Origin of the sequence: Lysobacter sp. cf310, from assembly GCF_900114355.1 — a bacterium.
GTDB lineage: Bacteria > Pseudomonadota > Gammaproteobacteria > Xanthomonadales > Xanthomonadaceae > Lysobacter.
Genome location: NZ_FOSS01000001.1, coordinates 930,414 through 980,327, shown reverse-complemented (window position 1 = coordinate 980,327; position 49,914 = coordinate 930,414). Strand labels below are relative to the sequence as shown.

The window sequence follows — 49,914 nt, the reverse complement described above, 5'->3', positions numbered from 1 at the left end:
GTCGAAGCGGTCGAAGCGGTCGAAGCGGTCGAAGCGGTCGAAGCGGTCGAAGCGGCAGAAGCGGCAGAAGTCGTCGCCGTCGACGCACCCGACACGGCGGAAACCGTCGAAGCCGGCACGAATGCTTGCGGCGAACGCGAGACCTGCGCCGTCGCCGGTTTCGACGTCGAGCTGGAATGGCCGCCGCACGCGCCGACCGACGATCTCGTTCCGATCGATGCGCAATTCGGCATCGTCGACCCGGACTGGGCCGGCGCGATCGTCGACTACCGCGAGCTGGTCACGCGTGCCCAGCGCGCGCCTACACCCGATGGACTGCTGATCCGCGGTGTGATGCCGGGCTGGGACGAAGAGGGCGCTCAAGCGGGGCAGGGCCGGGTGTTCGTGAATGCCAGCCCGGAGGCCTACCGACGCTGGTTGTCGGCCGCCGCGGACGACGCCGCGGCCAATCCGGTGGCCGGCGAACGACTGGTGTTCGTGAACGCTTGGAACGACTGGTTGAACGGCGCCTATCTCGAGCCCGACCGCCGCCACGGCTACGCCTATCTGCACGCGACGCGCGCCGCCTTGGCCATGCCCTTGCCGAGCGCGAAGCTGGCCTTGCTCTCGCACGACGCCCATCCGCATGGCGCTCAGTATCTCGCCCTCAACCTGGTGCGCGAACTCAAGCGAATGCATCAGGACGTCGAGGTGTTGATGCAGGGCGAGGGCCTGCTGGAACCCAGTTTCGAGGCGCTTGCGCCCGTGCACCGGCTGTACCAGATGGACGAGGCCGAACTGCTGGCGTTCGCGCAGGGTCTGCGACACAGCGGCGTGGACGCGGTGATCGCCAATACGACCGTCTCCGGTCGCATGATCGCGCCGTTCCGCGAAGCCGGATTGCGCGTGGTTTCCCTGATCCACGAGCTGCCTGGCCTGATCGCGCAGTACTGTCTGGAGCCGGCGCTGCACGAGCTGGTCGAATCCAGCGATCATGTGGTGATTTCCTCGCAGGCGGTGCGCGAGGGCATGGCGACGCTGTTGCCGCCCGATGCCCTGACCGGAAAGATGGTGCTGCGCCCGCAGGGGCTGTTCACCCGCAGCCGCTATCGCGGCCTGCACGATCTCTCCGCACCGCGCGTGGAGCTGCGCCGCAAACTCGGCATCGCCGAGGATGCGCTAGTGGTGTTGTCGGTCGGCTATGCCGACCGACGCAAGGGCCTGGATCTGCTGGCGCAGGCCGCGGCGATCGCGTGCGCGAGCGAACCCGGCCTGCACGTGGTCTGGGTCGGACATCACGAGGCGGAAGTGAAGGAAGAGGTCGACGCCTTCCTGCAACAGGCCGGCATCGCCGACCGGTTCCACTTCGCGGGCCTGGACTTCGATACCGACGACTACTACGCCGGCGCCGACGTGTATGCCCTGGCATCGCGCGAGGATCCGTTCCCGTCGGTGGTGCTGGAAAGTCTGTCGGTGGGCACGCCGGTGGTCGCCTTCGCCGGCACCGGCGGCGGCGCGGACCTGATCGAAGGACGGGCCGGCATCGCGGTGCCCGCCTTCGATCTCGAGGGCTATGCGCAGGCCTTGTTGAGCGTGTGCCGCGATTTGGAGCTGCGTACCGCGTACGCCGAGGCGGGCCGCAAGCTGGTGGACAGCGAGTTCTCGTTCCGCTGCTACGCCCTGGATCTGCTCGAGCTGCTGGGGCGCGACGTGCCGCGAGTCTCTGCGATCGTGCCCAACCACAACTACGCGCATTACCTGCAGCAACGTTTGAGCGGGCTGTCGTCGCAAACCCTGCCGCTGACCGAAATACTGGTGCTGGACGACGCCTCTACCGACGACAGCATCGCCGTGCTGCGCGAGTTGCGCGGCCAATGCCATCCCGAACCGGTGCTGGTGCGCAACGAGCGCAATTCGGGCTCGGTGTTCCGCCAATGGCTGGCGGGCGTGCGCCAGGCGAGCGGAGAGTTCGTCTGGATCGCCGAGGCCGACGACGACGTCAAGCCGGAGATGATCGAGACGCTCGCCAACGCGATGCGCGCCGATGCTAGCGTGGTGATGGCCTATTGCCAGTCGGAACAGATCGACAGCGAGGGCGGCGTGCTCGCCGACGACTACACCGCCTACACCGACGATCTGTCGCCGGAGCGTTGGCGCGCCGCCTATACGGCCACCGGCGCGGAAGAGGCCCTGCACGGCCTGGCGGTGAAGAACACCGTGCCGAACGTCAGCGCGGTGCTGTTCCGGCGCGATGCCCTGCTGCAGGTGCTGGAGGCGCACGAGCAGGAGATCGTATCCTATCGCGTCGCCGGCGATTGGATCGTGTACCTGCGCTTGCTCGCCTTGGGCCGTATCCACTTCGAACCGCGAACGCTCAACAGCCACCGTCGCCACGCGACCAGCGTCACGGCGGCCCTGGACTTGCAAAGGCACTACGACGAAGTCCTGTCCGCGCAAGCGCTGGCGCGCGAGCTGTACCCGCTGGAGCCGGAAACCATCGCCGCCGCCGCCGACTATGCGCAGCGGCTGCGCGCCTACTTCGGCCTGGAGGCGGAGGAATGACATGCGCGTCCTGTTGATCGGCGGCAACGGTTTCATCGGGTCGCATCTGGTCGACGGGTTGCGTTCGGGCGGGCATGCGGTGTCGGTGCTGGACCCGCGCGCCGCCCGCGCCGATCTGGATTGGCAGGGCGTGAACTACCGCCGCGCCGCCTACTCCGATCGTGCCGTCCTGGGTGAGATGCTCGACGGCTGCGACGTCGTGCTGCATCTGGCCAGTACGACGGTACCGTCCACCTCCAACCTCGATCCGGCCCTCGACGTATCGAGCAACCTGATCGACAGCCTGGCCCTGATCGCCTCGATGCGCGAACGCGGTCTGCGCCGCATCGTGTTCTTCTCGTCCGGCGGCACGGTCTACGGCAATCCCGATCACCTGCCGGTGAGCGAGAACCACCCCCTGCGGCCGATCTCTTCTTACGGCGTGGTCAAGGTCGCGATCGAGCAATACCTGCTCATGTATCGCCAGCTCGGCGATCTGGACCCTTTGATCCTGCGTCCGTCCAATCCCTATGGCCCGCGCCAGGTCGCATCCGGGCGGCAGGGCTTCATCGCCACGGCCCTGGCCTGCGCGCGCGAAGGCAGGCCCTTGCAGATTTGGGGCGATGGCGGCGCGGTGCGCGACTACCTCTACATCGACGATCTGGTGGCTCTGGTGACGCGCGCTGTAAACGGTTCCGCCTGCGGCGTATACAACGCAGGCAGCGGTATCGGCCACAGCCTCAACGCGGTGCGCGCGGCGGTGGAACAGGTCACAGGCCGGAAGATGCGGGTCGAGCACCTGCCGGCGCGCGGCTACGACGTCCGCGAGGTCGTGCTCGACATCGCCGCCGCCGGCGCCCGATTCGGCTGGCGGCCGTCGGTGGGGTTGGAGGAGGGCATCGCCCTGACCTGGCGCCGCGATAGCTGAATGCGCATTTAGGTTGCGGCCTCTGCGCCCCGGTCCACCCCGTTTACCGCCGCGGTCGGGAGTCGCGCCTGAGGCGATTGTCCCCAAAAACGACTCAATATCGGTGATAAAATTCGAAATGGACTCAAGGAAACACAGCGCATGAAGCAGCACTCAAACAGCGTCCTCGAATGCGCATGGAGCGTTCGGGCACCCCTGACGGACGGCTCCGGCATTTGGCACGAGGTCGATTGGACCGTGCGTCGGTAGGCGCGGTTAGGCAAGGCCGCTTACGGCCGCCTTCCCGCACACCCCGCCCTCGCGCCCCTGCCGAGGTTTCGGGTTTCCCGCTCTGGACTTGATGCTGACCACATGAACCCTTCCGCCCAGCTCTCCTTCTTCACGATCTGCTCCAAGAATTTCCTCGCCTACGCGCACACGCTGTTCGACTCCGTGCGCGAGCACCACCCGGGCGCGACCTTCTATGTGGCCCTGTGCGATCGCTTGGATGGCATGCTCGACCCCTCCAAGGAACCGTTCGAGATCATCGAGCTGGACGCGTTGGACATTCCCGGACTGCCCGGGATGATCGAGCGTTACAACATCACCGAGCTGAATACGTCGATCAAGCCGTACGTGTTCGACTACCTGTTCAACAAGCGCAACGAACAGCAGGTCGTCTACCTGGATCCGGACATCCTGGTGGTGAGCCCGCTCAAGGAAGTTCAGGACAGTCTGGCCGCCGGCGCCGATGCCGTGATGACGCCGCATGTCCTCGATCCGGCCGAAGGCGGCGTAGAGATCGATGACATCAAGATGCTGCAACTAGGCATCTACAACCTCGGCTTCCTTGCGCTCAATCGCAGCCCGCGCGTGATCGATATCGTGCGCTGGTGGTCGCGCCGGCTCGAGCATCAGTGCGTGATCGACATCCCGAACGGCCTGTTCGTCGACCAGAAGTGGGCCGATCTGCTGCCTTCGTTCCTGCCGTCCACGCGGATCCTGCATCATCCTGGCTACAACGTCGCCTACTGGAACCTTCAGCAGCGAAAGGTCGAGAAATCGTCGCGCGGCTGGGTCGCCAACGGTCAGCCGCTGCGCTTCGTGCACTTCAGCGGCAACAATCTCAACGACGAGACGGTGTTCTCCCGTCACAGCTGGCAGCTCAACGCCGCAAACGTCGGCGAGATCAGCGATCTGCTCAAACAGTACCGCGCGCTGGTGTTCGGAAACGGTTATCAGCATTACTCGAAGCTGCCGTACGCGTTCAGCTGGGGCGGCGCCAAGGGCATCAACCTGCACACGCCCGAACAAGTCGCGGTGGCAGCCGAAGCATCCGCGCAAGCGGAGGAGCCGGCCGTGCAGGCTGCGCCAGTAGTGCAGGCAGTGCCGGCAATGCAGATCGCGGCGGTCGCCCAGGACGCCGGCGTGCTGGAGCGCACGTCCAACCTGATGACCACCCTGCGTCGCGCGCGCGACCACTCCGGCGGTTGGTGGGCGATGGCAGCCAAGGGCGCGTCGGTCTATCGCCGCGGCGGTCTGCGTCTGGTGCGCGACACGGTCCGCCAGCTCAACGTCATCTACCCGATCCTGCACCGCAACGGCATCAGCCGCCCGGTGCAAGTGGCGTCCTATCTGGCTCCGGAGCAAGAGGCGGTCAGTCAGGCCGGCGGCGATCGTGGCAAGCTGCTCTTCATCGACTGGTCGACGCCGCGTCCGGATTGCGACGCGGGCTCGATCACCGCGTTCTACCTGATGAAGATCCTGGTCGATATCGGCTATGAAGTGATCTTCATCCCCAGCGACTTGATGCACCTGGGCCACTACACCCAGGCCCTGCAGAGCGTGGGCGTGACTTGTCTGAATCAGGACGATGTCGGCTCCATCGAGTCGCACCTGGCCAGCGTCGGGCATCAGTACGACTACGCCTTCCTGTGTCGCGCGCCGGTGGCCGAGCTGTACATCGATCAGATCCGCCGTTACGCCAGCCGCGCCAAGATCATCCTCAACACCTCCGATCTGCACTACCTGCGCGACATCCGTCAGGCCGAGATCGAGGGTTCCGAAGAGAAGATGCAGGCCGCGCTGCGCTGGAAGGAACAGGAGCTGGACGTCATCCGTCGCTGCGATCACAGCATCGTGATGAGCGACCACGAGTTGGACATCCTGACCAAGGAGTTGCCGAACTCGAACATCCATCTGGTGCCGCTGATGTTCGTCGACATTCCCGGGCGCAACGGCGACTACGCTTCGCGCAAGGATCTCCTGTTCATCGGCGGCTTCCCGCACCCGCCGAACGTGGATGCGGTGGTGTATTTCTGCGAGCAGATCTGGCCGTCGGTGCGTGCGCGCATTCCGGACGCCAAGGTCCATCTGATCGGCAACTCGCCTTCCGATGAAGTCCATGCGCTGGGCGCGATCGAAGGCGTCAACGTCGTCGGCTACGTCGAGAACCTCAAGCCCTGGTTCGACGGCATCCGCATGAGCATCGCGCCGCTGCGCTACGGCGCCGGCATCAAGGGCAAGCTGGGCACCAGCCTGAGTTTCGGCGTGCCGTCGGTGGCGACATCGATGGCCGTGGAAGGGATGCGGGTGAGCGACGACGAGCACGTGCTGGTGGCGGACGAGCCCGAGGATTTCGCCGACCAGGTCGTGCGCCTGTATAGCGACGAATCGCTCTGGGACCGCCTGAGCCAGGCCGGCCTGGATTTCGTCGCCGATACCTATTCGCTGGACGCCGGGCTGCGCCGCATCGATGCCTTCATGTCGATGGTCGCGGGCGAGGTGCCCGCGTTCGAGGCTACGGTCGTCTCGACCGCCGAGCAGTACCGCTCCTACCACGCCAAGACGCTACCGCAATACCCCAAGCGCAAGGCCTATGAGGAGTCGCTGATTCCCGCGGGTGTGGAGTCGTTCCTGGTCGGCGGCCATTGCGCCGTATGCGACCGGCCGTCGGCATTCAACGTCAGCTTCGCATACAGCTCCGGGTCGCGTTCCGACGTGAATTGGCGCGAGCATCTGGATTGCGCGAAGTGCGGATTCATCAATCGTGTCCGCGCCGCGATCCATGCGTTCCAGTCCGAGCTGAAGCCGACGGCCGACTCTCGCATCTACATCACCGAGCAGACCACGCCGCTTTATCGCTGGGTCCGCGAGCACTATCCGAATACGCAGGGCAGCGAGTACCTCGCCGACAAGGTGGCACCGGGCGGAGAGTTGGCCGGTCTGCGCAACGAGAACCTCATGGCCCTGACCTTCCCGGACCAGAGCTTCGATTACGTACTGTCGTTCGACGTGCTGGAACACGTGCCGGAACCCGAAAAGGCGTTCGCCGAATGTTTCCGCGTGCTGCGTCCCGGCGGCGCGATGCTATGGTCTGCGCCGTTCGCCTTCGAAGACCAGAGTCGCCTGGCCGAGAAGAACGTGATTCGCGCCTACATCGACGAAGCCGGCGAGCTCGTGCACCTGTTGGAGCCCGAGTATCACGGCAATCCGGTCGATCCGGAGGGCGGTGCGCTGTGCTTCCAGTATTTCAGTCAACAGACCCTGCAGCAGATGCGCGACGCCGGCTTCTCCGATGCGCGCCTGTTGTTCTATTGGTCGCCGAAGTTCGCCTATCTGGGCGGCGAGCAGATACTGTGCATCGCGATCAAGGGCCGTCGTTGAGCCGCTGCCGCAGGGCTTCGGCCGCGCAAACGCGGCGATCACATGCGGATGCGACGATGTCCGGCGGCCTCGTATTTCAAGGAGTAAGGTCTCAATGAAGAAGGCGATTCTGGTCGTAGCGTTAACGGCGGCCGCCCTGGGCGCGATTTGGTGGCTGACCGAGCCCAAGAAACCGGCCGAGAATGCAGCCGCGCTGCCGGACGTGCCGGTCAATCCGCAGGCTTCGTCCAGCCCGGCGGCGCCGCAGTCCGCCGGCGCGGGCACGTCCTTGCTTTGGCGCAACCAGTCCAGTGGCGAAAATCTGGCTTGGCGCTTCGGCGACAAGGGCGCCATGACCCCGGTCGGGTTGTGGGCAGTGGATTCGGATTGGGCCGTGTTGGCCTACGTGACGGGCGGCTGGTCGGGCAGCGATCTGGCAGCCTGGCGCAATCCGGCCAACGGCGAAGTCCGCTTGTGGAAGGTCGCCGCGGGCGCCGCCGAGCCCAGCACCGAAGTCCTGCCGCAGGCCGGCGCCGATTGGCGTCTGGCGGCCTTCGTCGACGCCAACGCCGACGGATATGCCGACGCGGTGTGGACCAGCCGCGAAGGCGGTGTGGCGGTGTGGCTGCTGCGCGACGGTAAGGTGTTGGAACAGGCCATGATCGGCGACACCGGCGGCGCCTGGTCGCTGGCCCAGGTCGGCGATTTCGACGGCGACGGCCGTGGCGATCTGTTCTGGCGCAAGAACGATCATGCATCCGCCAGCATCTGGTCGCTCGATGGCGCCAAGCTCAAGTCCTCGCGTGGTCTCGCCGATCCGGGCTCGGCCTGGACCCTGCTCGCCGCCGGGAAGTTCGACGGCGAGACGGGAGACGATCTGCTTTGGAAGGACCAGGCCGGCTCTCTGTTGGCCTGGAGCGGCGGCGATGTGGCCAAGCCGGTTACGCTCGCGCGCCAGGCGGTTGCGGATTGGCACTTCGTCGCAGCGCTGGATGTCGACGGCAACGGTCGTACCGATCTGCTGTGGCGGAACCCGTCCACCACCCAAACCGGCGCCTGGCTGCTCGGCGCCTCCGGCGAAATCACCGATCTGTCGTTGTCGCCGGTGGGCGCGGAGTGGTCGCCCATTTCGTCGGCGCTGGTCGCTCAGACCGGCGCCTGACGGCACGGAAACATTACAGCTTGGGACGACGAGCCCAAGCCAACTTGCGTGACTAGGATTGCACCATGAAAGAATGCAGCAAATCGATTGCGCGTCGACTGTCGGATCCGAACTTCAGCAACCGCTACTTCGTGGGCAGCGGCATCGATATCGGCGGCAAACCCGATCCGCTCGCGTTGTACGTGGGCATGTTCTCGCGCATGGTCGGCGTCAAGACCTGGGACTGGGAAGACGGCGACGCGCAATACCTGCAGAGCGCGGCCGACGGCAGCTTCGATTTCGTGCACAGCAGCCACTGCCTGGAGCACCTGGTCGATCCCCGCGAAGGCCTGAAGAACTGGTTCCGCGTGCTCAAGCCGGGCGGCTATCTGGTGCTCACGGTTCCGGACGAGGATCTGTACGAGCAGGGCGTGTTCCCCAGCACCTTCAATCGCGACCACAAGTGGACCTTCACCGTCTACAAGCCGGAGTCGTGGAGCGACCGCTCCATCAACCTGCTGGACCTAGCGCGCGACCTGGGCGCCGACGCCGAAGTGGTGCGCATCGAGCAGCTGTCGTCTACCTATCGCTTCGACCTGCCGCGCTTCGATCAGACCCTGACCCCGGTGGGCGAATGCGGGATCGAGATGGTGGTGCGCAAGCGCCCGACGGCGGAAGTCGAGGCACGCGGCCGCTGGCAGCGTCCGGCGGCGCTGGACGATCGCGAACTGCGCATCCACTTCAATCAATATCGACAGGACATGCAGTCGATGAAGAACTCCAACCAGGACGCCGTTCCCTTCCAGAACGATTCGCCGCTGTGAACCGCAACGCGATCATCCGTGCCCGCGCTCCTCTGCGGCTCGGCTTGGCCGGCGGCGGCACCGACGTGTCGCCGTACTGCGACACCTACGGCGGCTACGTGCTCAACGCGACCATCGATCGTTACGCCTATGCGGTGATCAAGGCGACCGAAGGCGACAGCGTGCGCTTCGTCGCCAGCGACCAGGAGCAAACGGCCGAGCTGCCGCTGCAGGCCAGCTATCCGATCGAAGGCAACCTGCAGCTGCACAAGGCGGTCTACAACGAGATCGTCGCCAACTACAACGGCGGCGTGCCGTTGGCGGTGGAGCTGACCACGTTCTGCGACTCGCCGATCGGCTCGGGCCTGGGCTCGTCGTCGACGGTGGTGGTGGTGATGATCCGCGCATTCGCCGAGCTGTTGGGCCTGGCGCTGGACGACTACGCCATCGCTCACATGGCCTACAAGATCGAACGCGTCGACTGCGGCCTCAAGGGCGGCAAGCAGGACCAGTATTCGGCCACGTTCGGTGGCTTCAATTTCATGGAGTTCTACGACAACGACCGCGTGATCGTGAACCCGCTGCGGATCAAGAACTGGGTCCTATGCGAATTGGAGGCGTCGCTGTTGCTGTACTACTCCGGTGTCTCGCGCGAGTCGGCCAAGATCATCGCCGACCAGAGCGACAACGTTCGCCACAAGGATTCCAGCACCATCGAGGCCATGCATCGCCTGAAGGACGAGGCGCAGAGCATGAAGGTCGCCCTGTTGAAGGGCAGCTTCGGCGACATGGTCAGTTCGATGCGCCTGGGCTGGGAGAGCAAGAAGAGCACCGCCAGTTCGGTGTCCACGCCTAAGATCGAGGCCATCTACGAGGCGGCCATCGGCGCCGGCGCGCTGGCCGGCAAGGTGTCCGGTGCGGGCGGCGGCGGCTTCATGATGTTTTTCGTCAAGCCGGATCGACGCATGGAAGTGATCCGCGCGCTGAAGGCCTTCGACGGCCAAGTCAGCAATTGCCATTTTACCAAGAACGGTACGCAAGCCTGGAGGATCGAGTGAAACAGCAGATCATCGACAAGCTCGAGCGAGCGGTGCAGGTCATGCGCGCGCTCGCCGACGACCAGACCACGCAGCAACAGCTGGAAGCCTGCGCGGCCAAGTGCATCGAGACGCTGAACTCGGGCGGCAAGCTTCTGCTGGCCGGCAATGGCGGCAGCGCCGCTGATGCCCAGCATATCGCGGCCGAGTTCGTCAGCCGTTTCGCCTTCGACCGCCCCGGTCTGCCGGCGATCGCGCTGACCACCGACACCTCGATCCTGACCGCGATCGGCAACGACTACGGCTACGACAAGCTGTTCTCGCGCCAGATCCAGGCCCTGGGCCGCAGCGGCGACGTGTTCATCGCATACTCCACGTCGGGCCGTTCGCCGAACGTTCTGGCCGGACTGCGCGAAGCGCGCGAGCGCGGCCTGTTCTGCATCGGCTTGACCGGTAGCGGTGGCGGCGACATGCCCGAGCTATGCGACATCCTGCTGCGCACGCCCTCCACCGACACCGCCGAGATCCAGCAGGGTCACGCGGTACTGGGCCACATCATCACCGGCCTGGTGGAAAGCGCGATCTTCGGTAAGCCCGCGTGAAGCAAGCGATCGTCCTGGCGGGCGGTTTCGGCACACGCCTGCGCAGCGTGGTCAGCGACGTTCCCAAGCCGATGGCGCGCATCGCCGGCCGGCCGTTCCTGGAACTGCTGCTAGGCCATCTCGTGGACAACGGCTTCCAGCGTATCGTGCTGTCGGTGGGCTATCTGTCCGAGACGATCGTCGCCCATTTCGGCGACGCGTTCCGCGGCGTTCCGCTGGCCTACGCGGTCGAGAGCGAGCCGCTGGGCACCGGCGGCGCGATCCGCGCCGCGATGACCCACTGCGACGACGGTCATGTCTACGTGCTCAACGGCGACACTTATCTAGCCGTGGAGACCGCCGAAACCGACGCGCTGTGGGTGCGTCGCGGCCTGCCCATCATCGTCGCCCGCGAGGTCGAGGACACCGCGCGCTACGGCAAGCTGGAGGTCGACGAGGACGGTCGCATCACCGGTTTCCTCGAGAAAGACGCCAGCGGCGGCCCCGGCCTGATCAACGCCGGCTGCTACGTGCTGCCCACGGACATCGTGCGCGAATTCCCGGCCGGTGAGCGGTTCTCGTTCGAGACCGAGTACCTGCGCGACGCGGTCAGCCGTCGCGAGTTCCTTGCCTTGCCGACGAGCACGGATTTCATCGACATCGGTACACCCGAGGACTACGCGCGGGCGCAGACCTTGCTGTCGGCGATCCGCTGATCGTGGCCGAGCTCGTGCGAGCGCTGTTCCTCGATCGCGATGGCGTGATCAACCGCGACGAGGGCTACACCCATCGCTGGGAGGATTTCGTCTTCATCGACGGCATCTTCGACCTGTGCCGCGCGGCGCGCGCCAAGGGCTATCGCCTGTTCGTGGTCACCAACCAGGCCGGCATCGGCCGCGGTCTGTACAGCGAACAAGACTTCTATGCACTGACCGAGCGCATGTGCGAGGCCTTCGCCGCCGAAGACGCGCCGATCGACAAGGTCTACTTCGACCCCACCCATCCCGTGCACGGCATCGGCGAGTACCGCCGCGAATCGCCGATGCGCAAGCCCAATCCGGGCATGCTGCTGGCCGCGGCCGAGGAGTTCGATGTATCCCTGACGGACAGCGTACTGGTGGGCGACAAAGGCTCGGACATCCTCGCCGGGCAGCGTGCCGGTGTGGGGACGACCTTGCTGTACCTGCCTGCGGGCAAGGGGGGCGACGGCGAGAGCGGCAACGGTGTGGCCGCTCCGAGCGCCGTCATAGCGCGGTTGGAGCAAGCGCTGGCCTGGCTCTAGTCCGTCCGGTCGGCCGGCGCATCGAGCCGGGATGCGAGTCGGCGAGCCGCCGGTCTGCCCGAACTCCGGCTACATCAGGAGCCATATGCTGTCGGACTCATCCACCAACTGGATGTCGAAGCCGTTGCCGGTATTGCGCCATAGCAGCACGTAGTGAGACTTACGATCCGGTTCGACGGTCTGCAAGGACACGACATCGCCCAGACCGTCGCCGTCGTAGTCGCCGACGCCGAGAAAATAGGAGTCATATCCGATCCAGCGGGGCTCTTGGTGGATTACGTTCGATCCATTCATCCACCAGAACCCCATCATGCCCACGGTCTTACTGCCGTTCCACACGATGTCGGTGCGGCCGTCGCCGTTCAAATCGACGTTGCCCGAGATATGCCAGTACGATTCAAAGGGGATGCTCCCGGGCATGTCGAAATCGCCGCTACCCGTGTTGCGCAAGAGATACACCCGCCACGATGTGGTGCAGAGCAGGTCATCGTCGCCGTCACCGTCGAAGTCGCCCGCTCCTTTCATCCTGCAATCGTCATTCACGCCGAACACCGACGACCCGATCACGCTCGCACCGTTCATCAGCCAATAGGCGGCTTGGTTATTGTCTCGGTTCTCCCAGACGATGTCGTCGCGTCCGTCGCCGTTGATGTCGGCGACCGCGGCAGGCGGCGCCACGACCCATGCTTTCGGAACGCTGCCCAGGAAGTAGGCATCGAACGTTGAGTCTCCACGGCTACGCCACATGAAAACGCGCTTCTCGGGCGAGGCTGGGATGTAGTCGTGGGTAACGAAGAGTATGTCCGCGCGCCCGTCGCCGTCGTAGTCGCCGGTCGCCACATCGCGGAAGTTCGTGTCGATCTCGTAGCTATGCTTCGACAGAATCGTTGCGCCGTCCATTCGCCAATAGGCGAAACGATACACGGCTATCCCTGGGTGGAAGTCGCGCTCGTAGGTGTGCCAGATGAGATCGGACCGCCCGTCCCCATCGATGTCGTTACGCACGGATCGAGCGGACGCCACTAGCGGTTGGGCCTTAGCGAACAAGCGCGAGGCTTCGCGGTTCCGTAGGGGCGCCGGGTCGATCGTGGCGGGGGCGCTGGATCGGACTGTGGGATTCCAGGGGCCTGAGGCCTTGCGAGGGGGCGCGGCGGACAGATCGCCGATCGCCAGCATCGCAAACAAAGCGGCGGCGACTATGCAGGAGCAACGATTCATCGCGTTGTATCCGTAGTGGGGCCTAAGGCGTGAAGGTATCAAGAGCCGTACATCCGGCCCGCTCTCAGATTACTAGCTTCATCCGTCGCGATTCCAATGCAGGTGCGTGGCGATGCGCCGAACCGGTGGCGCCAGGGTCCGGTCGGCCAGTCAGTCGCGTGGAGCCGCCGTGTCGTCCGACGCCCAGCCGGTGCTCCTCGAGCCCGGTCCCGGTCGCAAGGGCGTGACGCCCTTAGTGCATGCTGGTCCAGAGCACGGCAGCTCGCCCGATCGGTCAAGGCTGCAAGTACAGGTGCAGTGCCGGCGCTGGTTGATCAGGCCAAGAAAATGGCCGCCCTATGTCGCACCCGCCGTCGCCACGGGTGTGCCTAAGGAATGTGTAGAGCGTGCCTGCCTGCGTCCAGGCGAGATCTTGCACTCCATCTCCATCGAACTACCGATGGAGACATCCCCTAGGAGCCGTTGAACGATCCGCTGCGCTATCCCTGGTGCAAGGGCAACAGGCGCCACCACCATGCGTAGGCACCGATCAGGTACTCGTCGAAGTCGCCATCGCCGCGGCTGCGCCATAGGAGCGCATAGCTGCCATCTGTGAAAGCGATATCGCCCAGGCCATCGCCGTCGAAGTCGCCGGCCTGAATGCCGTTGGCGCCGGCCCATCGGGTATCCGCGCGCAAGACCGAATCTCCGTCCAGCCACCAGAAGGCGACCATGCCCGAATTGTCGTGTTTCCAGACGATATCCGCGCGACCATCGCCATTGAGGTCGGGATTGCCTTCGATCTTCCAGGTGGGGTCGTAGACCGAGACTAGCGATACATCGAAGCCGCCATCCCCACGGTTGCGCCACAGAAATAGATAGCCCAGTCCGGTATGGCTGCACAACAGATCGTCCAGGCCGTCGCCGTCGAAATCGCCGGCCCCGTTGATCTCGTACTCGGCGCTCAGATCGAAGGTCGTCGATCCGAGTACCGTGGAGCCGTTCATGAATACATACGTGCCTTTGCCGGTGGTCTTGTTGTGCAAGACCAAATCGTCTCGACCGTCTGCATTCAGATCCGCATTGCCACGCAGTCTGGCGTACCTGCCAGGAAGCGATGCAGGCGTCAGGAACGTAGCGTCGAAGCCGCCGTCGCTACGGCCCTGCCAGAACGATAGCGGAATGATGCCGCCGGGATGGCCGAACAAGAGATCGGCGCGACCATCGCCATCGAAATCTCCCGGATTGGCATAGGCTTGAGCCTGACCAGCGTTGTGAAATTGGAATACGTTGGCCGACAAGACCGACGTCCCGTTCATGTTCCACGTAGCGATCGTGGCTGAGGTGGGCGGGTTGGTGCGGTAGTAGAACGAATGCCACAGAAGATCGGAACGTCCGTCGCCATTGAAGTCGCTGCGTACGGCTTTCTGCACGTCGGCGAAAGGCTGAGGGGCTGTGGCGGAGTAGTCGATTGAGCGTCTGGGCGGCACTGGAGCGGTGATGGTCTCCTGCTGCGCGGGTTGCGGAAGGCGCCACGGCGCGTAGCCGCGTTCGGGTACGCGCGCGGAACCGTCGGCGCATGCGCCGACCAGGATCATCGCGATCGCGGCTCGGAGGATAGGCTGTCTCATCTTCAACGTCCCTGATGGGGTGATCCGAAAGAGTGGCGGCCGCGAAGGCTTAGCGAAACCGATCAAAGTGCGCTCCGCCAGTACTGATTGATCTGAGCTATCAGGTAGGCGTCGAACTCACCATCGCCACGACTACGCCACATGAACGAGTAGTAGGGACTGACCTGTTGCGTCCAGACGACGTCCCCGATTCCATCGCCGTCGAAGTCCCCAGTCGCGACCCTCGGGCGAGGCCCTGCCCATTTCGAGTCGGAGCGGATGATCGAAGCGCCGTCCAACCACCAGAAGCCGAGCATGTTCAGCGCCTGATTGCTCCAGACAATATCGGATCGTCCGTCGCCGTTGAGGTCTGGGTTTCCGACGATTTCCCATGATGGATCGTAGACAGCGATCAGCGATACGTCGAACCCTCCATCGCCGCGGTTATGCCAGAAGTAGAGGTGGCCGAGGGCAGTCAGGCTGCACAACAGGTCGCCCAGTCCGTCCCCGTCGAAATCGCCGGCGCCGTTGATCGCATAGCCGGGGCCTAGATCGAATATCACGGAGCCCAGCACCGTTCGCCCGTCCATGAGCAAGTAGGCACCGAGATTGTTGTTCGCTTTGCGAAGGAGAATATCGTCGCGGCCGTCCGAATTAAGGTCGACGTTGTTTGGCAGATAGGTCAGTGCCCACCCAATGTATTGATCGCCTCCACTGGCCTGTGCAGTGTCGAAGCCGCCGTCGCCGCGGCTGAACCAGAACCGATTGATCGGGTGGTAGACGGGCGGTCCGTACAAAAGATCGGTGCGGCCATCCCCATTGAAATCACCCGAGGTTGGCGCAGCTCGCAGATCCGACTGGAAAATGTGGTTGTGCGTAGAAGCTCGCGATGGACCCTCCATGCGCCAGTAGGACAGGTTCCAGTACGTAGGGATGGTGTGATCAGAAAAGTAGGTGTACCAAATGAGGTCGGAGCGCCCGTCGCCATCGACGTCGTTATGCACGGACGTCATTGAAGCGATGTAGTTGCTGGGCCGTGCGGAGGAAACTCTCAAACCCGATGGGCGGGCCAGAGAGTCGCTCGACGGTTCAGCCACTCGAGGCAGCGGCAAGCGCCAAGGCAGATAGCCCGACTGAGGTTCGTTGGCGAACGCGCCACCGATGGCGAGTTGCAGAATCGAGGCTGTCGCGACAGCAAAGATGGCGAATCGCATGCGAGATCCCTCCCGACTGAGCCATCGGCATCCACACGACGGGTGCCCGACTGTTAGTGCGGTCGTGCTGCGGTGCAGTAACCACTGAGTCGCAGCCGCCGGACCGGACTTCGATATTACGGATGCGCCGATCCTAGGCCCTCGGCCACGTAATGTCGAACGCGATCCCCCCGATTGGTCGGACACTGCGCGCGGTTTTCCCTGAACGGGCGCGCTGCTGGTGTGTACGAACTCTGGCCTCTATATGGGCTTGCGAGAACGACAAGCAATTAGCCGATGGCACCGGCTGGCCAACGGCATCGCCGTGGAATTCCCGCAGGCAAGCCAGGTTGATCCAGCTTCATTCGTTCCACGGTGCGCCCACGAGGCGAATGGGTGGGAGTCGCCCGCATCGGCCCATGCCACCGGTCCGCGTTCGTTCGACGGTTTCGTGGCCCTTCAGCGGTTGGGGATAGCGATCCGGTAAAGGTAGCCATGCGGAGCGGTCGTACGCAGCGATGCAGGACGCATCGAAACGGCCATCGCCGCGGCTGCACCATAGGAACAGTAGTGCGTTGGTAGCGCGATCTCTCGTGGTCCATATGATGTCGGCCTTGCCGTCGCCGTCGAAATCGCCGGTTGCCGCAATCTCGTAGTTGTCGAGATCGACCGGGAGACTCCCGCTGCCTTGCACGCTGATGCCGTTCACCTGGCAATACGCCATCAGGCCGTCCCGGTTCGTCCAGATCAGGTCGGTTCGTCCATCGCCGTTGAGGATCACGGCCACCCCGCAACCGCTTCGGAACAGAAGCCTGCCGTCGTCAGCATGGCAAGAAGGTATGGAATGGCGCGGCGCACGGGGAGTTCCGTCGATGAGGTTTCCGCCCGATCGGATGGATGCAGCCGTGGGTGTAGATGCCAAGCGCGAGGTCGAGGCATAGCCGTCTGGGAGCCGCGTTATGCCAGCGAGCGTCGCTGTGCATCTTCACGTTAGGTACGGCAGCGGCCTAATCATCGATTCTGCAGGGTCATCCAGGTGGTGTGGTCGTAATAGGCCACGAACTGCGAATCGAAGGTCCCATCGCCGCGGCCGCGCCACAAATACAAGGATGCGGTGGCTTCCCGCGCCTTCGTAGTCCACATGACGTCGCCCTTACCGTCGCCGTCGAAATCGCCGGTCGCCGCTATCGCATAGTTGTCGCGATCGATCGGTATGCTACCGCGTTGCTGTACGGCGGCGCCGTTCATCAGCCAGTACGAGAACGATCTGCCGCTGTAGCTGGTGAAGATCAGGTCAGACCTGCCGTCCCCATTGAGATCGGTAGCGCTATCGAACTGGAAGGCGATGCTGAGGTCCCCCACCAGCAGTTGATCGAAGTGTCCGTCCGGTCGGCCGCGCCACATATACAGGGGGCCTCTGGTGCTGCGGCCCAGCCACAGCAGGTCGCCGCGGCCGTCGCCGTCGAAGTCGCCGGTGCCCAGAAAGTCGTAGTTGTTGGTGTCGACGGTGTACAGCCTGCTGTCCAGTACGGATGCCCCGTTCATTAGCCAGTACGCGATTAGGCCGCGGGCGCGATCGACCCACACGATATCGCTCTTGCCGTCGCCATTGATGTCCTCGATCGCGTTAGGGGCCCAGCCGGCACCGATGGCGGCGATATAGGTTTGCTCGAAGCCGCCGGTCTCGTTCTGCCGTGCCAGGGTAAGTTGGCGGTTGTCCTCGCTGAGATTGAACCAAAGCTGGTCGACCCGCCGGTCGCCGTCGAAATCGCCGTTTCCGGCAGGGCCGCTTCCCGGCTTGACCAGCGTCGGCCCGGTCGTTTGCAGTACCGTCGCTCCGTTCATACGCCAATGCGCGACCTCACTGTCGGCGCCGCGGACACGAAACCAGGTGATATCGGAACGGCCATCCGCATTCGCATCGTCCTTGGCCGGGCGCGTGGCGGCCGCGAACGGCGTAGCGGCTTGTGCGGCCGACATTTCCAGGGCGTCGGACGGGCCGAAAGCCACCGCTTTGACCATGCCGCCTCGCGCCGAGTTGGGCGCGCGTGCCGTCGCTGTAGCCTGCATCCGGCCTGTGGCCGCGATCGCGTTCGGAATATTCTTTGCTGCGATACCGCCGCTATTCGATTCCGCCCCGACTTCACCCTGTTCGAGCGGGCATCCGGTCAATAGCGCGGCGGCGATGGCGGCTGATATGAAGTTTCGCATGGCGCGATTCCTGATGGTCGGTGTAGTGCGATGGGTGACGGACGAGGGCAGGGGGCGCAATCGACGGGGCGGCAGGGAGCCGTATTGGGCCGACTCTATGCGACTCCCAGCTTGTTCGACTTGAGCGAAACGCCTCGGCTCGTGGGGCACGTGGGCCGTGAAGTCGGGCCTTGAGGCGCGTTATGGATTCGGCATCGGCTGCCAGCTGCTGTGGTCGTAGTAGGCTACGAACCGCGGGTCGAAGGTCCCGTTGCCGAGACCGCGCCATAGGTACAAGGATTCGGACTGACTGAACGACCGACCGGTCCATAGGACGTCGCCCTTTCCGTCGCCGTCGTAGTCGCCCAGGCCGGCGATTTCGTGCTTTTCGATATCGATGTTCATGCTGCCCTGCTGCTGCACGGCGGCGCCGTTCATCATCCAATATGAGAACAATTTCAAGACGAAGCTGGTGAAGACCAGGTCGGATTTTCCATCCCCGTTCAGATCGGTGGCGCCCAGGAATTGGAAGTGGGCGCTGACGTCGCCCACATGCAACTGATCGAAATTTCCGTCGGGTCGGCCGCGCCACATGTACAGGGTGCGGGTGCTCTTGCTCGCCCACAGCAGGTCGCCACGGCCGTCGCCGTCGAAATCACCATTGCCGAAGAAGTTGTAGTTGGTGGTGTCGAAGGAATAGAGTCGGCTGGAAAGTACCGTGGGCCCGCTCATGAGCCAGTAGGCCATCAGCCCGCGCGCCCTATCCACCCACACGATGTCGCTCTTGCCGTCGCCGTTGAGGTCCACTGCCGCGCTGGGGGCCCAGCCGGCACCGATGATGGCGATGTAACTTTGCTCGAAGCCGCCGGACTCGTTTTGCCGCGCCAGAGTCAGTTGGCGGCTGGCGTCGCTGGTATTGAACCAGAGCTGGTCGACCCGTCGATCGCCGTCGAAATCACCGTTGAGGACAGGCGCGCTTCCTTGCCAAACCTGCGTCGGGCCGGTCGATTGCAGCACGCTGGTGCCGTTCATTCGCCAATGCGCGACGTCCTGAAAGCCGCCGGGGCGGGTGCGAATCCAGGTGATATCGGAGCGGCCGTCCGCGTTCGCATCGCCCTGGGCCGGACGCGTGGCGGCCGCGAGCGGCGTAGCGGCCCATGCAGCCGGCATCGCCAGCGCGTCTGACGGGCCGAGATCCACGGCCTTCACCACGCCGCCCTGCGCGGTGCCTGGCATTGGTGTCATCGCGGTAACCGGCGTTCGGTTCATGGCGGTGTCCGCGTTCGGAGCAGTATCGGCTGCGATGCCGCTGTTCGATTTATCTCCGACTTCACCCTGTTCGAGCGGACAACCTGTCAACAAAGCGGTGGCGATAGCGGCTGAGATCAGATTGCGCATGCTGGGTTTCCCAAGGATCGGTGTGATGCGGTTGGCGATGGATGAGGTCCGCGGTCCGTCGAGACGATCACGAATCCGCATACGGGGGCATGAGCGTCCAGGTGCCGCCGTCGTAGGTCGCTATGAAGATCGATTCGAAGGTTCCGTCGCCGCGACCGCGCCACAGGTAGCTCGGGTTGCCGTTCTCGTCGCCGCGCCCGACCCAGACCAGGTCGCCTTTGCCGTCGCCGTCGAAGTCGCCCCAGGCGCCGATCTGATAGTTCTGGGTGTCGGTATTGATGACGCCGGTGCGTTGGGCGGCGGTACCGTTCATCCACCAGTACGCCATCAGGTTCAGTTCCCGGTTGGCCCAGACCAAGTCGGAACGCGCGTCGCCGTTGAGGTCGGCGACCGCATCGAGCACCCAGTCCGCGCCCACCGTGCTGACGTACTGCTGATCGAAGTTCCCGTCGCTGCGGCTGCGCCACAGGTACAGGACGTGGCTTCGATAGCCGCGCCACAGCAGGTCTTCGCGGCCGTCGCCATCGAAGTCGCCGACGCCGGTCAGCCCGTAATTGACGGCGTCCAGCGTATATGCGCCCGTGCGCAGGATGCTGGTGCCATTCATGAGCCAATAGGCCATCAGATTCTTCGAGTAATTGATCCAGACGATGTCGCTCCTGCCGTCGCCGTTGAGGTCGGCGGAGCGGTCGAACAGCCAGTCCTCCCCGACCTGGGCGATGAATCGTTCCTCGTACCAGCCGGCTTCGTTGAGCCTGCCCAGGGTCAGAGTCCCGTTATTGCTCAGCCATATCTGGTCGACCCGCCTGTCGCCGTCGAAATCGCCGGTGCTGATCGCGACAGCGCTGTTACCAAGCGCGGACGGGCCCAGCGTGCGCACGAACCGGGCCCCATCCATGAGCCAGTGAGCGCTGTTCAGGGCTCCGTTGACCTCGCCGATCCAGACCAAGTCCGAGCGACCGTCGGCGTTGGCGTCGTTGTAGGCGCCGCGCGGGCTCGCCAAGGGCGCTGCCTGCGCGGTCGTTTGCGCCTTGGCCGGATCACGGCCTGTGTAGATAGGCGCTCCGGCCGCGTTGGCGGCTAGCTCGGACGGATACACGATGGTCGCGTCGACCCGCACCGCGCTCGTGGCCAGGCTCATAGTTCGCGCTTTCGATGCGGCTTCGTTCTCAGGCGTCTGGAGCGGACAGCCCGTCGCCAGAAATGCGGCGATGGAGATTAGAGCGAGGTTGCGCATAGGTGATCCCGGTGAGTCGGCTGCGAGGGGTCTGGTGGGGGCTAGTGCTCGTGTGCCGTGGGTAGGGAGCGATCAGTCGCGTATGACGGGTGGGAGCGGTTGCTAGTGCAGGGCGTTGTGCGCCGTAACGTGGCACGTATCGAAACTCCCGTCGCCACGACTGCGCCAGACATGGAGTAGAACCAAGGCCCCCTGCGGGTGGATCGGCCGGACGATGTCTGCCTTGCCGTCGCCATCGTCCTGCGTGACCGCAGTCGAGGTGTGCTCGTTCGACGCCGCACCGATGTCGACCGATTCGCGTGAGTATCCGGCCAGCAGGAATGAAGTCGTGATAATCAGTAGGAGACCGCGCATGGCTTTGCCCCTTGGTGATCGTCGCTGCGGGTGTATACGACGAAGGTTGCATAGATCGTGCGAAGAAGAAATCACGCGATCAGCGGCAAGAATGCGATGTTGTTGATGGCGTGCGCAGACAGTGTTGACTAAGTGCGTGCATTAGGCACATTCATGGTGCCGATGCCATCGCGATCGCCTGGATCGTCGGGGCATGAAGGCGCGATTCCGATAACGTCTCGTAGGCGCAATCAGTCGCCGCCCGGCACGCGCCTGGCAACTGATTCCGCTACGCGATGGAAGCCTGGAAAAGAAGAAAGCCCCGCAGGTTGCGCGGGGCTTTCGGTCTTGTTCGATCTCGGCTGAACGTCGATCAGGGAATCGGCGCCCACGCTGGCGAGTAAGCAGCCAGGAACGGGGTGTCGAATTCGCCATCGCCACGGCTCAGCCACAGGAAGATCAGGCCAGTGGTGGCGTTGGTCCAAAGAATGTCGCCAAGGCCATCGCCGTTGTAGTCGCCGGTAGCCACGATGCGGTATGCAGGGTCGATAGCCTTGACGCCCGAGGCCTGAATGCCTCCGCCATTCATCCACCAGTAGGCCATCAAGCCGCTGCTGGAGTGCTGCCAGACCAGGTCGGATCGGCCATCGCCGTTCAGATCCGCCACCCCCGCGAGCTTCCAGTTCGGATCGTATCTACCGATGCTCAGGCCGCTGCTCGTGATCCCGTCACCAAGTGTGTTTTTTGAAAGAATCAGTTGGTTGCTCGTGGTGTCGACCAGGATGAGATCACCATTGCGGTCGCCGTCGAAGTCTCCACCGGTGAACATCTGATGGTTATAGATGAGGCTTTCCCGGAGAGCATAGGCCTTGATGACTCTGGGGCCGCTCATCATCCAGTAGTAGCGGACCCGCTTGGTGCTGTCCTGCCAGATGATGTCGTCCGTTCCGTCCTCGTTTAGATCGTATGCGGAAGAGAGAACGGTCCAGCCTTTTCCGCTGCTGGCGAACGAGGCGTAAGGAGCGGAGACATACGCTGTATCGAACTGCCCATCGCCGCGGCTCTTCCACAAGTAAGCCGTGTTGTCGGCGTCGCTGATCCAGAGGATATCGCTGCGGCCGTCGCCGTCGAAATCGCCGGTGCCCGCGATGCGGTAGCCTGGGCCGATAAAAAAGCTTCCGCTGCCAACGACCGTGGTGCTGGCGATCCACCAGTACGCCATCATCGATTGACTGGTGTTGTACCAGATCAGATCGGAGGACCCGTCGCCATTGAAATCGTTGCGTACCGACTTGCGCAGTTGCGGCACTAGCGCGCTGCGAAATGCAGCGACATCCCGGAATATCCAGTTAAGGCTTTGTGCATTGTCGTGATTAGAATCGCCCAGCGGACGTCCAGTGCCCGGGTGGTTGATCTTCGGATTACTGAAGTAGGGAACGGAGAATTGCCTGGCGCCGCTGAGTGGGTAGGCCATGATGGTGTAGAAACCATCGGCTTCTTCTTCGCGATACCCATATGCGTACTGGTGTGCGCCAGGTTGCCCAACGCTGTCTTCCCAGTTATGGGCCTGGCCGAGATTGTGGCCGAGCTCATGCGCCAGTGTTTCCTCGCGGCACGAGTAAGATCCGCCATCGCTTTCGTTGAAGTCGCTGCCGTCGCTGATTGTCGAGTAACCGAACTTTTCCGCGGTAGCGTCGAGCGGCAAGCCGTCCATCGGCGGACGGTTTATCCACGCGGTTCCGCAACTGGTCTGTTGCGGAGCGACGAACGGGCGAACCAGGGAAACCAGGTCGGCGCCATAAGTTTCACGCGCATCGCGCAAGGGCTGCAGCTCGCTCGGAACCGGCTGGGTTTCGCAACTGACCGAGCCACAGGTGTAGCCGGTCAACGCCGCCAGGGCCGTGGGATTACTGGTGCTGTCGGTGTAGTTGACCAGCTGCGTGTGAACCAGGCGAATCCGGCCGTAGACGATGCTGGATCGATAGGCCAGGTTGGTAAGGGCTACCAGGTGGGCCAGGCGGGTGTTCACCTGAGAGGTGCCGCCGTAACGGGTGACCAAGCCGGGGGTATAGCCCAGGGCCAGGTCCACGGTATTGCCCGGTGTGGCGAGTGGCGTTGCCTGGCTGCCGGAGGCGGCCATGGCAGTGGCTGGCACGGCTAAGGCATCGGAGGCGGCGGAGCTCAGAAGTTGGCCTCCGAGCACCTTGGCGGGGTCTACTTGGACCAGCCAACTGCGCCCGTTGAGCGTGTCGATGCGCAGCGCTTCGGTCGCATTCCGCTCGATCCTGCCGAATACCGCCTTCTCGCCGAAGGTGATCACGGTTTGCAGGCCGTCCTCGGTCTGGCCTATCCAGGTCCAGTTGCCATCCGGGTGCTCCTCGTGGCGCTGGTAGGCGATACGGATCGTCCGCCCGTCCGGAGCGGCCAGGGAGATCGCGCTGCCAGGAGTCGTGGCGTTGAGCGCGTGCGCTTCGCTGAGCTCGATCCGATGCGACGTGAAGGCGCCGCGCACTTCGGGTGCGACGAGGCGATCGTAGCGGGCCAGGGCGCCGCGATCGGGCAGGGCCGCGAAGCCCGCGCCGGATGCGCGCGCGATCCGCGCCGGCGCCGGCATAGCGGCGGCTGGAGCGGTGGAAATGCGGGTCCGCGACGGATCGACATCGGATTCGGACGTGCAGCCGGCCAAGAGCAGACCGGCCGCCAAGCTCAATGCCAGGTGACGCATTCGATACCTCATACCGGCGTGACTGCCGGTCCCCTGCGGACAGGATAAGCGGAGTCGCTTGCAGGCGATATGCGGTTCGCCGCAAGCCGCACCCTGTTGGGCGCAAGCGTCGATATGCAGGGCGGCGACGGGCGGCGCGCCGGCGCTATCCGGCCTTGGCTTCGCTCGCGCGGCGGCAAAAAAAGCCCCGCGAAATTCGCGGGGCTTTCGGTGCTTCGCCGGCTAGGCGCCGATCAGGGGATCAACGACCACGCCGTCGAGTAGCTGGCCAGGAACGGCGTGTCGAACTCGCCGTCGCCACGGCTCAGCCATAGGAAGATCAGGCCGGTAGTGGCATTGGTCCACAGGATGTCGCCAAGACCGTCGCCGTTGTAATCGCCGGTGGCGGCGATGCGGTAGGCGGGGTCGATGACTTTGACGCCGGACGACTGGATGGTGAAGCCGTTCATCCACCAGTACGCCATAAGGCCTTGGCTGGGGTTCTCCCAAAGCAGGTCCGAGCGCCCGTCGCCGTTGAGATCGGTCACGCCCACGAGCTTCCAGGCGGGATCGTAGTTGCCGATGATCCCATGGGTGTACGTTTCTGAATCGCCAAAATCGTTACTGGACAACATGAGCCAGTTTTGCGTCGGATCAACACTGATCAGATCGCCGTTGTGATCTCCATCGAAGTCCCCGACTGCGGTAAATTCAAACGGAGGGGATGGTCCCCATGCCGAAGCGTGGCTACGCAGCTTCGTGGTGCCATTCATCAGCCAGATGATTCGATATTTTCCGGTACTGTCGCGCCAGACGATGTCGTCATTGCCATCCTCGTTGAAGTCGTAAGAGGAACCGATCACGGTCCAGCCGGTTGCCCAGGTGGGGAGCTGATACGGCGCCGATACATAGGCGCCGAAGAATTGTCCGTTACCAAGGTTGCGCCACACATAGACCTTGTCGTCGACCTCGTCCTTCCACAGTATGTCGCTCAGGCCATCGCCGTCGAAATCGCCAGTGCCGGCGATCTTGAAACTACTGCCAACGGAAAAAACGCCGCTGCCAAGCACCGTCGTATTGTTGATCCACCAGTAGGCCATCAGCGATTGGCTGGGGTTGTACCAGATCAGGTCCGACCTGCCGTCGCCATTTAAGTCGCCACTGACCCTGCGTTTCGTGGGCGGAATTACCGACACGCGGAACTTCACGATATCCCGCATGAACCGGTTGAGATTCTTTGCGTTGTTGTGGCTATAGGTGCCGACCGGGCGGCCAGTGGCGGGGTGGTTGACGTTCGGATTGGAAAAATAGGGTATTGGGAACTGCGAGCCGCCGGCGAGGGGGACGGCCATGATGGTGTAGAAGCCGTCGGCCTCGGCTTCGCGATAGCCGTAGGCGTCTGCCGCGCCCACTCCGCCGGGAGCGGGGTCTTCCATGTTGTGCTGCTGGCCCATGTTGTGGCCCAGCTCGTGCGCCAGCGTGTGCTCGACGCAGGAGTAGTAGCGGCCGTCGCTTTCGTTGAGATCACCGCCGTCGCTGACCACCGAGTAGCCGAATTTCTCGTCGATGCTGTCCAGCGGATAATTGCTGATCGAGGGCGTGTTGATCCAGGCCGCGCCACAGCTGCCCTGCTGGGGTGCGACGAAAGGACGTACCAGCGATACCAAGTCGGCGCCATAGGTCTCGCGCGCGTCGCGCAAAGCCTGAAGTGAGGTTGGGATGGGCTGGGAGGCGCAACTGACGTCGGCGCACGTGTAGCCGGTCAGCTCTCTCAGCGCCAAGGGGTTGGCAGCGGTATCGGTGTAATCGACCGGCATCGTATGCACCAGGCGAATACGGAAGAAGACCTTGCTGGCTTGATAGGCCTGGTTGGTCAGTGCCACCAGGTAGGTCAGGCGCGTATTCACCTGCGAGGTGCCGCCATAACGGGCGGCCATGCCTGGGGTGTAGCCCAGCGCCAGGTCGATGGTCGAGCTGGCGGTGGCGAGCGGCGTCACATCGGCGCTGGCGGCCGCGATCGCCGCGGCAGCAGGCGCTAGCAGCGCATCGGATTGACCCGGATTCAGGAGTCGGCCATCGAGCAGCTTGGATGGGTCGGATTGCACCAGCCAGCTGCGACCGTTGCGCGTGTCGATGCCTAGCGCCGCCGTCCCGCGTTGTTCGATCCTGCCGAACACCGCCTTCTCGCCAAAGGTGATCACGGCCTGCAGACCGTCCTCGGTCTGGCCGATCCAGGTCCAGTTACCGTCCTGGTTTTCTTCGTGGCGTTGGTAGGCGATCCGCATCGGGCGCCCGTCGGGTGCGGTCAGGGTGATGGCGCTGCCCGGAACCGTGGCTTTGAACGCATGCGCTTCGCTGAGTTCGACCGCGCGATAGGTCAACGCGCCGCGCACCTCGGGACGGGTCAGGTCGTCGTAGCGGGCCAGGGCGCCACGATCGGGCAGGGAGGCGAAGCCCTGTCCCGGCGCACGCCCGACGCTGAGCGACGCTGGCTCGAATCGATCGGGCGCCCGGATGGCGGCGGCGTTTCGCGCGAGCCCGGGCTCCGATTCGGACGAACAGCCGACCATCCACATGCTTAGTGCCAGAACCAGTACCGAATAACGCATTTGCCGCCCCACACCGACGCCTGCCGCCGGCTCCCCTGTGCGTAGGATAAGCGCTGCGTTTCAAGCCCGCCGCGCGGCTGGGCGCGTCCGGGACCCCGTTGAGCGCAATTTCCGGCCTCGATGCGCCGGCTGGGGCGTCGGCGCCGGCCCCGGATCGAGCGTCGATCGGCCTTCGCCGGCGTCGGGGCAAAAAAAAAGCCCCGCGAAATTCGCGGGGCTTTCGGTGCTTCGCTGGCTAGGCGCCGATCAGGGGATCAACGACCACGCCGTCGAGTAGCTGGCCAGGAACGGCGTGTCGAACTCGCCGTCGCCACGGCTGCGCCACAGGAACATCAGGCCGGTCGATGCATTGGCCCAGACGATGTCGCCGCGGGTGTCGCCGTTGAGATCGCCGGTGGTGGCGATGCGGTAAGCGGTGCCCACCGACTTCGCACTGGAGTACTGGACATTCGCGCCGTTCATCCACCACTGCGCCATCATGCCCTGGGTCGGTTGCTCCCAGATCAAGTCCGACTTGCCGTCGCCGTTGAGATCGGTCACGCCGGCGATGCTCCAGCCGGTGCCGTACGCCGCCACGAACGGGGTGTCGAAGTTGCCGTCGGGGCGGCTGCGCCACAGGTAGAGGTAGCCCTGGCTGGGGTTGGCCCAGATCAGATCGCCGCGACCGTCGCCATCGAAGTCGCCGCTGGCGACCACACGGTAGGCGGTGCCCACCGAGTACAGCTTGGTGCTGATCGTGGTGGAGCCGTTCATCAGCCAATACACCATCGTGCCCTGGGCGGTGTTCTCCCAGACGATGTCGCTCTTGCCGTCGCCGTTGAGATCGGGCGTTTCGACGACCGTCCAGCCGGCGCCGATAGCACCCACGAAGGACGAGCTGAACTGGCCGTTGCCGAGGCTGCGCCACTGGTGCAGCTGGTTGTTGGAGCTGTTGAACCAGAGCAGGTCGGTGCGGTTGTCGCCGTCGAAATCGCCGGTGCCGACGATGCGGAAAGCGGTGCCGACCGAGAAGCTGCCGCTGCTCAGGACCGCGGTGTCGTTCATGAACCAATAGGCCATCGAGCCCTGGCTGTTGTTGTACCAGATCAGGTCGGACTTGCCGTCGCCGTTGACGTCGTTGCGGACCTTGGTCGGGTCCGGAATCAGCGAAGCGCGGAACTGCGCGATCAGCGGCATCGTGATGTTCAAGCTGCGCGCATTGTCGGCGGTGGCGCTGCCGGTCGGACGGCCGGTGCCCGGGTGGACGACGTTGGGGTTGCCGAAGTACGGGATCGAGAACTGGGTGCTGCTGGCCAGGCGGTAGGCCATGACGGTATAGAAACCGTTGGTCGCCGCTTCGCGGTAGCCGTAGGAGTAGCTGTGCGCGCCCTGACCGCTGCTGTCTTCGGGATTGTGCGCCTGGCCCATGTTGTGGCCGAGCTCGTGGGCCAGGGTTTCCTCACGGCAGAAGTAGGTCTTGCCGTCGCCTTCGTCGCGGTCCTGGCCGTCGCTGACCACCGAATAGCCGAAGCCGGCGTCGGAGTTGTCGATCGTGCTGCCGCCGCCGCCGAGCAGCCAGGCGATGCCGCAGCCGTCCTGTTCGGGCGTGGTGAACGGACGCACCAGCGAGACCAGGTCGGCGCCGACCGCGTCGCGCGCGGCGCGCAGGCCCTGCAGGCCCACCGGCACCGGTTGCTGGGTGCAGCCGGAGCTGGTGCAGGTGTAACCGGTCAGGGCTTCCAGCGCGGTGTCGTTGCTGTTGGCGTCGGTGTAGTCGACCTGCATGGTGTGCACGAGGCGCACGCGCGGGTTGATCTGGCTGTCCTGATAAGCCTGGTTGGTGATTGCCATCAGGTTGACCAGACGCGTGTTGACCTGGGTGGCGCCGCCGTAGCGCGCGATCATGCCGGCGGTGTAGCCCAGCGCGACGTCGACGGTGTTGGCCGCGTTGGCCAGCGTGCCGACCTGGGCCGACGCGGCGTTCGCCGCGGCCTTGGGCGGAATCAGGGTGTCGGATTCGGCTTCGCTGCGCAGATTGCCGTCGAGCAGCTTGGACGGATCGGCCTGCATGATCCAGGTGCGACCGTTGAGCGTGGTGATGCGCAGGGCCTCGGTGGCCTTTTGTTCGATCTTGCCGAACACCGCCTTCTCGCCGAAGGTGATCACGGCGCGCAGGCCGTCCTCGGTCTGGCCGATCCAGGTCCAGTTGCCGTCGAGGCTTTCCTCGTGGCGCTGGTAGGCGATGCGCATCGGACGGCCGTCCGGCGTGGTCAGCGAGATCGCGCGACCCGGCACGGTGGCGGCCAGGCCGTGGGCTTCGCTGAGCTCGACCGGCAGATAAGTGAAGGCGCCGCGCTGTTCGCTGGGCTGCTTGCGGTCGTACTGGATCAGGGCGCCGCGATCGGGCAGCGCTGCGAAGCCCTGGCCCGGCGCATGGCCGAACGTCGGGCTCGCCGCCTGGGCGATGGCGCCAGCGCCAGCCTTGGATGAGGCAGTGGCAGCCTTGCCGCCGTCGTCCGATTCGGACGCACAGCCGGCGATGAACAAAGTAAGGGTCAAAGCTAATATGGAATAACGCATCGTTGCCTCAGCTGGCTGCATCGTTGGTGGCGCCCGGTGGCAAGCATAGCGCCTTCGCTCGGGCCGTCGTATGACCGGGTCCCGGGTGGGTTGCGCCTATTTGCTACGCCTATTCCAGTTCCGAAAGCACATGAATGGGGGCGTTCGTGTGCCAGCTGTGTTCGACGCCGCTCTCCGCCCTGGATCGGGCCGGCGTCCGTACTGGGGAAAACGGCAAGCGGCAACGAAAAAGGCCGCCCGGAGGCGGCCTTTCGCGTGCGCTGGCGGAGGGCGGCTTACAGCGCCTTTTCCAGCTCCGGCAGCAGGGTGAACAGATCGCCCACCAGGCCGATATCGGCGATCTCGAAGATCGGCGCATCGCCGTCCTTGTTGATCGCGACGATGGTGCCGGCGTCCTTGATGCCGGTCAGGTGCTGGATCGCGCCGCTGATGCCGACCGCGACGTAGAGCTCGGGCGCGATAATCTTGCCGGTCTGGCCGACCTGCAGCTCGTTGGGGACGTAGCCGGCGTCGACCGCGGCGCGCGAGGCGCCGACCGCGGCGCCGAGCTTGTCGGCGAAGTCATAGATGATCTTGAAGTTGTCGGCCGAACCGACGCCGCGACCGCCGGAGACGACGCGCTTGGCGCTTTGCAGGTCGGGACGGTCGGACTTGCCGGCGGCCAGGCCCACGTAGCGGGTGTGGCTGGGCAGGCCGGCGTCGACGGACGCCGCTTCGACGGCAGCGCTGCCACCCTTGCCGGCTTCCGGCCAGGACGCGGTGCGCACGGTGGCGACCACGGTGTGATCGGTCGGCGCGTCGACGGTGATGATGGCGTTGCCGGCGTAGATCGGGCGCTTGAAGCTATGGCTGCCTTCCACCGCCATCACGTCCGAGACCTGGGCCACGCCCAGCAGGGCCGCGACGCAGGGCATCAGGTCCTTGCCGAAGGTGGTCGAGGGGCCGAATACGTGGCTGTAGCCCTGCGCCAACGCTGCGATCTGCGGCGCCTGCACCTGGGCGATCGCGTTGGCGTTGGCGGGATTGGCCACGGCCAGCACCTTGGCGACGCCGGCGATCTGCGCGGCCTGACTGGCGACGTCGGTCGGGTCGGCGGCCAGCACGACCACGTCGATGGCGTCGGGCTTGAGCGCCTGCGCGGCGGACACGCACTTGGCGGTGGAGGCGTTGAGCTTGCCGTCCAGATGTTCGGCGACGATCAGTACCTTGCTCATCACAGCAACCCCTTCTGCTTCAGTGCGGCGACCAGTTCGGCCGCGTCCTTGACCATCACGCCCTTGCTGCGCTTCGGCGGCGGCGCGTAGTGGGTGGTCTTGAGGGTGTCGCCGGTATCCACGCCGAGGTCGGCGAAGGCGATCGACTCCATCGGCTTGCTCTTGGCCTTCATGATGTCGGGCAGCTTGATGAAGCGCGGCTCGTTGAGGCGCAGATCGGTGGTGACCACGGCCGGCAGATCGACTTCCAGCGTTTCCAGGCCGGCGTCGACTTCGCGCGTGACCGTGGCCTTGCCGTCGGCGACTTCGAGCTTGGAGGCGAAGGTGGCCTGCGGGCGGCCCCACAGCGTCGCCAGCATCTGGCCGGTCTGGTTGGCGTCGTCGTCGATCGCCTGCTTGCCCAGGATCACTAGGTCCGGCTGTTCCTTCTCGATCAGCTTGAGCAGGGTGCGCGCGGCGGTGAGCGGCTGGATCGGCTGGTCGCTGACGACGTGGATGGCGCGGTTCGCGCCCATCGCCAGGCCGTTGCGCAGATGCGCCTGGGCGTCGGCGGGGCCGATCGTGGCGACCACGACCTCGGTCGCGATGCCCTTGTCGCGCAGACGCAGCGCTTCTTCCAGCGCGATTTCATCGAAGGGGTTGGCCGACAGCTTGACGCCGTCGGTGACCACGCCGGAGCCATCCGGCTTGACCTGAATGCGGACGTTGTAGTCCACCACGCGCTTGTAACCGACGAGGATCTTCATCGTGCGGGGGTTCCTTGGGGGTGCCCGTTGGGGGGTGCGCGGCCCGGGGGCCGAGAACCGCCAATTCTAGCGGAGACCGTTGGCGGGCGCAGGGGGGCGGGGCCGGCCCCTCGCGGTCCGGGCCGCCGAAATGCGCTCAGTGTGTAGCCAACGTGCGGGCATCCATACCGATCGCGAGGTTGGCGTTCAGTCCCGACGGTGCCTGTGGCGCGTCCGGCGCAGCGGCCGGCCGCTGCGCGGCGATCGGGTTCAGGGCGCCGCCCGGGGTGGGACCAGGCCGCAATGGGTGGCCGCCAATTGCTGCGGCGTGGGCGCTCCCAGCTTGACGATGACCACTCCATCGACCGAGCGGACCGAACCGGGCGCCGGCCAGATCGGCATGGCTTCGGCGGCCGGGGCGAGATCGGGGCGGCTGCCCAGCGGCACCGGTTCCAACCCGCCGACGCCCTGCAGTGTCATGTACAGCGCGACGCGGCAGATGTTGCCGCCATCGTGCGAATAGAACGAGGCACCGAACACCTCGGCGCGTTGCATCTGGCCTTGAGTGCCGGCCTGGAATTGGCCGGCCAGGCTGAATCGGATGCGGCCGTTCGCATTCGGGCCCGCAGCCTGCGCAAGCGCCGGCGCCAGTTGCTGGGTGAGCGCGGCATCGGAGGTGCGGACCAGGTGCTCGGTATAGAACAGCGACGAGCCGATCGAGGCGGCGACGATGCCGTAGTAGGCCAGGCCCGCCCAGTAGACGGCGCCCAGGCGCGGACTCGAACCCGGCACGCAGCGCGTGGCCAGCCATGCGGCGAGCAGGGCCCAGGCCACATGCGCACGCGCCGGCAGGCTGCCCAGCGACAGTACGAAAGGCACCGCGATCAGGGCGACGCCTACGATCGCGACCACCCAAGTCGACAGCCACTGCGGCAGGCCGTTGCCGGAGCGCTCGCGCGACAGCGCCCACAGCGGCAGCAATCCCAGCCACGAGAGCGCGAGCACGGCGCCGCCCCATCCCAAGTAGATCGGATGCTTGCCGCTCAGGTAGCTCGCCAGCGCCTGCGCGACGATCTTCAACGAGCCGGATGGATCGGCGCGCAGGCGATCCAGTTGCAGGTACACATCGACATAGGCCATCTGGATGCCGGTGACGCGCAGGGCGATCCGCTGCGTCATCCAATAGACGACGAAGGCGGCGATGAACAGCGCCGCCGATATCAGGGTCTTCGCGACCAGGTCGCGCAGCCGCTGCTTGGATTCGACGTCGGAACCCGCTTCGAATCGGGCATGCAAGGTCAGTACGACGTACAGGACGACGTAAAAGGCCAGTGTCTGATAGATCGAAATCGCGAAAGCGAGCAGGGCCACCGCCAAGGCGCGATCCGCCCAGCCGCGGCCGCGCACGACCAGTCCGCCGCCGAGCGCCGCCGCGGCGATGCCGAAGCCGAAGCCCGCGGCGAAGGTGTTGAACTCGGCGATGTGCAGCCAAAGCGGGAAACCGGTGTGGACGATCGCGTACACATAGGCGCGCGGCGTGCTCAAGGCGAAGTCGTCGATCGCGCGCGACGCGGCGAAGATCAGGCCGACTCCGAACAGCGCCGTCGACAACAGCGGGATGGCCTCGAAGTTCGGCAGCAGCCAGGTCAGCAGGCTCATGCCCCAGCGGCCCTGACTGAGCCAGGCTTGCGCGGTATCGGTGGCGAAGCTGGCCGCCTCCTCGTCGATGGACAGCGAGAAGTTCGACAGCTCGACGCCGTAGACGAGCAGGAACACCACCGCGGCGGCGAGCAGGGGCCCCGCCCAGGTCCGCGGCGGCGCGGGTGCGGGCAAGGCGGCGGTCGTGGAAGCGGTCATGGGAGCCTGTCGTTATCGGAAGGTGTCGGATGCGAGGTGCGACGCACTATCTTGCGGCCAAGAGCGTAGTTGATCGGCAGCATCAGCACGATCGTCACCAACGGCGCCACTGCCGCGGGAAGGCGGAACTGCTGAAGCAGCAGCGAGAACAGCGCGAACGAGACCACGGCCTGGACCAGGTACACCAGCGGATAGGCCGCCAATCCCGACCAGGTCCAGCGCCCCTTGAAGACCCAGGTGCTGTTGATCGAATACGCCCAAACGATGCCGGCAACGTAGGAGATGGCGTAGGCGGGCGTGGGAGCGATCCACAACAACAGCAGCAGGTACAGGAGGTACGAGAACGCGGTAGTGGTTGCGCCCGCGACCAGGAACCGGAACTTCTCGCTCCCGAGGATGGGCGCCAGCGCACGCACCGCTCAGCCCCGCGCGAGCGCGAGGAACTCGTCGTAGCTGCGGATGTAATCGTCGGCGTCGTAAGGCTCGGAAGCGAACACCAGCAGCACGGCATCGGGCGAGTAGCGGTACTGCGTGCCCCAGGTCATCGGCGGCAGGTGTATGCCCAGCGCCGGCGAATCCAGCAGGAACTCCTGGCGGCTGCTGCCGTCGTCGGCCAGCACCCGCACCGAGCCGTGCACGCAGACCAGGAACTGGTGGCAGCGCTTGTGGGCGTGCTCGCCGCGGATTTCCTGCGAGGGCACGTCGTAGATCACGAAATGGCGTTGCGGCTGGAACGGCAGATCGCGTTGGAACTCGCTGGCCGAAAGCGAGCCGCGCATGTCCAGGAACTGCGGCAGGCGATGCAGGTGCACGCCCTTGATGGTGGTCGCGCGGACCCCCACGCGGTCGTCCGCCGGCGCTTCGGCCTCGGTGGCGGCGATGGACTGGTCGCTGACGTAGCCGATGATGCGCGCCGGGTTGCCGGCGACGATCGCGTTGGCCGGAACCGAGCGGGTGATCACCGAGCCGGCGCCGACCATGGCGCCGCTGCCGATGCGCAGCCCCGGCAGGATGGTGGCGTTGGCGCCGATCGAGGCGCCGGCTTCGACCACCGTCTCCAGGAACCGCTCCGGGTACTGCCGGCTGCGCGGGAACAAGTCGTTGGTGAAGGTCGCGTTCGGGCCCACGAAGACGTCGTCGTGCAGGCGCACGCCGTTCCAGAGCTGGACGCCGCATTTCACCGTCACGCGGTCGCCGACCGTCACGTCGCCTTCGACGAACACCCCGTCGCAGATATTGCAGTCGCGACCGATGCGGGCGCCCGGCAGCACATGGGCGAAGGCCCAGATGCGCGTGCCTTCGCCTACGCTGTCGGTCTCGCACAGCGCATTGGGGTGGACGTAGTGGCTCATTCGGATCCCTCGTTGAACGTCTCTTCCGACTGGATCACCGCCAGCGGCCTGCCCTTGGTGTTCTCGAACGCGCGCCAGGCGTAGGTGCCGACGACGCCCAGCGCCAAGGAATTGAACGCGCCGAAGAACAGCACGGTCAGCATGGTGCCGGTATAGCCCGGTACCGGCACCAGGCCGGAGAGCTTCGCGGCCAGCGTCACGACGCTCAATACGATCGCGATCGTCATCGCGACCACGCCCAGCGCGATCAGGATGCGCACGGGCAGGTCGGTGAACGCGAAGATGCTGTCCGACAGGTAGCGCATCTTCTTGCCAAGCGTCCAGGCGCTCTTGCCGTGCTCGCGCGATCTGCGCTCGTAGCTGATGAAGCTGCGCCGCCCGCCCAGCCAGAACAGCTGCGCCAACAGGCTGGTGTTGGACTCGCCCAGCGAGAGCAGGCGCTCGCGGAAGCGTGCGGTGATCGCGAAAATATCGACGCCGCCCTTGGGGATGTCGCGCATGACCAAGCGCCGATACAGCGACCAGAACGCGCTGGAGGCGAGCTTGCTCAGCCAGGGATCGGAGCGGCCTTCGCGCACGCCGAAGGCCACGTCGTGAGCGTCGTTCTTGAGCGCGTCGTAGAAGCCCAGCACCAGTTCGGGCGGTTCCTGCAGATCGGCCGCCATTACCGCGATCACACTGCCGCGCGCTTTCTCCAGGCCCACGCGGATGGCGGAAAACGCGCCGAAGTTCCGCGACAGGCTGATCAGCTGCGACGGAAACCCCGCCTGCGGCAGGCGCTCGTGCAGCAGGGCATAGCTGCGGTCGGGACTGCCGTCGACCACGAACACCGCCTCGAAGCCGCCCTGGCAACGCTGCCGGATCGAGGCGATGGCCTTCAGCAGGGCATCGATCGAGGCTTCGTTCCCGTACACGGGCACGACCAGCGACAGGCTGTCTTTCAGAACCGGTTGCATGCTTGGATCACTCTGGACACCTCGTCGTCCGTCATCTCCGGGAAGCAGGGCAGGGTCAGCACCTGCTCGGCGTCGCGCTGGGTATGCGGCAGGTCGATGCCGGCGTAGCGGCCGGCATGGCAAGGCTGCCGATGGTCCGGCGTCGGGTAATGGATGTCGGTCTGCACGCCCGCCGCGGCGAGGTGCTCGCGCAGTTCGTCGCGGCGATCGCTGCGGATCACGTAGAGATGGGCCACATAGTCGTCGCCGGCCGCGGCCGGGGTCGCGATCGCGGCGTTGCGGATCTGCGTGGAATAACGGTTGGCGACGGCGCGCCGGCGCTGGTTCCAGCCGTCCAGCGAAGGCAGCATCGCCGACAGCATGGCGGCCTGGATTTCGTCGAGCCGGCTGTTGCGGCCGCCGGGCAGGGCGTTGACGTACTTGCCCGCCCAGCCGTACTGGCGCAACTGGCGCACGCGCGCGGCGAGCTCGGCATCGCGGCAGACCACGGCGCCGCCGTCGCCGATGGCGCCGAGGTTCTTGGTCGGATAGAAGCTGAAACTGGCGATGTCGCCGAGCGCGCCGGCGCGCACGCCGTCCGCGCTACGCGCGCCATGCGCCTGCGCGCAGTCTTCGATCACTGCCATGCCATGGGCCCGGCACAACGCGACCAACTCGCGCATGCGCGCAAGCCGGCCGTAGAGGTGGGTCGCGATCAGGGCCTTGAGCGCGGGCCCGGTGCGCAGCACGGCCTCGACCGCCGCCGGATCCAGGGTGGCGTCGTCGGGCAGGGTGTCGGCGAACACGGGCTCGGCGCCGCAGGCCAGTACCGCGGAGGTCGCGTACATGGCGGCGTTGGCGGCTACGACCACGCGGTCGCCGGTCGTCACGCCCACGCCCTTCAACGCCAGTTCCAGTGCGTCGGTGCCGTTGGCCACGCCTATGCAGTGCTCGGCGCCGCAATAGGCCGCGAATTCGGCTTCGAACGCCGCGACGCGGCGGCCGAGCACGAAATGGCCGCTGCCGACGACCTCGTTGGCGGCCTGCGTCAGTGCGCCTTGCAGCGGTTCGATATGCCGCAGTAGCGAGTTGATGGGGATGCTGGGCGAGGTCATGGATGCATCGAGCGCCGGGCGCAAGGCCGCTAGTTTGCCAGACGGCGCCTGGCTTCAGCGGCGCGGCGCGCGCGGAGGCGGGCGCCGCGTCGCAGCCTGGATTCAGCCTGATTCCCGCGCAATCAAGGTTTGCGTGCCCTGCCAGGACTCGCCGGGCTGCAGCCGCACCGGCGCCGCCGCCGCGGCGGCTTCCACGCAGACGAAGCACCGGTGCTCGCAGGCACCCAGGTCCGGCAGCGCCGCGGCCAGGGCCTCGCCCGGGTTCCAGACCACGGTATCGGGGAAGCCTCGCGCCTGGATGTCCAGGCCGCGGTCGTCCTCTCGCAACCGCAGTTCGGGGGCGGTATCCGGATAGAGCCGGTCGAACTCGCCGGCGAAGCGCAATTCCGCCTCCTGCTGCACGCCGGGCTCGTCGCGCAGGGTCGCGTCCAGATAACGGCACCCGCCCAGGCCGAGCAGCCTGGCCCGCGCCAACTCGTCCACGCGCAGATAGGTGTGCAGCGCGGCGCTGAAGTCGAAGGCGTCCATGCCGATGTTGGCGATTCGCAGGGACATCGTCAGCGAGCCGTGGCCGAGCGCGACCGTGAGTTCGGTCTCGAAACGGTGCGGCCACAGCGCACGGGTGGCGTCGTCGTCGCGCAGCACGAAGCGGCCCGCGCCCGCCTGCGCCCACTCGCGCACGCGCGCGAAGCCGTGGCGCGGGCCGGGGCCGCGGTCGGAGAACTGCGGAAAGATCACCGGCACGCCGCCACGGATCGCCTGGCCCGGCGCGAAGCGAGCGCGCGGGCTCAGGTACAGACGTTCGCGGCCGCCGCAGATCCAGGACAGCAGTTGTCCGCCATGCAGGGATACCTGCGCGCTGGCGCCGTCCGGCCCCGGCAGCCGTACCGACGGGGCGCCGTTCACGCCGCCTCCGGGCCGCGGCGGCGCGTCCGGGTGACTGCCGCCTGAGCGGCGGAGGCAGCCGCGGCACCGCGAACCGGGCGGCTTGCGGCTCCGATCCGGTACCCTTCACGACGTAACCCCAGTGCGGAGTCGAAATGCTTCACCCGGTCATCCTCAGCGGCGGCAGCGGAACCCGATTGTGGCCGCTTTCGCGACAGAACCAACCCAAGCAGTTCCTGTCGCTGATCGGGGACCATTCGCTGTTCCAGGAAACCGTGCTGCGCGCGAGCAAGCTGCCCGATGCGCAGGCGCCGATCACGGTCTGCGCCGACGACCACCGTTTCATGGTCGGCGAGCAGTTGCAGGCGATCGGCGTGCGCAGCGGCGGCATCCTGCTGGAGCCGGTCGCGCGCAGCACCGCGCCGGCGATCGCGGCTGCGGCCCTGCACGCGCTGGCCGGCGACCCCGACGCGCTGCTGCTGGTGATGCCGGCCGATCATCTGATCGAGGACGAGGCCGCGTTCCGCGACGCCGTGAGCGCGGCGCTGCGGCTGGGCCGCGAGGACTGGCTGGTGGCGTTCGGCATCCGCCCGGACTACGCCGAGACCGGCTACGGCTACATCCTGCGCGGCGAGACCCTGGGCGCGGACGGCTACCGCATCGAGCGCTTCGTCGAAAAGCCCGACCAGGCCACCGCCGAGCGCTACCTCGCCGAGGGCACCTACGCCTGGAACTCGGGCATGTTCCTGTTCCGCGCGCGCAGCTATCTGGACGAGCTGGCGCGGCTGGCGCCGGCGATCCACGCCGCCGCCCAGGCCGCGTTCGCCAGCGCCGGCACCGATCTGGATTTCCTTCGCCTGGGCCAGGACGCGTTCGCGGCCAGCCCCAGCGATTCGATCGACTACGCGGTGATGGAGAAGACCGACCGCGCCGCGGTGGTGCCGGTGAGCTGCGGCTGGAGCGACATCGGCTCCTGGTCCTCGCTGTGGTCGGTGGCCGAGCGCGACGCCGACGGCAACCGCCACGAAGGCGACGTGATTTCGGTCGACACCCGCGACAGCCTGGTGCGCGCGTCCGACCGCCGCATGATCGCGACCCTGGGCGTCGAGGATCTGGTCATCGTCGATACCGCCGACGCCACCCTGGTCGCGCGCAAGGATCGGGTCCAGGACGTCAAGATCATCGTCGACCGGCTCAAGGCCGCCGGCCGCCAGGAGCATCTGTTCCACCGCAAGGTCTACCGGCCCTGGGGCAGCTACGATTCGATCGGCGTGGGCGAACGCTTCCAGGTCAAGAAGATCGTGGTCAAGCCCGGCGCCGCGCTCAGTCTGCAGAAGCACCAGCACCGCGCCGAGCATTGGATCGTGGTTTCCGGCGTGGCCGAGGTCACCTGCGACGACAAGGTGTTCGAGCTGCGCGAGAACGAGAGCACCTATATTCCGCGCGGCAGCGTGCACCGCCTGCGCAATCGCGGCAGCGAACCGGTCGAGTTGATCGAAGTGCAGTCCGGCGGCTACCTGGGCGAGGACGACATCGTCCGGCTCGAGGACGTGTACGGACGCTCTTGAGCGTCCGTATCCTCTGGTATGCGTAGCGCTCCTGAGGTGCCCGTGGTTCGGGTACGCGCTTAGTTCGTCGCGCCCAGGCGTTCGCGCAGGCGCGCGACGAAACGGTCGGCGCTGCCGTCGGCGTAAGGGAAGAACAGCGACGGCTCGCACAGTTCCAGTTCCAGCAGGCGCGGCGTGCCGTCGGCGTCGCGGATCAGGTCCACGCGCGCATAGGCCAGCGGCGTCGCCAGCTTCAGCGCATCGCGCGCGGCCGCCAGCACCGCCTGCGCCAGCGCGCGCTCGTCCTGGCCGGGCTCGCGCGCGACGATCTGTTCGGGCGCCAGCGCGGTGCCGTTGCCGCCGTCGTCGGGACGCAACAGCGCGCCCTTGCGGATCGCATGGCTGTAGTCGCCGTCGAAATACAGCAGGGCGGTTTCGCCGTCGCGATCGACCGAGGCCAAATACGGCTGCAGCAGCACGCTGCGGCCGGCGTCCAGCAGGCGCGCGATGTGGTTGGCGGCGGCGAACTCCTGCGAGCGGGCATACCGCTGCGTATCGCGCGAACCGGCGCTGACCGTGGGCTTGACCACGAACTCGGCGGCGTCGGCATGCGCGGCCAGGAAGGCCTGCAGCGCCGGCAGGGGCTCGGCCTCGGGTTCGACGAAGGCGCTGGGCACCACCGCCACGCCGCGCGCGGCCAGGTCGGCGAGGTAGTGCTTGTCGGTGTTCCAGCGCACCACCGGCAGGGGATTGAGCAGGCGCGACTGCGCGGCCACGCGTTCGCACCAGGCCAGGAACTCCGGCAGGCGCTCGGTGTAGTCCCAGGGCGAGCGCAGCAGCGCGGCGTCGTAGCGCGTCCAGGCCACGCTGGGGTCGTCCCAGGCACGCACCTCGGCGGCCAGGCCGGCGCGGGCGCAGGCTTCGATCAGCGGCACCATATCGGTGTCGGTTCCGGTAGCGGCGATGGCGGTGACCAGGGCGATTTTGCTCATGCTTGAAGTCTAACGTCGCCGCCCATCCCGGCACGAGTGACCATTGCCCTAAGGTCCGGTGGGGCCGGGCGGGCTGGCGCGCTAAACTGCGCCCATCCCGCAAAGGAGTTCCCCCATGGCCGAGGCCATTGCCGCGACGCGCAGCGCCGGCGCCGCGAAGAACAAAGTGTTCCCCAATGCCGACGAGGCGCTGCGCGGCCTGGTCGCGGACGGCCAGACCCTGGCGGTCGGCGGCTTCGGTCTGTGCGGCATCCCCGAGGCCCTGATCGCGGCGCTGCGCGACAGCGGCGTCAAGGGCCTGACCGCGATCTCCAACAACGCCGGCGTCGACGGGTTCGGCCTGGGCCTGCTGCTGGAAACGCGCCAGATCCGCAAGATGATTTCGTCCTACGTCGGCGAGAACAAGGAATTCGAACGCCAGTTCCTGTCCGGCGAACTCGAGCTCGAGTTCAACCCGCAGGGCACGCTGGCCGAGCGCCTGCGCGCCGGCGGCGCCGGCATCCCGGCGTTCTACACCCGCACCGGCTACGGCACCGTGGTCGCCGACGGCAAGGAGACGCGCGAGTTCGACGGCCACCACTACGTGATGGAAACCGCGCTCAAGGCCGACGTCTCGCTGGTCAAGGCCTGGAAGGCCGACAAGGCCGGCAACCTGGTGTTCCGCAAGACCGCGCGCAACTTCAATCCGGCCTGCGCGATGGCCGGCAAGGTCTGCGTGGCCGAAGTCGAGGAAATCGTCGAGATCGGCGCGATCGATCCCGATCACGTGCACCTGCCCGGCATCTACGTCGATCGCATCGTGCTCAACGCCGCGCCCGAGAAGCGCATCGAGCAGCGCACCGTGCGCGCCTGACGCGCACGCCCCACCGACGACTCGACGCTTACGACTCTTTCAAGGAATTCGACATGGCTTGGACCCGCGATCAAATGGCGCAGCGCGCCGCGCAGGAACTCACCGACGGCGCCTACGTCAATCTCGGCATCGGCTTGCCGACGCTGGTGGCCAACTTCATCCCCGAGGGCATGGACGTATGGCTGCAGTCCGAGAACGGCCTGCTCGGCATCGGCCCGTTCCCGACCGAGGCCGAGGTCGACGCCGACCTCATCAACGCCGGCAAGCAGACCGTGACCGCGCGCGCCGGCGCCAGCTACTTCGGCAGCCACGACAGCTTCGCGATGATCCGCGGCGGCCACATCGACCTGGCGATCCTGGGCGCGATGCAGGTCACCGACAAGGGCGATCTGGCCAACTGGATGGTGCCCGGCAAGATGGTCAAGGGCATGGGCGGTGCGATGGACCTGGTGGCCGGCGTCAAGCGCGTGGTGGTGCTGATGGAGCACAGCGCCAAGAACGGCGAGCACAAGATCCTGCCCGAATGCACCCTGCCGCTGACCGGCCTGGGCGTGGTCAACCGCATCATCACCGAACTGGCGGTGATGGACGTGACCGAGGACGGCCTGGTGCTGGTCGAAAGCGCGCCCGGCGTGAGCGAGGACGAGCTGCGCGAGAAGACCGGCGTGGCGTTCAAGCGCGCCGCCTGAGGCGCGCTTGCAGCCTGCGGCGATGCGCGTGAGGCATCGCCGCAGTACCTGCGAACGAAAGCCGAACCGGGCGCAGCGCCCGTCTCGGATCAACGGGCTTTGATGAAGTCGCGCATCTGCGGGAAGTACGCCGCAGGCTGACGCGTGGACAGGCGGCTACCGTCGGCGCCGAGTTCGAATTCGTACATGCCGTGCTCGGCGTGCGGAAACACGGTGAAACGGATCGGCGCGCCGTCCTTGGCCAGCGCGCTCAACCGGCGCGCGGTTTCCGCGCTGGGCGCGTCGATGTCTTCTCCGCCCAGCAGCCAGAGTTGCGGCGTGCGCAGATTGCGCAGCACCGGCAGCGCGTCGTAGTCCATGGGCGTGCCCGGGAACAGCGTGGGGCCCACGCTGCGCAGTTCGGCCTCGGGCTTTTCCAGGATGAAGAAACTGACGTTGCCGCGCACGAACTTGAACCAGGGTTCGGCGCCGTAGCGCTGCTTGATCCGGGCCACCTGTTCGTAGCCTTCGCGGAAGTCGCTCTCCAGCACCGCCGCGGTGGCGTCGGCGACTTGCATGGCCTTGGCGACCACGTCGGCGCCGTAGCCGCGCCGCGTCATATCCAGTTCGATCGCGGCGCGGTCCTCGTCCAGCGGCGACACCGCCAGGCCGAAACTCACGATCACGAAATCCGCCGGCTCGATCTTCGCCGCCAGCGGCGCGACCCAACCGCCCTGGCTGCCGGCCTGATAGCCCATCTTGCCGGCGCGCGCGCCTGCTAGCCGGCGCGCTTCGCGCAAGGCGGCGATCGCGTCGTTGGCCAGGGTGAGGAAGTTCTGGGTGTAGCGCCCGCCGGATGCGCCGGTGCCGCGCTTGTCGTAGACGAAGGCGCCGATGCCTTCGGACGGGAACTGGCGCTGCAGCGCGTAATAGTCGCGCGCCGAATCGCGTTCGGAGCCGTGCACCAGCACCACGATCGGCACCCGGTTCCTGCCCGGCGGCAGGACCAGGCGCCCGGCCAGGGTCGCGCCGGCGGAGACGAAGCGCGTCTCGATCACGTCGAACGCGAGCCGTTCGCCGGCGATGCCGTCGAAGGCGATGCGGCCGGACGCGCAGTCGGGTAGCGCGACGCGGTGGCCGTCCGCGCGTTCGGTCCATCCCAGCGTGCTGGTCCAGTCGCCCGGCGCGGCCCAGCTCAGCTTGCCGCTGGTGCCGTCCTTCATGCGCCAGCGGTAGTGCGATTCGTCGGACATCGCGAGGTCGACGTCGCGGCCGTCCTGAAGGCGATAGCTGCCGATGCAGGCTTGGTCGGCGGGCTCGGCGGCGGCCGCGGGCGACAGCGCGCCTGCGGCCAGCAGCGCGCACAGGGCGAGACCACGGGGAAGGAGGGAGGTGGCGTTGGTCATGGTCTGGGTCGGGGCCGAAGGCAGGGGAGCGCGGCGTTACGCCGCAGGTACTTTTTAACCCCGCCGACCAGTACAGTACCGATACACTTTCCGCTCCTGGGGCCGATACGGTGACCCTGCCTCCTAAGCGTCGCCCGCCCGGCCTGAGCCGGGTCGAAGACTGCGTGCGCTGGGCGCGCCGGCGCATCGAGGGCGAAGTGTTGCGGCCGGGCATGCGCCTGCCGTCCGTGCGGGTCCTGGCGCGCCAGCGCGGAGTGTCGCCGTTCACCGTGGTCGAGGCCTACGAGCGTCTGGTCGCCGACGGCTATCTGGAAGCGCGCCGCGGTTCGGGCTTCTACGTGCGCGAGCGCGCGCTCGCGACGCCCGCGTCGGAACCGGCACCGGGATCGGTGATCGATCTGGACTGGCTGATGCAGAACATGCTCGAAAGCGGCGCCGCGCAGGGGCCGGGGCTGGGCGTGCTGCCGGCGTCGTGGCTGGACGGCGCGCAGTTGAGCGCGGCGATCCGCGCGCTCGGGCGCGAGGGGCGTTGGTTGGACAGTGGCAAGCCGCACGGCTACGCGCCCTTGCGCGCCTTGTTGCAGCAGCGCCTGGCGGCGCTGGACATCCTCGCCCAGCCCGACCAGATCGTGCTGACCACCGGCGTCGCGCACGCGCTCAACCTGGTGCTCTCGGCCCTGGTCAAACCCGGCGATGCGGTGCTGACGCTCGACCCGTGCTGGTTCGGCGCGCTCGGCATCGTGGCCGCGCACGGCGCGCGCGTGGTCGGCATCGCCTGCGGTGCGGACGGCCCGGATCTGGCCGAGCTGGAGCGGCGGATGGCGCAGGAGCGGCCGCGCCTGCTGGTGCTGAGCACCGCCGCGCGCAATCCGACCGGGCTGTCGCTGCCGGAAAGCGTGGTCGCGCGCATCCTCGCGCTGGCCGCGCGCCACGACGTGACCGTGTTCGAGGACGACGTCTACGCCGATCTTTGCGGCTCGCGGGTGACGCGCGCGGCGGCGTTGGATCGGCTCGATCGCGTGGTCTATGCCGGCAGTTTCTCCAAGACCTTGGCGGCGAACGTGCGCGTGGGCTACCTGGCCGCCAACGCCGAACTGGCGCGCAAGCTGACCAACGCCAAGATCCTGACCGGCTTCACCACGCCCGAGCTCAACGAGCGGCTGGTGCATAAGCTGCTGGCCGAGCGCCGCTACGACAAGCACGTCGAAGGCCTGCGTGAGCGGCTCGCGGGACAGCGCGAGCTGGCGAAACGGATGTTCGCGGCCGAAGGTGTGGATATCCTCGGCGACCCGGCCGACGGCATGTTTCTGTGGGCGAACATGCGCACCGACACCAACCAACTGGCGATGCGCTGCCGCGAGCAGCGCATCCTGATCGCGCCGGGCAGTCTGTTCACCGCGCAGCAGGCGCCTAGCACCTGGATGCGGTTCAACGTCACCGCGCAGGTGGACAAGCGCATGCGCGATTTGTTGTTCGCTTGAGCGAGCTTCCGCGGTGGGTTGCGTGAGCGATGCGTCTCGTGTCCCAGCGAGCAGGGCAGCGGTTGCGCTATGGCGAGTCGACGCGCGTGATCGTGGCGGCCGGCGGATCGGGGAAGTGCGCGCGCAGGCGTTGCCACAACTTCATTCCTTCGACGGTGCCGGCAGAGCCGCAGGTGCGCGAGCGGGCGTGGTAGCGGCCCAGCACGCAGGCCTCTAGATAGACGATGCTGCCGTCGAGGCAATGACGATCGGTCTGCGGCGCGACCCATAAGGCCGGTGCGCTCCAGGCCTCGCGCACGTCGGCCAGATCCGCCTTACGTACGGTGCGCCGCAACACGGGCCGCAGTTCAAGGGTGCGCAGGACTTCGCCTGGTTTCGGCTCCGGCGCCATCACAGGAAATCCGTCGACGATGGTCACGTCCAGCCAATCGCCGGACGAGGTCATCTCGATGCTCCAAATCTTTTGATCCTTCACGAACCAGTGGTCGCCGATCAGCGCGGCATAAGTTTCCGCGGGCTCGCCGGGCTTTCCGGCCCCGCAGCGCTGCACCAAGGAGCGATCCGCATTGGACGGGAGATGATGCTGGAGGCCGTCGCTGAAGTTGCCTATCAACAAATCGCGGATCGGATACTCGGACGCATCCATGCCGCCTTCGGGTATCGGAATCCAGGATGCATGCTCGGATACGCGGACGGGCGGCTGCGGGCGCGTCGCCACCCAGCCGGCCGCCGAGACAATCGCCAATGCGATCGTCCACAGCGCGACGCGCGATGCGCGGACGGTCACGCTCAGAGATTCTGGTAATTCGGCCCCGAGCCGCCTTCCGGCGTGACCCAGGTGATGATCTCGTAGGGGTCCTTGATGTCGCAGGTCTTGCAGTGCACGCAGTTGGCGGCGTTGATCTGCAGGCGCTTGCCTTCGGCCTCTTCGACGATCTCGTAGACGCCGGCGGGGCAGAAGCGGGTGCAGGGGTTGCCGTATTCCTCGGCGCAGCGGGTCACGCAGATCGAGGTGTCGGCGACCTTGAGGTGCACGGGCTGATCTTCATCGTGCTCGGTGGCGGCGAAGTAGACGCCGGCCAGGCGGTCGCGCGGCGCCAGGGTGCGGTCGACGTAATCGCGCTTGGGCTTTTCGGCGTCCTCGAGCTTCTGCAGCGAGGACCAGTCGGGCTTGTTCTTCAGCGTCCACGGCGACAGCCCGCCGGTGACGGTTTCCCAGGCCGCGTTGAGCATGCCGAACCACAGGCCGCGCTTGAACGCGGGCTTGATGTTGCGGACCTTCTTGAGCTCGTCCATCGCCGGCGAGGCGCGCAGCTTGGCGTCGTAGCCTTCCGGCGCGAGTTCGGACGCGGCCAGGTGTTCGGCGGCGAGCATGCCGCTGCGGATCGCCTGATGGGTGCCCTTGATCTTGGGCACGTTGAGCAGGCCGGCGGTGTCGCCGATCAGCAGCGCGCCCGGCATCTCGACCTTGGGCAGCGACTGCCAGCCGCCGGTGACGATCGCACGCGCGCCGGCCGAGACCAGGTTGCCGCCTTCGAGCAGGGGCTTCACGGTCGGGTGGTTCTTCCATTGCTGGAAGGCTTCCCAGGGCTTGTAGTCGGGGTCGCGGTAGTCGAGGCCGCTCACATAGCCCAGGGCGATGCGGCCCTTGTCCAGGTGATACAGGAAGCTGCCGCCGTAGGTGTGGTTGTCGGCCGGCCAGCCGAAGCTGTGCACGACCTTGCCCGGGGTGACGCGGTCTTCCGGCACCTGCCACAGTTCCTTGATGCCGATCGAATAGCCCTGCGGGTCGCTGTTCGCGTCCAGGCCGAAGCGCTTGATCAGGCGCTTGGTCAGGTGGCCGCGCGCGCCCTCGGCGAATACGGTGACCTTGGCGCGGATGTCGATGCCTGCGGTGTAGCCGGGCTTGTGCGATCCGTCCTTGGCCACGCCCATGTCGCCGATGCGCACGCCGACCACGCGGCCGTCGGCGTCGTGCAGGGTTTCGGAGGCGGCGAAGCCGGCGTAGATCTCCACGCCCAGCGCCTCGGCCTGCGGCGCCAGCCAGGCGCAGGTCGCGCCCAGGCTCACGATCACGTTGCCGTGGTGGTTGTTCATGCCCGGCGGCACCGGCAGGCGGCGCGCGCCTTCCTTGGTCAGCAGCCAGAACTCGTCCTGGGTGACCGGCACGCAGATCGGCGGCGGGTTGTCGCGCCAGTTCGGCAGCAGCGCGTCCAGCGGGCCGGTCTCGATCACCGCGCCGGACAGGATGTGGGCGCCGATGGTGCTGGACTTCTCGATCACGCAGACCGAGATTTCCGGGTTGATCTGCTTGAGGCGGATCGCGAACGACAGGCCGGCCGGACCGGCGCCGACGGTGACGACGTCGTACTCCATGACGTCGCGCTCGACCTCGGCGGGGTTGGGGCTGTGTTCGCTCATGCTGGCTCTCCGCTTGCTGAGGCTGGAATTGTCGCGGGTTTGGGCCCCGAGCTCAAAGCCGGCCCCTGTCCGGACCCGCGAATGCGGCGCCGACGGTATGCTCGACGCCGCCTCCCTCTGGCCTTTGCGTATGACCGGCCCCGCCTCTCCCCCCGCCAAGGATGCGCGCGCGCCCGCCACGCCGCGCCTGTTCCTGGCCGAGGTCGATGCCGCCCACGACGCCGTGTACGAGGCGCAGCTGGGCCTGCTGGACGCGGACGAGCGCGCGCGCCTGGCGCGGCTGCGCCTGGCGCCGGTGCGGCGCGAGGCCCTGGTCGCGCGCCTGCTGCTGCGCCACGCGCTGTCGGCCTGCCGGCCGCGGCCGCCGCAGGACTGGCGTTACCTGCGCGGCGTCTATGGGCGCCCGCGCGTGGCGGATGCGCCGGAACTGAGTTTCAGCCTGTCGCATTGCGCGGGTCTGGTCGGCTGCCTGGTCGCGCCGGGCGGGCGCGTGGGCCTGGATCTGGAACCGCGCGCGCGCGACACCCAGGAGCTGTGGAACGCGCGCACCTTGGCGCCGGACGAGCTGGCCGCGCTGCTCGCGCAAGCGCCCGAGCAGCGCGCCGATGCCTTTCTGCGCAGTTGGACCCTGAAGGAGGCCTGCGCCAAGGCCGGCGGCCGCGGCCTGCGGTTGCCGTTCGAGCGCATCGCCTTCGCGCACGCGGACGATGGCGCGCCGCGCCTGCAGCGCGATCGCGCGGTGCCGCCGGCATGGCGGTTCTGGAGTTTCCGGCTGGGCGCGGCGCATATCGGCGCGATCGCCGTGCGCCGCCGTCGCGTCGCCGCGCAGGCGATAACGATCGAGAGCGTGCCGGCCTTGCCCTATCGCGGCGCCGGCCGCGTGCTGCGGCCGGCCGATCCGTTCTGAGCGCGATCAGCGCCGCGCGCTGCGCGGGTGCTCGGCCTGTTCGTGGGCGTTGCCGCTGCTGAGGATCCAGCCGCCGAGGTCGCGGGTGATCGCGGCCAGGGCGCCGTCGAAGGCGGCGACCACGTCCGGCACCGCGGTGGTGGACGCGCGCTGGCTCTGCACGAAGGTGCGCGCGGCTGCGATCTTCTGGTCGCTGTTGTGCAGCAGCTTGGCGCTGACTTCGATGGTCGCCGAAGGCAGCGCCTGGCCGTTGTAGTCGGATTCGAAGCGGCGCAGGTCCAGCACCAGCTTGTAGTCGGCGGCCACGCCGCTGCCCTGGCGCGCGACCGCGTCGATCCGGCCGGAGTCCTCCAGCGCGCGCAGCAGCGCGTCCTGCAGCATCTCGCCCGGCGGCTTGGCCCAGCCGGCGCCCTTGTAGACCTGCATCTCGTTCGGGGTCGGGCGCACCGCGATGCGCAGGCTGTCGATCATGCGCGCCGAGGTCGGCGGCGTCAGCGACAGCTGCCAGTCGGCGTTGGGCCAGGCGGCGTCGGCCTGCACGCGCGGATCGGGCGCGTACAGGGTGGAGCGCTCCTTGGGCTTGTCGCCCAGGATCGAACACGCGCTCAGGCTCAACAGCAGGCTCAGGCCGGCGGCGCGGCGCAGCAGCGCGTAAGGGCGGGGCAGGGGGCGAGAGGTCATTGCGGCTCGAACTCCTTCTGGGCGTCGCGGCCGAGCAGGTAGCGGGTCGGGTTGCTGTCGATGCGGTCGCTGATGCGGCGCAGGTCGCGCACCAGCACGCGCAGCTCGGCCAGGGTCGGGCCGAGCTGGGCCAGGCCGTCGTTGGCGAAGCTGCTGATCGCGGCGCGGTTGTCGTTGAGGATGCCGTTGGCGCCGTTGGCGGCCGAATCCAGGCGGGTCAGGGTGCTGTCGAGCTTGGAGATCAGGCCCGGCAGCTTGGCGACCAATTCGCGGTCGACGTTCTTGACCGCCTGGTTGGTGGTGTCCAGGGTCGCCGACAGTTGTTCGCTGGATTTGCGCGCGTTGACGATCAGCGCGCGCAGGTCCTCGCGCTGGTCGGCGATCGAGCCGGTCATGGCCTCGATGTTGGACAGCGTGTTCGACACCCGCTTGACGTTCTCGTCGCTGAGCACCTGGTCCAGGCGCGCGACCAGGCGGTTGGCGGTGTCGGCGATGTTCTGCAGCGCCGAAGCCTCGGTCTGGATCACCGGGATTTCGCGGCGGTCGACGTCGGCCAGGGCCGGGCTGCCGGGGCTGCCGCCGGTGAGCTGGATGATCGGGCTGCCGGTGATGCCGGTCAGCGACAGTTTGGCGCGGGTGTCGGCCTTGATCGGCGCGTCGGCCTGCAGGCGCAGCTGCGCGATCACCCGGCGCGGGTCGTCCGGCGCCAGGCGCAGCAGCTTCACCGTGCCGACCGAGATGCCGTTGTATTGCACGGTGCTGCCTTCCGACAGGCCGGTCACCGGTTCGTTGAAGATCACCGCGTACTCGCGCCAGCTTTTCTCGGACGAGTATTTGGCGGCCCACAGCGCGAACAGCAGCAGGAACAGCGTCGCGATGATCGTGAACGCGCCGATGAGGACGTAATTGGCCTTGGTTTCCATCAGGCACCTGAGACGATGAGGCCCGGCGGGCGGTCCGTGACGGACATCATGCCAGCATGGGGTAAGTGAACGCGGTGAAGTGCAGCAGGTTGAATCCGAAATGGGTCAGCATCGCGGCCTGCAATCCGCCGCGGCGGTAGGCCAGGCCGTAGCCGGCGCCGGCCACCGTGGCCAGCAGCGCCCAGGCCCAGCCGCCGGCCAGATGGACCAGGCCGAACGCGAGCGCGGCGATCGCGATCGCGGCCGCGTCACCCCAGCGCCGTTCGCGCCACTGCCGGCTCAGGCCTTCCTGCAGATAGCCGCGGAACAGCGCTTCCTCGGCCAGGGTCACCAGCAGCAGATTGTTGAGCGCCCACAGCGGGCCCCAGCTCGGCCACTTCGGCGCCCAGGCGATCTGGCCCAGCGCGTAGGCCACGCCCAGGCACAGCAAAGCCACGCCCAGGCCGGCCGGCAGGGCGGCCTTGAACCAGTCCGCGAGCGGCCGCTCGCGCTGCACCCCGGCCCAGACCAGCACCAGCCAGAAACCGACCAGGGGCTTGTCGAGATTGAGGTACATGCTGAATTCGATCGCATCGGGCGTGACCCAGGTCGGCGCGATCGCGAGCGGATTGTGGAAGCCCGGCGCCGCATGGAAGCCCAGCGCCAAGGCCACCGCCACGAACAGGACGTGTCCGCCGATGCGCGCGGCCTTCGGCCGCGCCGCCCCCACCATCCAGCCGGCCAGCGCCAGCAGCGCCAAGGCGATCAGCGCACGCGCATCGAGCTGGCCCAGCGCGAAGCCGGCCACGCCGGCGAGCGCCAGCAGGGCGAGGCTGGCGATGCGCGCGCGCGGCCACCACAGCAGCAGCGAGGCCAGCGCGAGCGCGGCCCACGGCAGGTGATCGAGGGGGGCGAGCGCGGGGGAGAGGGTGGAATACAAACCTGGGCGTCCTTGCGTGCGGCGGCGTCAGCGTTCGGCGGCCGCCGCGTATTTGTCGCGCGCGACCTGGGCGGCGCGCGCGCGCGG

At 66.5% G+C, this 49,914-nt stretch carries 41 protein-coding genes (1 of these 41 cut by a window edge); 14 read left to right on the top strand and 27 right to left on the bottom strand.

Annotated features, from left to right (window positions below):
- The 9 genes from BMZ45_RS21065 to BMZ45_RS04195 form a co-directional block, all read left to right on the top strand.
- Positions 1 to 2,541, top strand: a 2,541-nt coding sequence (locus BMZ45_RS21065; RefSeq protein ID WP_175488911.1) for a glycosyltransferase, incomplete at its 5' end; no start/stop codon positions are given.
- Between the two features lies 1 nt (position 2,542).
- Positions 2,543 to 3,448: an NAD-dependent epimerase/dehydratase family protein gene (locus BMZ45_RS04230; protein WP_091632790.1), complete on the top strand. Its 906-nt coding sequence runs from the start codon at positions 2,543 to 2,545 to the stop codon at positions 3,446 to 3,448.
- Between the two features lie 351 nt (positions 3,449 to 3,799).
- Positions 3,800 to 7,093 carry a glycosyltransferase gene (locus BMZ45_RS04225; RefSeq protein WP_091632787.1) on the top strand — a complete coding sequence of 1,098 codons (3,294 nt, stop codon included), beginning with the start codon at positions 3,800 to 3,802 and terminating at the stop codon, positions 7,091 to 7,093.
- A 94-nt stretch (positions 7,094 to 7,187) separates the two neighbouring features.
- Entirely contained in the window at positions 7,188 to 8,234 is a 1,047-nt protein-coding gene (locus BMZ45_RS04220; RefSeq protein WP_175488910.1) for an FG-GAP-like repeat-containing protein, read from the top strand.
- Between the two features lie 65 nt (positions 8,235 to 8,299).
- Complete coding sequence (locus BMZ45_RS21945; protein ID WP_091632782.1) at positions 8,300 to 9,037, top strand: methyltransferase domain-containing protein; 738 nt, start codon at positions 8,300 to 8,302, stop codon at positions 9,035 to 9,037.
- Positions 9,034 to 10,074: a GHMP family kinase ATP-binding protein gene (locus BMZ45_RS04210; protein ID WP_175488909.1), complete on the top strand. Its 1,041-nt coding sequence runs from the start codon at positions 9,034 to 9,036 to the stop codon at positions 10,072 to 10,074. Before BMZ45_RS21945 ends, BMZ45_RS04210 begins: the two co-directional genes overlap by 4 nt.
- Positions 10,071 to 10,655: a D-sedoheptulose 7-phosphate isomerase gene (locus BMZ45_RS04205; RefSeq protein ID WP_305791363.1), complete on the top strand. Its 585-nt coding sequence runs from the start codon at positions 10,071 to 10,073 to the stop codon at positions 10,653 to 10,655. Before BMZ45_RS04210 ends, BMZ45_RS04205 begins: the two co-directional genes overlap by 4 nt.
- The gene (locus tag BMZ45_RS04200; protein WP_091632780.1) at positions 10,652 to 11,350 is read left to right on the top strand and encodes a nucleotidyltransferase family protein; all 699 of its coding nucleotides are present in this window, start codon (positions 10,652 to 10,654) and stop codon (positions 11,348 to 11,350) included. The genes BMZ45_RS04205 and BMZ45_RS04200 overlap by 4 nt, the downstream gene beginning before the upstream one ends.
- A 2-nt stretch (positions 11,351 to 11,352) precedes the next feature.
- Positions 11,353 to 11,916 (top strand): D-glycero-alpha-D-manno-heptose-1,7-bisphosphate 7-phosphatase, encoded by a 564-nt coding sequence (locus tag BMZ45_RS04195; RefSeq protein ID WP_305791362.1) that lies wholly within the window; start codon positions 11,353 to 11,355, stop codon positions 11,914 to 11,916.
- A 69-nt stretch (positions 11,917 to 11,985) separates the two neighbouring features.
- On the opposite strand, the gene BMZ45_RS04190 is transcribed toward BMZ45_RS04195, so the two are convergent.
- From BMZ45_RS04190 to BMZ45_RS04105, 19 genes are all read right to left on the bottom strand, one after another.
- On the bottom strand, positions 11,986 to 13,134 hold the full coding sequence (locus tag BMZ45_RS04190; protein WP_091632778.1) for an FG-GAP repeat domain-containing protein: 1,149 nt from the start codon (positions 13,132 to 13,134) through the stop codon (positions 11,986 to 11,988).
- Positions 13,135 to 13,613: 479 nt separating this feature from the next.
- Positions 13,614 to 14,744, bottom strand: a complete 1,131-nt coding sequence (locus tag BMZ45_RS04185; protein ID WP_091632776.1) for an FG-GAP repeat domain-containing protein — start codon at positions 14,742 to 14,744, stop codon at positions 13,614 to 13,616.
- Positions 14,745 to 14,806: 62 nt separating this feature from the next.
- Positions 14,807 to 15,937 carry an FG-GAP repeat domain-containing protein gene (locus BMZ45_RS04180; RefSeq protein WP_091632773.1) on the bottom strand — a complete coding sequence of 377 codons (1,131 nt, stop codon included), beginning with the start codon at positions 15,935 to 15,937 and terminating at the stop codon, positions 14,807 to 14,809.
- A gap of 340 nt (positions 15,938 to 16,277) precedes the next feature.
- The gene (locus BMZ45_RS21060) at positions 16,278 to 16,703 is read right to left on the bottom strand and encodes an FG-GAP repeat domain-containing protein (RefSeq protein ID WP_175488907.1); all 426 of its coding nucleotides are present in this window, start codon (positions 16,701 to 16,703) and stop codon (positions 16,278 to 16,280) included.
- 224 nt (positions 16,704 to 16,927) lie between these two features.
- Entirely contained in the window at positions 16,928 to 18,127 is a 1,200-nt protein-coding gene (locus BMZ45_RS04175) for an FG-GAP repeat domain-containing protein (RefSeq protein WP_091632770.1), read from the bottom strand.
- Positions 18,128 to 18,307: 180 nt separating this feature from the next.
- A complete protein-coding gene (locus tag BMZ45_RS04170; protein WP_175488906.1) occupies positions 18,308 to 19,504 on the bottom strand; it encodes an FG-GAP repeat domain-containing protein in 1,197 nt (398 codons plus the stop codon).
- 67 nt (positions 19,505 to 19,571) lie between these two features.
- The gene (locus BMZ45_RS04165) at positions 19,572 to 20,741 is read right to left on the bottom strand and encodes an FG-GAP repeat domain-containing protein (protein WP_091632765.1); all 1,170 of its coding nucleotides are present in this window, start codon (positions 20,739 to 20,741) and stop codon (positions 19,572 to 19,574) included.
- A 102-nt stretch (positions 20,742 to 20,843) separates the two neighbouring features.
- Positions 20,844 to 21,095 (bottom strand): hypothetical protein, encoded by a 252-nt coding sequence (locus BMZ45_RS04160; RefSeq protein ID WP_091632762.1) that lies wholly within the window; start codon positions 21,093 to 21,095, stop codon positions 20,844 to 20,846.
- A gap of 352 nt (positions 21,096 to 21,447) precedes the next feature.
- Positions 21,448 to 23,799 (bottom strand): reprolysin-like metallopeptidase, encoded by a 2,352-nt coding sequence (locus BMZ45_RS04155; RefSeq protein ID WP_175488905.1) that lies wholly within the window; start codon positions 23,797 to 23,799, stop codon positions 21,448 to 21,450.
- A 233-nt stretch (positions 23,800 to 24,032) separates the two neighbouring features.
- On the bottom strand, positions 24,033 to 26,387 hold the full coding sequence (locus BMZ45_RS04150; protein WP_091632756.1) for an FG-GAP-like repeat-containing protein: 2,355 nt from the start codon (positions 26,385 to 26,387) through the stop codon (positions 24,033 to 24,035).
- A 246-nt stretch (positions 26,388 to 26,633) separates the two neighbouring features.
- Complete coding sequence (locus BMZ45_RS04145; protein ID WP_217643140.1) at positions 26,634 to 28,946, bottom strand: FG-GAP-like repeat-containing protein; 2,313 nt, start codon at positions 28,944 to 28,946, stop codon at positions 26,634 to 26,636.
- 275 nt (positions 28,947 to 29,221) lie between these two features.
- On the bottom strand, positions 29,222 to 30,160 hold the full coding sequence (locus tag BMZ45_RS04140; RefSeq protein ID WP_091632750.1) for an electron transfer flavoprotein subunit alpha/FixB family protein: 939 nt from the start codon (positions 30,158 to 30,160) through the stop codon (positions 29,222 to 29,224).
- Entirely contained in the window at positions 30,160 to 30,906 is a 747-nt protein-coding gene (locus BMZ45_RS04135) for an electron transfer flavoprotein subunit beta/FixA family protein (RefSeq protein WP_091632747.1), read from the bottom strand. Before BMZ45_RS04135 ends, BMZ45_RS04140 begins: the two co-directional genes overlap by 1 nt.
- Positions 30,907 to 31,155: 249 nt before the next feature.
- Positions 31,156 to 32,742, bottom strand: coding sequence for a glucosyltransferase domain-containing protein (locus tag BMZ45_RS04130; protein ID WP_091632745.1), 1,587 nt, complete (start codon positions 32,740 to 32,742; stop codon positions 31,156 to 31,158).
- Positions 32,739 to 33,158, bottom strand: coding sequence for a GtrA family protein (locus tag BMZ45_RS04125; protein ID WP_091632742.1), 420 nt, complete (start codon positions 33,156 to 33,158; stop codon positions 32,739 to 32,741). The genes BMZ45_RS04130 and BMZ45_RS04125 overlap by 4 nt, the downstream gene beginning before the upstream one ends.
- Positions 33,159 to 33,161: 3 nt before the next feature.
- On the bottom strand, positions 33,162 to 34,094 hold the full coding sequence (locus BMZ45_RS04120) for a WxcM-like domain-containing protein (RefSeq protein WP_091632739.1): 933 nt from the start codon (positions 34,092 to 34,094) through the stop codon (positions 33,162 to 33,164).
- The gene (locus BMZ45_RS04115; protein WP_091632737.1) at positions 34,091 to 35,050 is read right to left on the bottom strand and encodes a glycosyltransferase family 2 protein; all 960 of its coding nucleotides are present in this window, start codon (positions 35,048 to 35,050) and stop codon (positions 34,091 to 34,093) included. Before BMZ45_RS04115 ends, BMZ45_RS04120 begins: the two co-directional genes overlap by 4 nt.
- Complete coding sequence (locus BMZ45_RS04110; RefSeq protein ID WP_091632735.1) at positions 35,035 to 36,144, bottom strand: DegT/DnrJ/EryC1/StrS family aminotransferase; 1,110 nt, start codon at positions 36,142 to 36,144, stop codon at positions 35,035 to 35,037. Before BMZ45_RS04110 ends, BMZ45_RS04115 begins: the two co-directional genes overlap by 16 nt.
- Before the next feature lie 102 nt (positions 36,145 to 36,246).
- Positions 36,247 to 37,050: a D-hexose-6-phosphate mutarotase gene (locus BMZ45_RS04105; RefSeq protein ID WP_091632732.1), complete on the bottom strand. Its 804-nt coding sequence runs from the start codon at positions 37,048 to 37,050 to the stop codon at positions 36,247 to 36,249.
- Positions 37,051 to 37,184: 134 nt separating this feature from the next.
- Here BMZ45_RS04105 and BMZ45_RS04100 point away from each other — a divergent pair, with 134 nt between their 5' ends.
- On the top strand, positions 37,185 to 38,597 hold the full coding sequence (locus BMZ45_RS04100) for a mannose-1-phosphate guanylyltransferase/mannose-6-phosphate isomerase (RefSeq protein WP_091632729.1): 1,413 nt from the start codon (positions 37,185 to 37,187) through the stop codon (positions 38,595 to 38,597).
- A gap of 59 nt (positions 38,598 to 38,656) precedes the next feature.
- Here BMZ45_RS04100 and BMZ45_RS04095 read toward each other — a convergent pair whose 3' ends face one another.
- Positions 38,657 to 39,568 carry an ATP-grasp domain-containing protein gene (locus BMZ45_RS04095; RefSeq protein WP_091632726.1) on the bottom strand — a complete coding sequence of 304 codons (912 nt, stop codon included), beginning with the start codon at positions 39,566 to 39,568 and terminating at the stop codon, positions 38,657 to 38,659.
- A gap of 115 nt (positions 39,569 to 39,683) precedes the next feature.
- Here BMZ45_RS04095 and BMZ45_RS04090 point away from each other — a divergent pair, with 115 nt between their 5' ends.
- Together BMZ45_RS04090 and BMZ45_RS04085 are read left to right on the top strand one after the other, a co-directional pair.
- The gene (locus BMZ45_RS04090) at positions 39,684 to 40,421 is read left to right on the top strand and encodes a CoA transferase subunit A (protein WP_091632724.1); all 738 of its coding nucleotides are present in this window, start codon (positions 39,684 to 39,686) and stop codon (positions 40,419 to 40,421) included.
- Between the two features lie 53 nt (positions 40,422 to 40,474).
- Entirely contained in the window at positions 40,475 to 41,110 is a 636-nt protein-coding gene (locus BMZ45_RS04085; RefSeq protein ID WP_056178956.1) for a CoA transferase subunit B, read from the top strand.
- Positions 41,111 to 41,199: 89 nt separating this feature from the next.
- On the opposite strand, the gene BMZ45_RS04080 is transcribed toward BMZ45_RS04085, so the two are convergent.
- Entirely contained in the window at positions 41,200 to 42,495 is a 1,296-nt protein-coding gene (locus tag BMZ45_RS04080; RefSeq protein ID WP_139215381.1) for an alpha/beta hydrolase family protein, read from the bottom strand.
- 110 nt (positions 42,496 to 42,605) lie between these two features.
- Here BMZ45_RS04080 and BMZ45_RS21055 point away from each other — a divergent pair, with 110 nt between their 5' ends.
- Complete coding sequence (locus BMZ45_RS21055; protein ID WP_217643139.1) at positions 42,606 to 43,976, top strand: aminotransferase-like domain-containing protein; 1,371 nt, start codon at positions 42,606 to 42,608, stop codon at positions 43,974 to 43,976.
- A 67-nt stretch (positions 43,977 to 44,043) separates the two neighbouring features.
- Here the strand turns inward: BMZ45_RS21055 and BMZ45_RS04070 are convergent, their stop codons facing one another.
- Both BMZ45_RS04070 and BMZ45_RS04065 read right to left on the bottom strand, forming a co-directional pair.
- Positions 44,044 to 44,763, bottom strand: a complete 720-nt coding sequence (locus BMZ45_RS04070) for a hypothetical protein (protein ID WP_091632718.1) — start codon at positions 44,761 to 44,763, stop codon at positions 44,044 to 44,046.
- 2 nt (positions 44,764 to 44,765) lie between these two features.
- Positions 44,766 to 46,397 (bottom strand): electron transfer flavoprotein-ubiquinone oxidoreductase, encoded by a 1,632-nt coding sequence (locus tag BMZ45_RS04065; protein ID WP_091632715.1) that lies wholly within the window; start codon positions 46,395 to 46,397, stop codon positions 44,766 to 44,768.
- Between the two features lie 130 nt (positions 46,398 to 46,527).
- Here BMZ45_RS04065 and BMZ45_RS04060 point away from each other — a divergent pair, with 130 nt between their 5' ends.
- Entirely contained in the window at positions 46,528 to 47,304 is a 777-nt protein-coding gene (locus tag BMZ45_RS04060) for a 4'-phosphopantetheinyl transferase family protein (protein WP_139215380.1), read from the top strand.
- A 6-nt stretch (positions 47,305 to 47,310) separates the two neighbouring features.
- On the opposite strand, the gene BMZ45_RS04055 is transcribed toward BMZ45_RS04060, so the two are convergent.
- The 4 genes in view from BMZ45_RS04055 to BMZ45_RS04040 are tightly spaced (at most 46 nt apart) and all read right to left on the bottom strand, a layout consistent with a single transcriptional unit that may run on beyond the window.
- Positions 47,311 to 47,985, bottom strand: coding sequence for an ABC-type transport auxiliary lipoprotein family protein (locus tag BMZ45_RS04055; RefSeq protein WP_091632712.1), 675 nt, complete (start codon positions 47,983 to 47,985; stop codon positions 47,311 to 47,313).
- Positions 47,982 to 48,908 carry an MlaD family protein gene (locus BMZ45_RS04050; protein ID WP_056098689.1) on the bottom strand — a complete coding sequence of 309 codons (927 nt, stop codon included), beginning with the start codon at positions 48,906 to 48,908 and terminating at the stop codon, positions 47,982 to 47,984. The genes BMZ45_RS04055 and BMZ45_RS04050 overlap by 4 nt, the downstream gene beginning before the upstream one ends.
- Before the next feature lie 46 nt (positions 48,909 to 48,954).
- Positions 48,955 to 49,827: a CPBP family intramembrane glutamic endopeptidase gene (locus BMZ45_RS04045; protein WP_091632709.1), complete on the bottom strand. Its 873-nt coding sequence runs from the start codon at positions 49,825 to 49,827 to the stop codon at positions 48,955 to 48,957.
- A gap of 27 nt (positions 49,828 to 49,854) precedes the next feature.
- Positions 49,855 to 49,914, bottom strand: partial view of an ABC transporter ATP-binding protein gene (locus tag BMZ45_RS04040; RefSeq protein ID WP_254776523.1) — the final stretch only. The gene runs 774 nt beyond the window's last position; only the last 60 of its 834 coding nucleotides appear in the window; its start codon lies beyond the right edge, outside the window; it ends in the stop codon at positions 49,855 to 49,857.

What these genes read in the sequence shown, in the direction of transcription:
- BMZ45_RS04230 (WP_091632790.1), top strand. Translation starts at nt 2,543, where the DNA reads ATGCGCGTCCTGTTGATCGGCGGCAACGGTTTCATCGGGTCGCATCTG.
- BMZ45_RS04150 (WP_091632756.1), bottom strand. Translation starts at nt 26,387, where the DNA reads ATGCGTTATTCGGTACTGGTTCTGGCACTAAGCATGTGGATGGTCGGC.
- BMZ45_RS04085 (WP_056178956.1), top strand. Translation starts at nt 40,475, where the DNA reads ATGGCTTGGACCCGCGATCAAATGGCGCAGCGCGCCGCGCAGGAACTC.
- BMZ45_RS04090 (WP_091632724.1), top strand. Translation starts at nt 39,684, where the DNA reads ATGGCCGAGGCCATTGCCGCGACGCGCAGCGCCGGCGCCGCGAAGAAC.
- BMZ45_RS04190 (WP_091632778.1), bottom strand. Translation starts at nt 13,134, where the DNA reads ATGAATCGTTGCTCCTGCATAGTCGCCGCCGCTTTGTTTGCGATGCTG.
- BMZ45_RS04220 (WP_175488910.1), top strand. Translation starts at nt 7,188, where the DNA reads ATGAAGAAGGCGATTCTGGTCGTAGCGTTAACGGCGGCCGCCCTGGGC.
- BMZ45_RS04170 (WP_175488906.1), bottom strand. Translation starts at nt 19,504, where the DNA reads ATGCGCAATCTGATCTCAGCCGCTATCGCCACCGCTTTGTTGACAGGT.
- BMZ45_RS04140 (WP_091632750.1), bottom strand. Translation starts at nt 30,160, where the DNA reads ATGAGCAAGGTACTGATCGTCGCCGAACATCTGGACGGCAAGCTCAAC.
- BMZ45_RS04165 (WP_091632765.1), bottom strand. Translation starts at nt 20,741, where the DNA reads ATGCGCAACCTCGCTCTAATCTCCATCGCCGCATTTCTGGCGACGGGC.
- BMZ45_RS04100 (WP_091632729.1), top strand. Translation starts at nt 37,185, where the DNA reads ATGCTTCACCCGGTCATCCTCAGCGGCGGCAGCGGAACCCGATTGTGG.
- BMZ45_RS04185 (WP_091632776.1), bottom strand. Translation starts at nt 14,744, where the DNA reads ATGAGACAGCCTATCCTCCGAGCCGCGATCGCGATGATCCTGGTCGGC.
- BMZ45_RS04115 (WP_091632737.1), bottom strand. Translation starts at nt 35,050, where the DNA reads ATGCAACCGGTTCTGAAAGACAGCCTGTCGCTGGTCGTGCCCGTGTAC.
- BMZ45_RS04175 (WP_091632770.1), bottom strand. Translation starts at nt 18,127, where the DNA reads ATGCGAAACTTCATATCAGCCGCCATCGCCGCCGCGCTATTGACCGGA.
- BMZ45_RS04095 (WP_091632726.1), bottom strand. Translation starts at nt 39,568, where the DNA reads ATGAGCAAAATCGCCCTGGTCACCGCCATCGCCGCTACCGGAACCGAC.
- BMZ45_RS04160 (WP_091632762.1), bottom strand. Translation starts at nt 21,095, where the DNA reads ATGCGCGGTCTCCTACTGATTATCACGACTTCATTCCTGCTGGCCGGA.
- BMZ45_RS04155 (WP_175488905.1), bottom strand. Translation starts at nt 23,799, where the DNA reads ATGCGTCACCTGGCATTGAGCTTGGCGGCCGGTCTGCTCTTGGCCGGC.
- BMZ45_RS04225 (WP_091632787.1), top strand. Translation starts at nt 3,800, where the DNA reads ATGAACCCTTCCGCCCAGCTCTCCTTCTTCACGATCTGCTCCAAGAAT.
- BMZ45_RS04180 (WP_091632773.1), bottom strand. Translation starts at nt 15,937, where the DNA reads ATGCGATTCGCCATCTTTGCTGTCGCGACAGCCTCGATTCTGCAACTC.
- BMZ45_RS04120 (WP_091632739.1), bottom strand. Translation starts at nt 34,094, where the DNA reads ATGAGCCACTACGTCCACCCCAATGCGCTGTGCGAGACCGACAGCGTA.
- BMZ45_RS21945 (WP_091632782.1), top strand. Translation starts at nt 8,300, where the DNA reads ATGAAAGAATGCAGCAAATCGATTGCGCGTCGACTGTCGGATCCGAAC.
- BMZ45_RS04135 (WP_091632747.1), bottom strand. Translation starts at nt 30,906, where the DNA reads ATGAAGATCCTCGTCGGTTACAAGCGCGTGGTGGACTACAACGTCCGC.
- BMZ45_RS04055 (WP_091632712.1), bottom strand. Translation starts at nt 47,985, where the DNA reads ATGACCTCTCGCCCCCTGCCCCGCCCTTACGCGCTGCTGCGCCGCGCC.
- BMZ45_RS04080 (WP_139215381.1), bottom strand. Translation starts at nt 42,495, where the DNA reads ATGACCAACGCCACCTCCCTCCTTCCCCGTGGTCTCGCCCTGTGCGCG.
- BMZ45_RS04060 (WP_139215380.1), top strand. Translation starts at nt 46,528, where the DNA reads ATGACCGGCCCCGCCTCTCCCCCCGCCAAGGATGCGCGCGCGCCCGCC.
- BMZ45_RS04130 (WP_091632745.1), bottom strand. Translation starts at nt 32,742, where the DNA reads ATGACCGCTTCCACGACCGCCGCCTTGCCCGCACCCGCGCCGCCGCGG.
- BMZ45_RS04065 (WP_091632715.1), bottom strand. Translation starts at nt 46,397, where the DNA reads ATGAGCGAACACAGCCCCAACCCCGCCGAGGTCGAGCGCGACGTCATG.
- BMZ45_RS04050 (WP_056098689.1), bottom strand. Translation starts at nt 48,908, where the DNA reads ATGGAAACCAAGGCCAATTACGTCCTCATCGGCGCGTTCACGATCATC.
- BMZ45_RS04110 (WP_091632735.1), bottom strand. Translation starts at nt 36,144, where the DNA reads ATGACCTCGCCCAGCATCCCCATCAACTCGCTACTGCGGCATATCGAA.
- BMZ45_RS04145 (WP_217643140.1), bottom strand. Translation starts at nt 28,946, where the DNA reads ATGCGTTATTCCATATTAGCTTTGACCCTTACTTTGTTCATCGCCGGC.